The 40,866-nt window shown below is 64.8% G+C and carries 33 protein-coding genes; 20 read left to right on the top strand and 13 right to left on the bottom strand.

Annotation, left to right across the window (positions count from 1 at the left end; genetic code table 11):
• The 6 genes from A3E77_RS07175 to A3E77_RS07150 all read right to left on the bottom strand — a co-directional run.
• A partial coding sequence (locus A3E77_RS07175) for an error-prone DNA polymerase (protein WP_293644510.1) occupies positions 1-2,554 on the bottom strand: 2,554 nt, incomplete at its 3' end.
• On the bottom strand, positions 2,551-4,101 hold the full coding sequence (locus tag A3E77_RS07170; RefSeq protein WP_293644508.1) for a Y-family DNA polymerase: 1,551 nt from the start codon (positions 4,099-4,101) through the stop codon (positions 2,551-2,553). The genes A3E77_RS07170 and A3E77_RS07175, both read right to left, overlap by 4 nt.
• The gene (locus tag A3E77_RS07165) at positions 3,992-4,792 is read right to left on the bottom strand and encodes an ImuA family protein (protein WP_293644506.1); all 801 of its coding nucleotides are present in this window, start codon (positions 4,790-4,792) and stop codon (positions 3,992-3,994) included. Before A3E77_RS07165 ends, A3E77_RS07170 begins: the two co-directional genes overlap by 110 nt.
• A gap of 149 nt (positions 4,793-4,941) precedes the next feature.
• On the bottom strand, positions 4,942-6,351 hold the full coding sequence (locus tag A3E77_RS07160; RefSeq protein WP_293644504.1) for an efflux transporter outer membrane subunit: 1,410 nt from the start codon (positions 6,349-6,351) through the stop codon (positions 4,942-4,944).
• Positions 6,348-9,548 carry an efflux RND transporter permease subunit gene (locus tag A3E77_RS07155; RefSeq protein WP_293644502.1) on the bottom strand — a complete coding sequence of 1,067 codons (3,201 nt, stop codon included), beginning with the start codon at positions 9,546-9,548 and terminating at the stop codon, positions 6,348-6,350. The genes A3E77_RS07160 and A3E77_RS07155 overlap by 4 nt, the downstream gene beginning before the upstream one ends.
• A gap of 6 nt (positions 9,549-9,554) precedes the next feature.
• Entirely contained in the window at positions 9,555-10,748 is a 1,194-nt protein-coding gene (locus A3E77_RS07150) for an efflux RND transporter periplasmic adaptor subunit (protein ID WP_293644620.1), read from the bottom strand.
• Positions 10,749-11,114: 366 nt separating this feature from the next.
• Between A3E77_RS07150 and A3E77_RS07145 the strand changes: the two genes are divergently transcribed.
• Complete coding sequence (locus A3E77_RS07145; RefSeq protein ID WP_293644500.1) at positions 11,115-13,739, top strand: TonB-dependent receptor; 2,625 nt, start codon at positions 11,115-11,117, stop codon at positions 13,737-13,739.
• Positions 13,740-13,827: 88 nt separating this feature from the next.
• Positions 13,828-15,507: a hypothetical protein gene (locus A3E77_RS07140; RefSeq protein WP_293644498.1), complete on the top strand. Its 1,680-nt coding sequence runs from the start codon at positions 13,828-13,830 to the stop codon at positions 15,505-15,507.
• Between the two features lie 3 nt (positions 15,508-15,510).
• Here the strand turns inward: A3E77_RS07140 and A3E77_RS07135 are convergent, their stop codons facing one another.
• Positions 15,511-16,566, bottom strand: a complete 1,056-nt coding sequence (locus A3E77_RS07135; protein ID WP_293644496.1) for a LacI family DNA-binding transcriptional regulator — start codon at positions 16,564-16,566, stop codon at positions 15,511-15,513.
• 170 nt (positions 16,567-16,736) lie between these two features.
• On the opposite strand from A3E77_RS07135, the gene kduI reads away from it, so the two are divergent.
• The 4 genes from kduI (at position 16,737) to A3E77_RS07115 (ending at position 21,009) form a co-directional block, all read left to right on the top strand.
• Entirely contained in the window at positions 16,737-17,579 is an 843-nt protein-coding gene (kduI, locus tag A3E77_RS07130; protein WP_293644494.1) for a 5-dehydro-4-deoxy-D-glucuronate isomerase, read from the top strand.
• A gap of 93 nt (positions 17,580-17,672) precedes the next feature.
• Positions 17,673-18,425 (top strand): 2-dehydro-3-deoxy-D-gluconate 5-dehydrogenase KduD, encoded by a 753-nt coding sequence (kduD, locus tag A3E77_RS07125; protein ID WP_293644492.1) that lies wholly within the window; start codon positions 17,673-17,675, stop codon positions 18,423-18,425.
• Positions 18,426-18,470: 45 nt separating this feature from the next.
• Complete coding sequence (locus A3E77_RS07120) at positions 18,471-19,484, top strand: sugar kinase (protein ID WP_293644490.1); 1,014 nt, start codon at positions 18,471-18,473, stop codon at positions 19,482-19,484.
• Positions 19,471-21,009 (top strand): carboxylesterase/lipase family protein, encoded by a 1,539-nt coding sequence (locus A3E77_RS07115; RefSeq protein WP_293644488.1) that lies wholly within the window; start codon positions 19,471-19,473, stop codon positions 21,007-21,009. Before A3E77_RS07120 ends, A3E77_RS07115 begins: the two co-directional genes overlap by 14 nt.
• Positions 21,010-21,063: 54 nt before the next feature.
• Here the strand turns inward: A3E77_RS07115 and A3E77_RS07110 are convergent, their stop codons facing one another.
• The 3 genes from A3E77_RS07110 to A3E77_RS07100 are packed head-to-tail and all read right to left on the bottom strand — an operon-like array spanning position 21,064 to position 23,809.
• Complete coding sequence (locus A3E77_RS07110; RefSeq protein ID WP_293644486.1) at positions 21,064-22,035, bottom strand: alpha/beta hydrolase; 972 nt, start codon at positions 22,033-22,035, stop codon at positions 21,064-21,066.
• Complete coding sequence (locus tag A3E77_RS07105; RefSeq protein ID WP_293644484.1) at positions 22,032-22,433, bottom strand: cupin domain-containing protein; 402 nt, start codon at positions 22,431-22,433, stop codon at positions 22,032-22,034. The genes A3E77_RS07110 and A3E77_RS07105 overlap by 4 nt, the downstream gene beginning before the upstream one ends.
• A 2-nt stretch (positions 22,434-22,435) precedes the next feature.
• Positions 22,436-23,809 carry a pectate lyase family protein gene (locus tag A3E77_RS07100; protein WP_458574422.1) on the bottom strand — a complete coding sequence of 458 codons (1,374 nt, stop codon included), beginning with the start codon at positions 23,807-23,809 and terminating at the stop codon, positions 22,436-22,438.
• Between the two features lie 259 nt (positions 23,810-24,068).
• Between A3E77_RS07100 and A3E77_RS07095 the strand changes: the two genes are divergently transcribed.
• The 4 genes from A3E77_RS07095 to A3E77_RS07080 all read left to right on the top strand — a co-directional run bounded on the left by A3E77_RS07095 (position 24,069) and on the right by A3E77_RS07080 (position 30,814).
• The gene (locus A3E77_RS07095) at positions 24,069-26,873 is read left to right on the top strand and encodes a TonB-dependent receptor (protein WP_293644482.1); all 2,805 of its coding nucleotides are present in this window, start codon (positions 24,069-24,071) and stop codon (positions 26,871-26,873) included.
• A 95-nt stretch (positions 26,874-26,968) separates the two neighbouring features.
• Positions 26,969-28,567, top strand: a complete 1,599-nt coding sequence (locus A3E77_RS07090) for a family 43 glycosylhydrolase (protein WP_458574425.1) — start codon at positions 26,969-26,971, stop codon at positions 28,565-28,567.
• Positions 28,568-28,729: 162 nt separating this feature from the next.
• Positions 28,730-29,485: a 2-keto-4-pentenoate hydratase gene (locus A3E77_RS07085; RefSeq protein WP_293644478.1), complete on the top strand. Its 756-nt coding sequence runs from the start codon at positions 28,730-28,732 to the stop codon at positions 29,483-29,485.
• Positions 29,486-29,506: 21 nt separating this feature from the next.
• Positions 29,507-30,814, top strand: coding sequence for an MFS transporter (locus tag A3E77_RS07080; RefSeq protein ID WP_293644476.1), 1,308 nt, complete (start codon positions 29,507-29,509; stop codon positions 30,812-30,814).
• Between the two features lie 10 nt (positions 30,815-30,824).
• Here A3E77_RS07080 and A3E77_RS07075 read toward each other — a convergent pair whose 3' ends face one another.
• Positions 30,825-31,712 (bottom strand): LysR family transcriptional regulator, encoded by an 888-nt coding sequence (locus A3E77_RS07075; RefSeq protein ID WP_293644474.1) that lies wholly within the window; start codon positions 31,710-31,712, stop codon positions 30,825-30,827.
• Between the two features lie 98 nt (positions 31,713-31,810).
• On the opposite strand from A3E77_RS07075, the gene A3E77_RS07070 reads away from it, so the two are divergent.
• The 10 genes from A3E77_RS07070 to mmsB all read left to right on the top strand — a co-directional run bounded on the left by A3E77_RS07070 (position 31,811) and on the right by mmsB (position 39,751).
• On the top strand, positions 31,811-33,304 hold the full coding sequence (locus A3E77_RS07070) for a CoA-acylating methylmalonate-semialdehyde dehydrogenase (protein WP_293644472.1): 1,494 nt from the start codon (positions 31,811-31,813) through the stop codon (positions 33,302-33,304).
• Between the two features lie 34 nt (positions 33,305-33,338).
• Positions 33,339-34,250, top strand: a complete 912-nt coding sequence (locus A3E77_RS07065) for a polysaccharide deacetylase family protein (RefSeq protein WP_293644470.1) — start codon at positions 33,339-33,341, stop codon at positions 34,248-34,250.
• 61 nt (positions 34,251-34,311) lie between these two features.
• Entirely contained in the window at positions 34,312-34,848 is a 537-nt protein-coding gene (locus A3E77_RS07060; RefSeq protein ID WP_293644468.1) for a hypothetical protein, read from the top strand.
• Positions 34,849-34,873: 25 nt separating this feature from the next.
• Entirely contained in the window at positions 34,874-35,176 is a 303-nt protein-coding gene (locus tag A3E77_RS07055) for an I78 family peptidase inhibitor (protein ID WP_458574421.1), read from the top strand.
• Complete coding sequence (locus A3E77_RS07050; RefSeq protein WP_293644464.1) at positions 35,169-35,564, top strand: RidA family protein; 396 nt, start codon at positions 35,169-35,171, stop codon at positions 35,562-35,564. The genes A3E77_RS07055 and A3E77_RS07050 overlap by 8 nt, the downstream gene beginning before the upstream one ends.
• Before the next feature lie 2 nt (positions 35,565-35,566).
• Positions 35,567-36,712, top strand: a complete 1,146-nt coding sequence (locus A3E77_RS07045; RefSeq protein ID WP_293644616.1) for an acyl-CoA dehydrogenase family protein — start codon at positions 35,567-35,569, stop codon at positions 36,710-36,712.
• Positions 36,709-37,755 (top strand): enoyl-CoA hydratase/isomerase family protein, encoded by a 1,047-nt coding sequence (locus tag A3E77_RS07040; protein WP_293644462.1) that lies wholly within the window; start codon positions 36,709-36,711, stop codon positions 37,753-37,755. The genes A3E77_RS07045 and A3E77_RS07040 overlap by 4 nt, the downstream gene beginning before the upstream one ends.
• Before the next feature lie 87 nt (positions 37,756-37,842).
• The gene (locus A3E77_RS07035; RefSeq protein WP_293644460.1) at positions 37,843-38,625 is read left to right on the top strand and encodes an enoyl-CoA hydratase-related protein; all 783 of its coding nucleotides are present in this window, start codon (positions 37,843-37,845) and stop codon (positions 38,623-38,625) included.
• A complete protein-coding gene (locus A3E77_RS07030; RefSeq protein WP_293644458.1) occupies positions 38,622-38,879 on the top strand; it encodes a hypothetical protein in 258 nt (85 codons plus the stop codon). Before A3E77_RS07035 ends, A3E77_RS07030 begins: the two co-directional genes overlap by 4 nt.
• Positions 38,876-39,751 (top strand): 3-hydroxyisobutyrate dehydrogenase, encoded by an 876-nt coding sequence (gene mmsB, locus A3E77_RS07025; RefSeq protein WP_293644456.1) that lies wholly within the window; start codon positions 38,876-38,878, stop codon positions 39,749-39,751. The genes A3E77_RS07030 and mmsB overlap by 4 nt, the downstream gene beginning before the upstream one ends.
• A 106-nt stretch (positions 39,752-39,857) precedes the next feature.
• Here mmsB and A3E77_RS07020 read toward each other — a convergent pair whose 3' ends face one another.
• Positions 39,858-40,085, bottom strand: coding sequence for a hypothetical protein (locus A3E77_RS07020; protein WP_293644454.1), 228 nt, complete (start codon positions 40,083-40,085; stop codon positions 39,858-39,860).
• A 152-nt stretch (positions 40,086-40,237) separates the two neighbouring features.
• Positions 40,238-40,866: 3-hydroxyacyl-CoA dehydrogenase family protein (locus A3E77_RS07015; RefSeq protein WP_293644452.1), on the bottom strand; the 629-nt coding region annotated here is incomplete at its 5' end.

The following is a 40,866-nucleotide window of genomic DNA, read 5'->3' as shown; positions in this document are numbered from 1 at the left end:
GTTCTTCGACCGGCGCAAAGGGCGCGCGCTGCGCCGCGACGATCTGCCGCGCCCACTCCTCGCGAAACCCGTCAACCTGCCGGAAACCGAGCCGCAGCGCGAGACTGCCGTCGTCTTTCCGTTCCAGGCTGTTGTCCCAACAGCTGGCGTTCACATCGACCTCGCGCACCTCGACCCCATGCTCCTGCGCATCGCGCACGAGCTGCGCGGGGGCATAAAAACCCATCGGCTGCGAATTGAGGATGCCGCACGCGAAGACGGCGGGGTGGTGGCATTTCAGCCACGACGACACATAGACGAGCTTGGCGAACGACTGGGCATGGCTTTCGGGAAAGCCATAGCTGCCAAAGCCCTCGATCTGTTTGAAACATCGGGCTGCGAAATCGGCCTCGTATCCGCGGCGGACCATCCCGCCGATCATCTTCTCCTTATATTGATGGATCGTTCCGGCATTGCGAAAGGTCGCCATCGCGCGCCGCAGGCCGTTGGCTTCGTCGGGGGTGAACTCCGCGGCGACGATGGCGAGTTTCATCGCCTGTTCCTGAAAAAGGGGAACGCCACATGTCCTGCGGAGCAGATTGAACAGTTCCTGCGGATCATGTGGCGGCGCAGGCGAAGGATAGTCGACTGCCTCTTCCCCGCTGCGACGCTTCAGATAGGGGTGGACCATATCCCCCTCGATCGGGCCGGGACGGACGATCGCCACCTGGATGACCAAATCGTAGAGTTCCCTTGGGCGCAGGCGTGGCAGCATGTTTATTTGGGCGCGGCTTTCGACCTGAAAAACGCCCACGCTGTCTCCCTTGCACAGCATATCGTAAACGTCCGAATCTTCCGCCGGAACGTTGCGGAGGTCATGATCGCCCAGATCGTGCAGCCGCATGAGATCGAAACATTTGCGGATGCAAGTGAGCATCCCGAGCGCAAGCACATCGACCTTCATCAGTCGCAGTTCGTCGATATCGTCCTTGTCCCATTCGATGAAGGTGCGGTCCTCCATTGCGGCATTGTGGATCGGCACCGTCTCGTCGAGCCGGTCCTCGGTCAACACATAGCCACCGACATGCTGCGACAGGTGGCGCGGAAAGGTGAGTAGCTGCGCGACGATCCATTGCAGCCGCGCGATATCGTCCAGCTCAGGATCGAGGCCCGCTTCGACAAAGCGTTCGACCGGCATTTCGCTGCCCCAGCTGCCCCAGGTCGTATCGGCGAGTCGCTGGGTTATGTCCTCGCTGAGCCCAAGCACCTTACCGACCTCGCGCACTGCGCTGCGCGGTCGGTAATGGATCACCGTCGCGGCGATGCCGGCGCGCCGCCGCGTGTAACGGCGATAGATATATTGCATCACCTCTTCGCGTCGCTCGTGCTCGAAATCGACGTCGATGTCGGGTGGCTCGCGCCGTTCTTCGGACAGAAAGCGGGTGAAAAGCAGATTGTTCGCAATGGGGTCGATGGAGGTGATTTCGAGCAGATAGCAGACGAGCGAATTGGCTGCCGAACCGCGTCCCTGACAAAGGATGGGCGGGTCACGCGTGCGCGCGAAATTGACGATGTCGTGGACGGTCAGGAAGTAGCAGGCGAATCTGCATTTGCGGATGAGGGAGAGTTCCTCGTCGAGCACCTCCTGCCAACGGTAGGGCAATCCGCCCGGATGGAGTTTGTTGGCCGCCTCCATCACCATATGTTCGAGCCAGCTTTGGGGCTCCCAGCCTTCGGGAACCGGCTCGTGCGGATATTCATATTCCAGGTCGCGCAGCGAAAAGGTGATGCGATCGAGAATCTTTCCGCTCTCGTCGACCGCTTCGGGGCAGGAGCGGAACAGGCGGCGCATTTCGTGCGGCGACTTCAGATGACGTTCGCCATTGGCGCGCAGCAAGCGGCCGGCATCATGGAGGTTCGTGCCTTCGCGGATGCAGGTGATGACATCGTGAAGCGGCCGTTGCTCGCGCGTCGCGTAAAGCGCGTCGTTGGTGGCGAGCATCGGAATGCCGACCCGGTCCGCCAGCGATTCCAGCCGGGCAAGACGGCGTCGATCGCGGCCGCCTCTCGGCATCGTTGCGCCCAGCCAAAGCGAGTCCGGTGCGACCTCGGCGATGCGGCGCAGGATGCGTTCATCCTTTTCGGCCGCCATCGCGATCAGGATCATATCCTCGCAGTGAATCAGCAGATTCTTGAGTTTCATCACGCAGTCGCCCTTTGTGGTGCGGCGATTGCCAATGGTCAGCATCCGCGTCAGTCGGCCCCAGCCATGACGCGTGGTCGGATAGGCGACAATGTCGGGGGTGCCGTCGTCGAAGACCAGCCGGGCGCCGACGACGAGTTTGAAGGGGGGCAGTTCCATTCCCTCTTCTGCGGCGTCTTCGTGGAGCTTGCGCAGCCCAGTCAGCGCCCGCACCACCCCCGCGACGCTGTTGCGGTCGGCGATGCCGATGCCGGTCATGCCGAGAGCGATCGCCTCGGCGACCATCTCGGCGGGATGCGAGGCGCCGCGCAGGAAGCTGTAGTTGGTCGCGGCGACCAGTTCGGCAAAGCCGGGATCGGGCGTATCGCTCATGCGAAGACCCCGTGGATATACCAGCGCGGGTCGGGCTTTTCGTCGTAAAGCCCGTGGCGGAAGAGCCAGAAACGGCGCCCCTGGGCATCCTCGACGCGGTAATAGTCGCGCGTCAGCCCGCCATTGTCGCGGCGGCGCCACCATTCGGCGGCGATGCGTTCGGGGCCTTCGTAGCGGCGCACCGCGTGCGTTGCGCGGCGCCAGCGGAAATGGTGCGGCGGGCCGTCGGGCACCTCGGCAATCACCTCGATCGGTTGCGGCGGGTCAAAAAGGTGAAAGGGGCGCGTTGGCGGTTCGCCGGGTTCGGGGCCTTGCCAGGGCTGGGGCGCGGGCGCTTCGATCGCGGGCAGTTCGAGCTGCGCCTGTTCGGGGATGTGGGTGTCGGCAGGGCGCAGCCGCCGCACGCGGCCGCGGCCGAGCCGGACGGTGAGCCGATCGACAAGCTCGTCGGCTTCCGCCTCGCGCACCGCGCCACCCTCCAGGCGGAGCTGGCTGGCGCCGAGCGTTTCGAGCCGCGGCACCGCAAGGCGGATCATGTCGAAACCGAAACCGGGGTCGAGCGGGTCGCGCAAACTGTCCATCCGTTCGGCGAACAGGCGCATGACAAGGCTGGTGTCGCGGGTCGGATGGCCGGTTTCGATCGCGATCGCCCGCGCAAGGCCGTCGCTGCGAAAAAAGGTGGCGCGGAAATGACGCCCGCCCTTGCCGCGTTTCCGAAGGTCTTCGATCGCTTCGCCGACGAGCTCGGCGAGGATCTTTGTCGCATGAACGGTGCTGCCGAGCGGCTCGGCAAAGCGGCGTTCGGCAATCACCGGCGGCGGCGCGATGCGCGGGTCGAGCGGGCTGGGCGCATCGCCGAGGATGCGGTGCAGCGCGGTCGCGGCGTCGGCGCCGAAGCGTGCGGCGATATTCGCCATCGGGCGGCTTGCAAGGTCGCCGATCGTTTTCAGCCCGGCGCGGACGAGCGCGGTGGTCGCTTCGGCTTCGAGTTCGAGTGCGGCGACGGGCAGGCGGCGGATGGCCTGCGCTTCGTCAGGCGCGGGGCGCGTCTGATAGCGCGCAAGCGCCCGCGCGGCATCGGCGGTCGGACCCAGCGCATGGCGCAGCGTGATGTCGAGGCGCGCCAGGCGCATCTCGATATCGGCGACCAGCCCCGCCTCGCCGCCGAACAGATGCACTGCGCCCGCAATGTCGAGGATCAGCCCGTCGGGGGCGTCGAGCGCGACGAGCGGGGTATAGCGCGCGCAGCCCTGGGCGAGCCGGTCGAGCCAGTCCTGATCGAGCACCGGATCGTGCGGAACGACGATGACATTGCCGACCTGCGCGCGCGCATCGGCGAGCGGCATCCCGGGGCGCAGCCCGACCGCAAGCGCCGCCGCATCGACGCTCGCGACCCGCATCGCGCCGCGCTGTTTCGCGGCGAAGATGAGCGGGGCGTCAGGCCGCTTCGGCGCCGTGCGAAGCCATCGCTCGGCGGGCAGGAGAGGGAAGAAAAGCGCCAGATAGCGTTGCTTCTTCAGGGGTTGGTCCGAAGCATTTTTCGTCATGGTTCCAGTCCAGTCGCCAGCGCGCGCCCGCGGGACCACCGCGCCAGCGCAGCAGTTCAAGGTCGAAAGCGGGGGCGCCGGGGGCGTTGGCCTCCAATGCGCGCGAGGCGGCGGCGGCAACGGCCCAGCGCGTTTCGGCGACGCTCGGCGCGGGCAGGGCATTAAGTCGCAGCATCAGCAAGGTCGTGCCGGCATCGCGCGCGCCGAGCGCGAGGCGGCGTCCGGCGGTGAGGTCGAGCAAAGGGAATTTGCCCCAGCTTTCGACAATCACCGCCGCCGATCCGGCGCAGCGGATTGCGTCATTGGCGCAAGCGAGCAGCATTTTGGGATCGGCGGTCTCGACGAGCAGCAGCCGGTCGGGATCGCCGCCGAGTTCGGCGATGCCGGGGGCATAGATATGGCCGCCCCGCTTGCCGGCGTCGGCGGGGCGCAGCCAGATTAGTGGCGCCTTGCCCGGCGTGCGCAGCGCAATGAGCGCGGCGAAGGCGGCGGCGCTCGTCGCGTCGAGCGCGTCGGCGGCGAAAAATTCATGGGTGCGCCCGGTCGCGAGCCCGCCGCCAAGCGCCTCGTCGAAGCGCGCGTGGCCGCTCGCCAGCCAACCCTCGGCCGGGCGGCTTTCCGCGCCGTCACTGGCGGCGATCCGGGCGATGCGTTGGCGCAGCCCGGCGAGAGGGTAAGACGACTCGCGCATAATCTGTTCCTGATATGTTCCATTAGCGCGCGAGCGGGGGCGATTGTCAAGATGAGTCGGCTATGCCTTCTTTGTCACCCCGAACTTGATCCGGGACCCATCTTGCCGACGTTGTCATGGATGCCGGATCAAGTTCGGCAGGACGAAGGTTAGGGGGTTGCGGTTCCCGCGCCGCTGTCGCCGCCCAGCGCCCGGAACAGCGCAATTCGCGTGCTGACGAGCAGCAATTGCGTCCCGATCTCGCTTCGCCGCGCCGAATAAAGGCTGCGTTGCGCGTCGAGACTTGCGAGGAAGCTGTCGACCCCGCCCTTGTAGCGCGCGTCGGTGAGGGTCGCGGTGTCAGCCGCGGCTTCGCTGTTCGCGGCGGCGGCGCGGACGCGCTCGGATATCGTGCCCTGCACCGCGAGCGCGTCGGCGACCTCGCGAAAGGCGGTCTGGATCGCGCCTTCATAGCCCGCGAGCGCGGCGTCACGCTGCGCCTCGCTGACCGCGACCCCCGCGCGGCGGCCGCCGGCGTCGAAGATCGGCGCGGTCGCGTCGCCGCCCGCCGACCAGCTGAACGATCCGCTGTCGAACAGGCTGCCAAGTGCATTGCTGGCAAAGCCGAGCAGCCCGGTGAGCGATATCGACGGGAAAAGCTGCGCGCGTGCGACCCCGATGTCGGCGTTGGCCGCGCGCAGGCCATATTCGGCCTCGATCACATCGGGGCGGCGCAGCAGGATTTCGGAGCTGACCCCGGCGGGCAGCGCCACCACCGACGGCGTCACTTCGGTCAGACTCGCAGGAAGCAGTGTGCGATCGACATCGCCGCCGACGAGCAGGCGGATGAGATTCTCATCCTGCGCGAGCGCGGTCCTTTGCTGCGCGATCGAATCCTCGGCGGTGGCGAGGATCTGTTCGGCCTGACGCAGATCGGTGCGCGGCGCGACGCCGCCGTCGAGCCGCGCCTTGGTCAGCCGCACACTTTCGCGCGCATTGGCGGCGGTGTCCTCGGCAATCTTCAGCAGGTCGCGGTCGGCGCCATAGGTCGCCCATGCATCGGCCAGATCGGCGATCAGCGCGAGCCGCACGGTGCGCGACGCGGCCTCGGTGCCGAGCGCGCGGTTGCGGTCGGCTTCGGTCGCATTGGCGAGCTTGCCGAACAGGTCGAGTTCAAAGGCCGTGATACCGCCGCGAAGCGAGAAATCGCCGCTTCCTCCCCCGCTTCCCCCGCCGGTGCCGCCGTCCGAATACCCTGCCCCGGCGCTGACGCCGAGTTCGGGGAATTGCCCCGACCGCGTCACGCGCACCTGCGCCCGCGCGGCGGCCACATTGGCGTAAGCGACGCGCAGGTCACGATTGCCCGAAAGCGCCTGATCGATCAGCGATTGCAGCCGCGCATCGGTGAAGATGCTCTTGTACGAAAGGACCGGCAGCGCCGCCTCGCTTTGCAGCAGATAGGCGTCGCCGACGGGCCAGCTTTGCGGAACCGGCGGGGTCGGCAACACCGTCTTCGGTGCCAAGGAGCAGCCGGCGAGTGCGAGCGTGCCGACGAACAGCAGCGAGCGCGTCCCGATCACGCCGGAACCTCCGCCGCGCCGTCATCCTTTTTCTTGCCGAAGCGGCTGCGCGCCGCGGCGAGGCCGTCGCGCACGCCGCGGCGGACGAGGACAAAGAAGAGCGGGATGAAGAAGATCGCGAGGAAGGCGGCGGTGAGCATCCCGCCGATCACCGATGTGCCGATCGCGACGCGGCTGTTCGCCCCCGCGCCGGTCGCGATCGCGAGCGGCAGCACGCCGAAGATGAAGGCGAAGCTGGTCATCAGGATCGGGCGCAGGCGAATGCGTGCGGCGGCGATCGCGGCCTCGATCACGCGCTTGCCCTTGCGTTCCTCCTGCTCGGCGAACTCGATCATCAGGATCGCATTCTTCGCTGCAAGCCCCATCGTCGTGAGCAGCCCGATCTGGAGATAGACGTCGTTTTCGAGCCCGCGCAAATTCACCGCGAACACCGCGCCGATCAATCCCAGGGGAATGACGAGCAGCACCGCGAGCGGGATCGACCAGCTTTCGTAGAGCGCGGCGAGGCAGAGGAAGACGACAAGCAAGGACAAGCCATAGAGCAAAGGTGCCTGCCCCGAGGAGAGCCGCTCTTCATAGGAAGAGCCCGACCAGGCGACGCTGGTTCCCGGTATTTCGTTTGCCATGCGCTCCATTTCATCCATCGCTTCGCCCGAACTGGTGCCGGGGGTGGGCTGGCCCGAAATTTCAAAAGCGGGAACGCCCTGGAAGCGCGAGCTGCTGCTTGGCGTTGTCGACCAGCCGACGGTGGCAAAGGCCGAGAAAGGCGACATTTGCCCGTCGGTCGAGCGAACGAACCACTGGCTGAGGTCTTCGGGTTTGGCACGATAGGGGGCATCGCCCTGGACATAGACACGCTTGACGCGTCCCTTGTCGATGAAGTCGTTGACGTAACGCCCGCCCCAGGCGGTCGCGAGCGTGTTGTTCACATCGCCATTGTCGATGCCATAAGCCGTCAGCCGCTGGGTATCGACGTCGATTTTCAGCGTCGATACGTCGGGCAGGTCGGACAGGCGCACCGAGGTCAGCTTGGGATTCTCGTTCGCCATCGCCAGCAGCCTCTCGCGCGCGGCGACAAATTCGTCGCGGCTCATCCCGCTGCGATTCTGGAACTGCATCGTGAAGCCCGCCGAATCGCCGAGTCCGCGCACGGCGCCGGGGACAAGCGCAAACACCTGCGCATCGCGTACCCCGGCCAGCGCGGCGCGGGCGCGCGTCGCAATGGCTTCGGCGCTGCGTTCCTCGCCGGGCCGCTCGTCCCAATGGACGAGGTTGACGAAACCTTGGCCGGTGTTCTGGCCCACCGCGCCGCCACCGCCGCCGCCGGCGACCAGGAACAGCGCCCCGACATTGGCCTTTTCTTCGGTCAGCATATATTTTTCGACCATATCGCGCACCTCGAGCGTGCGCGCTTGCGTCGCGCCCGCCGGCAGGCGGAACTGGACCGAAACGCGGCCCTGGTCCTCATTGGGCAGGAAACCGCTCGGCAGGCGAAGGAAGAGAAGGGCGAGCGCGACGAGCAGCACCGCATAGATGCCGAGGAACAGCCATTTGCGATCGACGACCTTGGTGACACTGCCGACATAGCGGTCGACCGAGCGGTCGAAACGCGTGTTGAAGCCGGTCTTGGCGCGTTCGAGGAATGCGTGGGCGCGCGCAAAGCGTCCGCCGCCGTCCGTGGCGCCGCCATGATCCTTGGGTTTCAGCAAGGTCGATGTCAGCGCGGGGCTCAGGATCAGCGCGACGAGCACCGACAGCGCCATCGCCGAAACGATCGTGACCGAAAACTGGCGATAGATGACGCCGGTCGAACCGCCGAAAAACGCCATCGGCAGGAACACCGCCGACAGCACGAGTGCGATTGCGATCAGCGCGACCTGCAATTCCTTCATCGACTGGATCGTCGCTTCGCGCGCCGACATCCCCGGATTTTCTTCCATCAATCGTTCCACATTCTCGACGACGACGATCGCATCGTCGACGAGCAGTCCGATCGCCAGCGTCAACCCGAACAGGGTCAGCGTGTTGATGCTGAAGCCCAGCATATAGAATATGCCAAAGGTGCCGAGCAGCACGACGGGCACCGCGATCGCGGGGATCAGCACCGCGCGCCAGCTTTGCAGGAAAACGAACATCACCAGAATGACGAGCAGGATCGCCTCGAACAGCGATTTCTGCACCTCGCTGACCGACAATTTGATGAAGGCGGTCGAATCATTGGCGTAGCTGTAGGTCAGGCCGTCGGGGAAGTCGGCGGCGAGTTCGGTCATCCGCGCCTTGACGCGGTCGGCGGTTTCGAGCGCGTCGGCGCCCGGCGACAGCGAGATCGACATGCCCGATCCGGGGTGGCCGTTGATGCGGACGATCGTGCTGTAGTTTTCGGCGCCGACCTCGACGCGCGCAATATCCTTGATCCGCACCGTGGCGCCGTCGGGCAGCGTCTTCAGCACGATATTCTCGAACTGTTCGACCGTTTGCATCCGCGACTGGGCGGTGACCGTCGCGTTGAGCATCTGGCCTTGCGGAGCGGGCAGGCCGCCGACCTCGCCCGCCGCGACTTCGCTGTTCTGCGCGGTGATCGCTGCGACGACATCGCTGGGCATCAGCGATACGCCGGCGAGCCGCTGTGGGTTCAGCCAGATACGCATCGCGTGCGGCGACCCAAAGACGTTGACGTCGCCGACGCCTTCGACGCGCGACAGCGGGTCCTGGATATTCGAGGACAAATAGTCGGACACGTCCTGGTTCGAGCGCGTGTCGGTGGTGTCATAGACACCGACGAGCAGCAGCGAGTCCGAGTTGGACTTGGTCACGCGCACGCCCTGCGCCTGCACCTGCTGCGGCAGGCGAGAGACTGCCGACTGGATCTTGTTCTGGACCTGCACCTGCGCGATGTCCGGGTCCGTGCCCTTCTCGAAGATCGCGGTGATGCTTGCCTGGCCGCGCGAACTCGACTGCGAGCTGAAATAGAGCAGCCCGTCGATCCCGGTCAGCTGTTGTTCCAGCACCTGTGTAACGCTGTTTTCGATCGTTTCGGCCGATGCGCCCGGATAGGTCGCGCGGATGTTGACCTGTGTCGGCGCGATGTCGGGATATTGCTCGATCGGCAACGAGAACAGCGCGCCCACCCCGCCCAGCATGACGATGATCGACAGCACCCAGGCAAAAATCGGCCGGTCGATGAAAAGGCGTGACATGGGCGGTTACTTGCCCTTTGCCGGGGCGTCGCCGCCCTGCGCCGCCCCCTTGGCCTGCGCGCCGACGCGCTGGGCGCTGCTCGCGGGAACCGGACGGATCGGCGCGCCCTGTCGCAGATTGCCGATCCCCTGCGTAATCACGCGCTCTCCGGGTTTAAGACCGTCGGTGACGACCCAGTTGGCGCCGACGGTGCGGTCGGCGACGATCTTGCGCCGCGCCGCCTTATTGTCCTTGCCGACCAGATAGACAAAGGCCGACCCGTCGAAATCGCGCTGGACCGCGGCCTGCGGCAGCAGGATCGCCGACGGGTTCACCACCTGGTCGAACAGCGCGGTGACGAACATGCCGGGCAGCAATATCCCTTTGGGGTTGGGAAAGCGCGCGCGCAGCGTGACGGTGCCGGTCGCCTCATTGACTGTGATGTCCGAAAACTGGACCGTCCCGGCAAAGCCATAGGTGCTGCCGTCTTCCAGACGCAGGCGTACCGACGTGCTGCCCGCCGCCACCCCGCCACTTTCGATCGCCTGGCGCAGCGCGGTCAGTTCCGCGCTCGACTGCTGCATATCGACATACATCGGGTCGGTCTGCTGAATCACGGCAAGCGGGGTTGCCTGGCTGGCGCTGACCAGCGCACCGGGGGTGGCGATGCTGCGGCCGATGCGGCCGCTGATCGGGGCGGTGATCGTGGCAAAGCGCAAGTTGATCCGCGCGGTTTCGAGCGCGGCGCCATTCTGCGCGACGGCGGCGCGCGCCATCCGCGCCTGTGCCAGCGCGTCGGTATAATCCTGTTCGGCGACGGCCTGCATCTTCGCGAGCGGTTCAAGCCGCCGCGCGCGTTCCTCGGCCGCCTGGGCGCTCGCGCGCGCGCTCGCAAGGTTCGCCGCGGCCTGGTCGACCGCCGCCTGATAGAGGCTGGCGTCGATCTGGTAGAGCGGCTGCCCGGCGCGCACGAAACCGCCCTCGGTAAACAATCGGCGGCGGATCAGGCCGTTCACCTGGGGCCGCACCTCGCTCGTTTCATAAGCGACCGTGCGCCCGCCGAGCGACGTTGTGACGGGCACCGGCTGCACCGCGACGGCGACATAGCCGACTTCGGGGGCGCCGCGGCCGCCCTTTTCTTCTTCGGCCGAGCAGGCGGCCAGCGACAGGGCCATGGCGCAGAGGGCTCCGGCGCGGAGCAGCGGCCACTTGTCCAGCATCAAGGTCAATCTCGTTTCAAGTCGCAACGGGGGAGGGAGGTTTTGCGCCTATTCAACCCATTGGCCCGCCGCTGGCAAGCCCAATGGGCGCGATGCGACAAATTACGACAATTTTTCCGTCGCACGGGTCACGGGACCGGCCGGCGGATAGTTGTCATACAAAGGCATCAGTTGTCATACAATTTTTGCTTGACACGAGCTTGGCAAATCCCGCATCATTCGTGACACCGGTTACCTTTGCCGGGCAACGATAGCGAAGACGAAGAGAGGCACCGGGCGCGCCGAAAGGCTGGGTTGCCGGAGCATCTTCGAGGGGAATCATGGGCGAGCGGGCAAAAGGTCCGCCGTCGGCGTGGGAGGATGAAGATGGCGATTCATGTAAACCGGGACTTTCGGAGATTGACGGGCCTGGGGGCAAGGCTGGCCGGCGGGGCATCGCTCGCGGCGCTGGCGATGGTGCCGGCCCATGCTCAGGATGGATCGGCCCCGACGGAAGAAGACGCGATCGTCGTCACCGGGATCCGCGCCTCGCTCGAACAGGCGGCCGAGATCAAGCGCGACGCCGAACAGGTGATGGACGTCATCACCGCCGAGGACGTCGGCAAACTGCCCGACGCCAACGTCGCTGAAGCGCTGCAACGCGTTACCGGGGTCCAGATCACCCGCGTCTTCGGTGAAGGCCAGTCGGTATCGGTGCGCGGGCTGCAACAAGTGCGCGTCGAAGTCGATGGTCGCACCTTGCTCGGCTGGTCGGCGCGGCTGTCGCCGCCCGAGAACGACCAGCTCGGCCGCTCGTCGGGGCTCGACTTGGTTCCGTCCAGCCTGTTTGGCCGCCTCGAAGTGCGCAAGTCCCCGCTCGCGAGCAATGCCGAGGGCGGGCTCGGTGGCACCGTCAATCTTGTCACGCCCAAGCCGCTGAGCTTCAAGGAGCCGACGATCTCGGTCCGCGCGCAGGGCGTCTATTCCGAAAACTCGAAAAAGTTCGAGCCCGCGATCACGGGCTTTGCAACGACCAAATTCGCCGACGGGCGTATCGGCGTCATGATCGCGGGCGAATATCAAAAGCGCACCTCGATGACGCAGACGTTCGAGCGCAACAATTTCCTGAATCGCACTTACACCGGCACCGGCGGTGGGTCTTTCCAGACCCCGGTGCTGCTGCAATATGAGCAGTTCACCGTCGACCGCTCGCGCCTCGGCCTCAACGGATCGATCCAGTTCGAGGTGACGCCCGAATTCACGATCACCGCCGACGCGCTTTATTCAAAGCTCAAGACCGGCCGGCGGCAGGATTTCTTTGCGTTCCGTCTTCCGACGGGCAGCAATCCCGTGACCGGCCGCGTCGTCGAGGACGGGATGGTCGTCGCAGGCAACGCCAACGGCACCGTCACCACCGCCGGGCAGATCCGCAACGAACCGACCGAAAGCTTCCTTTATGGCCTGAACGGCAAATATGAGGGCGACAATGGGCTGACGATCGAGGCCGACGGTTATTACAGCAAGGGCACGATCGACCAGACGATCCAGATCATCACGCTGCAAGGCACCGCGACGGTCCCCGGCGCGTTCGACTTTCGCGACCAGACGGTTCCGTCGCTGACGCTGGGCGGGACGTTCGATCCGACCGATTACGCCTCCTACAACCCCGCGAACAACGGCGTGCGCAGCAACCGGCTGCTCGGCCTGCTCGAAGAATGGACGGGCAAGCTCGACGTCAGTTACGAGACCGCCGGTGGGGTGACGATCGCAGCGGGCGTGCGCTACACCGATCTCCACGCGCGCTCGAACGCCTTTCGCAGCCAGGTCACCCCGACCCGCGAAGAGATTGAGCCCTATCTGAAGCTTGTCGATGCGGGCGATTTCCTGTCCGACCTGCCCGGCACTTTTCCGCGCAGCTTTTTAAGCACCGCGCCGACCTTCGATTATGTCTTCGACCGCGCGCAGGGGGCTCAGCCGAACCCCGATCCGAACGGCCGCTCGACTCTGCTGCCCAACCTCCAGCGCGACTATGACTTCAGCGAAAAGACGCTCGCGGCTTATCTGATGGTATCGGGCGAGGGGGAAATTGCGGGCGTCCCGTACAAGGCCAATGCGGGCGTACGAATCGCATCGACGCGCCTTTCGGTCGACTCCTATGTCAATGTCGGCGCGATCAGCACGCTGCGCAACGACAAGAACCGCTATACCAACATCCTGCCCAGCGCGAATATCGCGTTCAACGTCAGTGACGATTTCCTGATTCGCGTATCGGCCTCGCAGACGATGCAACGCGCGTCGATCGCCGACCTCGCGCCCTCGACCTTCTTCAACGCAACGAACCTGTCGGTCACCGGCGGCAACGTGAATCTCGAACCGCCGATCGCAACGCAGGCCGATGTCAGCTTTGAATATTATACGGGAAAAAGCTCGCTGATTTCGGGCGCGCTCTTTTACAAGGATGTCAAGAACTTCATCGCGAGTTTCGTCACCAGTGGTATCGACACGACGCTCGATCCGCAGGGCCGCGAACTGACCTTCTCGCGCCCCGAAAATCTTGCCAGCGCAAAGATCAAGGGGTTCGAGATCGGCATCCAGCAGTTCATGGACTTCCTGCCCTCGCCGCTCGACGGCTTTGGCGTCATCGCGAACTACACCTATTCGGACGCCGAGGATAATGCAGGCTTTCCGCTCGTTGCGGTGTCGAAGAACAGTTACAATCTGGTCGGTCTTTACGAGAAAGGACCATTTTCGGCGCGCATCGCCTATAATTACCGCGACGAGGCGGTGTTTGAATTTTCGCAGGGGCGTCCCAGTTTTGTTGGCTCGCGTTCGCAACTCGACGCGCAGGTCGGGGTCGACATCACGAAGAATATCGCGCTGTCGCTCCAGGCGCAGAATCTGCTGCCGAAAAAATCGGCGACGAGCGAGTATAGCAATTTCAACCCGACGGCGCTCAACAGCTACGCCTTGTCCGAACGGCGCTTCTCGGTCGGCGTCCGCGCGAAGTTTTGATTGACAGGTCCCCGGCATGGCGGCGCCTTCGGCCTTTCACGGGTCACGCGCCGCCATGCCAAATGGGACCGCAGGGAGTTATCGGTTCATGATTTCGGGTAATCGGCGTGCGCGCCTCGTTTCGGTTCTGGCGTTCGGTGCGGCGCTGAGTTTCCCGTCGCAGGCGCAGCCGACGGACCTGCCCAAAATCCTTGCCGATCGGGCGACGATGAAGGCGCACCCGCTGCCCGATTTCAGCTATGCCGGCTATGGCTTCGGCCTTGCGACGCTCCCCACCGACGCGGCTACGACGATCGACGTCACAGCCTATGGTGCGATTCCCGACGACGGGCTCGACGATACGAAGGCGGTGCTCCGCGCGCTGGCTGCCGCCAATGCCGTGCAGGGTAAGGTGACGCTGCGTTTTCCCAAGGGGCGGACGCAGATCACCGAAGTGCTGCGAATCACGCGCAGCGACATCACCCTCGACGGCGCAGGCAATGGCCCTGGCGGCAGCGAGCTCTGGTTCCCGCGCCCGCTGAAGCTGATCGACCAGAGCAGCGATTATGACGAGCTGCGCGAATATCTGGTGCGCGAAAAGAAGCAGCAGGTCGAACCCGAACATAATATCGACTATCTGTTCACAGAATATAGCTGGGCCGGCGGGATGATCCTCGTCGCGCCCGAAAACAGCCGACCGGTTTCCTATGACGGCAGCAAGGACGTCCGCGATCCGGTGCTCGCAAATGGCGTCGCGGGCAGGCAATTCTCGCGCACGTTGACGGTTGACGATGCGGCAAAGCTTCGGGTCGGTGACGTCGTACAGCTGCAATGGTTTTCGGTCGATGGGCCGAAAAGCCAGATATTGAAATCGCTTTACGGCGACACCGACCTGCCGATCGGATCGCATCACTGGACCTCTCCCAACCGTCCGGTCGTCGTGCAGGCGACGCGGGTCGCGGCGGTGCGCGGGCGGACGGTGACGCTCGGCGATCCGCTGCTCCATGACATCCGCGCCGACCAGCCCGCGGTGGTCGCCGACTGGACCCATCTTGCCAATGTGGGCATCCAGAATCTGCGGCTGCAATTTCCCGATGCGCCATCCTTCGGCCATCATCTCGAACAGGGCTATAATGGCATCTACATGACCGGCGTGTTCGATGGCTGGGTGCGGAAGCTGACGATCGACAGTTCGGACAGCGGCATCCTGACCGACAATGCGGCGAGCCTGACGATCGCCGACATCACCACGACGGGCACGCGGCGCGCGCACTATTCGGTCCATGTCGGCGCAGTGCATAATGTTCTGGTAAAGGATCTGAAGGTCGAAAATCCGGTCATCCACCCGGTCAGCATCAACACGCGCTCGACGCGTTCGGTCTTCCAGCGCGCGGTCGTCGACCGGGATGCGATCATCGACCAGCACAGCGGATCGAACCACCAGAATTTGTTCGACCAGATCGAAATGCATATCGACCCGAAACGGGGGACGGACGGCTGGCACTACCAGCTCTGGGTCGGCGGCGGCGCGCCATACTGGAAGCCGGGGCATGGGCTTTACAACACATTGTGGAACGCGCGGCTGGTGATGCCCGAGAGCATTCCCGACGATGCCGTCGTCGCGATCACGAGCGGGCTGGAAGGGCCGGGCGAGCGGATCGTCGGGCTCCATGCCAATCGCAAGATCCGGGTCGATTATACCCCCGCGCCCTATATCGAGGCGACGGGGCAAGCGATCGATGCCGCGCCCTCGCTCTACGACTATCAGCTCGCCCGTCGGCGGCGTTGAGGGTCAGCGCGCGGGTGGCGGCGCGACCGACTGGCGCTCGATAAAGGTCGAGGCGAGGACCGTACCTTCATCCTCGCCGCCCTTGGCGCCGGGACCGAGGAAATCGGGGACGAGCGTCTGCGCGGCGCGAACGCCCATTTCGCGGATCGGCCAACGGACGGTGCTGAGGGCCGGCCAGATATGCGTCGCGGTCGGACTGTCATCGAAACCGATGATCGACAGCTCGCCCGGCACGCCGATGCCCTTGCTGTGCGCGACGCTCATCACGCCTGCCGCCATTTCGTCGTTCGAGCAGAAGATCGCGGTCGGCGGGGCGGCCAGCGAAAGCAGGTCTTCGCCGGCTTCGATTCCCGCCGTGTAGCGATAATTGCCGGGTGCGTTCAATTCGGCGGGAAGGTCGATCCCCGCCTCGGCCAGCGCCTCGAGAAAACCCTTCTCGCGTTCGGCCGCCGAACGAAAGCCGACGGGGCCGCGCACGAAACCGATGCGGCGATGACCGAGCGCAACCAGCCCCCGCACCGCGTCGGCGACGACTTCGCGGTCGTTCGACGAGATGCAATGTTTGGCATCGTCGAGCGGCGCCGACCCGATGCGTACATAGCGCACGCCGAGATCCTCGCAGAGCGCGGCAAGGTCGTCATTCTCCGAAATCGGGGGGAGCAGCATCGCGCCGATCGGGCGCTGTTTTTCAAGAAAGGTGCGTACATCGTCGAGCAGCTTGTCGGACCCGCGATCGACCGGACGGACGAGCAGGGCCAGGTCGCTGTCCTTGATCGCGTCGAGCACCCCACGCTGGAAATTGAGCACGGTCTGCGCGTTCGGATTGTCGTGAAGCAGCGCGATCAGGAAGTTGCGGCGAAAAGCCAGCGCCCGTGCCTGCGGATTGGGAACGAACCCCAGCCTTTCGATTGCCTGTTCGACCGCGGCGCGGGTCTTGTCGGTCAGAAATTCGGATCGGTTGATCACCCGGCTGACGGTTTTTTTTGAAACGCCCGCGAGCGCCGCTACGTCGTTGATCGTCGGCTGCTTGCCCCCCGGCCCCTTGCTTTGTGCCGCCATATTCTTCTTTCCCCTGCAAGTCCGGCCGGAGCCGAGCTCGCCTTTTCTGTCTGATGGGCGCTCGAAAGCGTAAAATCAACTGTCCGGCGGGGGCGTCATCGCCTCTTGACACCGGTTACCATCAAATCTAGCAAGGCGGCAAGCCAGAAATATCGAGCGAGGATGCCCCCATGTTTTCCAAGACCTATTACGCCACCCATCCCGTGATGATGGATCAGGTGTCGAACGCGGAATTGCGCGACCGCTATCTGATCCAGAATCTGTTCCGGACGGGCGAGTGCGTCCTCAACTACACCCACGCCGACCGCTTCGTGATCGGCGGGGTCGCCGTCGGTTCGGCGCCGGTCAAGCTGCCCGCGCAGAGCGAGCCGCCCTCGGCTGTGGGGCATCCGTTCCTCGAACGCCGCGAACTTGCGATCGTCAATGTTTCGGCGGTGGAAGGCACCGTCACCGTCGACGGCGAAAGCTTCACGCTCGGCAACAAGGATTGCCTCTATGTCACGATGGGGGCGGCCGACGTCGAGTTCGCGGGCGAAGGCGCGCGTTATTATCTGGCCTCTTGTCCGGCGCACAAGGCGTTCACGACGCGCAAGCTCGGCATTGCCGACGCCAATGCGCTCGACCGTGGCAGCCTTGCCGAATCGAACGAGCGCACGATTTTCCAGCTCGCTATCCCCGGCGTCTGCGACAGCGCGCAGCTCGTCATGGGGCTGACCGTGCTCAAGGAAGGCAGCGTGTGGAACACCATGCCCCCGCATATCCATGAGCGTCGCAGCGAGATTTATTTCTATTTCGAGCTCGACAATGTCGATACCGACCGCGTCATGCACTTCATGGGCGAAGGCGAAGCGACCCGCCACATCGTCATGCAGAATGAGGAAGCGGTGATCAGCCCGCCCTGGTCGATCCACATGGGCGCCGGCACCAAATCCTATGCCTTCATCTGGGCGATGGCGGGCGAGAATCAGGACTATACCGACATGAACGTCCTCGACATCTGCCAGTTGTCGTAATCCTCTTATCGTCACCCCGGACTTGGTCCGGGGTCCAGGCGACATGGCGGAAATGGATGCCGGATCGAGTCCGGCAGGACGAAGGGTAGGAAGATGACGATGTTCGATCTCACAGGAAAAGTCGCGCTGGTCACCGGCGCGAACACCGGCATCGGACAGGGGATCGCGCTCGCGCTCGCCGAAGCGGGGGCCGATATCGCTGCCGCGGGGCGCTCGCCCGCCGATGAGACCGTCGGCAAGGTGCGCGGGCTCGGCCGCCGGGCCGAGAATTTCGCCGCCGACCTGTCGAGCGTCGGTGCGGTCCAGCCGCTCGTCGACGCGGTGCTCGCCGAGTTCGGACGCATCGACATTCTCGTCAACAATGCCGGGATCATCCGCCGCGCCGATGCGGTCGACTTCACCGAGGCCGACTGGGACGCGGTGATGGACACCAATTTGAAGACGCTCTTCTTCCTCTGCCAGAGCGTGGGGCGCCACATGATCGCGCGGGGCAGCGGCAAGATCATCAACATCGCCTCGATGCTGACCTTTCAGGGCGGCATCCGGGTGCCGAGCTATACCGCGTCGAAATCGGGCGTGGGCGGACTCACCAAGCTGCTCGCCAACGAATGGGCGGCAAAAGGCGTGCAGGTCAATGCGATCGCGCCCGGCTATATCGCGACGAACAACACCGCCGCGCTACAGGGCGACGAGACGCGCAACCGTCAGATCATGGAGCGCATCCCGGCGGGCCGCTGGGGCGATCCCAAGGATATCGGCGGGGCCGCCATATTCCTTGCGTCCTCGGCATCGGACTATGTGCAGGGCCATATCCTCGCGGTCGACGGCGGCTGGCTCGCGCGATAACAAGAAACTCGCCCTCCCGTGCGGGTAGGGTGAGCGGGGAGTGAGATGACCGACGGCCGCTTAGTCTTTTTCGGCGAATTGCTGATACGCCTGACCGCGCCGGGCAACGAGCTGTTGATGCAATCGCCGTCGCTTGCGCTTCACGTTGGCGGTGCCGAAGCCAATGTCGCGATCGGCCTCGCACATCTTGGGCATGATTGCGCGATGGTCAGCCGCGTTCCGGCGAATGCGCTCGGCCGCGGCGCTGTGGCCGCGGTGCGCGGCGGCGGTGTCGATTGCGCCGCGATTACCGACGGCGCGGGCCGCATGGGGCTCTATTTCCTCAGTGTCGGCGCCGGGCTGCGTGCGTCGGAAATCGTCTATGACCGCGCGGGTTCCAGCTTCGCGGCGACCGGCGTGGAGGATTATGACTGGGATGCGCTGCTGAGCGGCGCGCAATTGCTCCACCTGTCGGGCATTACCCCTGCGCTCGGGCCGCGCTCGGCCGAGGCCGCGCTCGCCGCCGCGCGCGCGGCGAAGCGGCGCGGCGTGCCCGTCAGCTTCGACGGCAATTATCGTGCGATGCTGTGGGAAGCGTGGGACAGCGACCCGCGCACGATCCTCTCCGAACTGATCGGGTCGGCCGACATCCTCTTCGGCAATCACCGTGACCTGTCGCTGGTATTGGGGCGAGAATTCAGCGGCGAGGGCGAAGACCGGCGCCGCGAGGGCGCTGAAGCGGGCTTCGCCGCTTTCCCAGGCCTCAAGCTGATCGCCTCGACCGCGCGCCATACGCTCACCGCCGATCATCACCGCATCGCGGCACGGGTCGACCTGCGTGAAAATTGCCATCAGACCCCCGATGTCGATGTCACCGGCATCGTCGACCGCATCGGTGCGGGGGATGCTTTCGCCGCGGGCGTGCTCCACGCGCATCTTTCGGGCGGCGATGCGCGGATGATGGCCGAATCGGGGCTCGCGCTGACCGCGCTCAAACATTCGCTCCCCGGCGACGCGAGCCGTTTCGGGCAAGCGGACATCGATGCCTTTCATGGCGGTGGGCTGGATGTCCGGCGATAGGGTGTCCGGCAAAGGGGTGACGCGGCGCGGGCTGCTCGCTGCCGGCGCGGCGTCGCTGCTGCTGCCCGCAGCGGTCAGGGCCGAAATTTTTACGCCGATACACCATGTCGGTGGCGTGGAGGCGCGCGACGGCGTCTATCGGTCGGAGCAAAGGCGGAGCACCGGCGACGGGGTGGCTTGGGCGTTTACCGGCATTCGCTACGCCCGGGCAGCGCGCTTTTCGGCACCCGTGGCGGTAGTCGAGGCCGAACAATTGCGCGGCGACATCTTCGGCCCGGTCTGCCCGCAAAAAGGCGACGGCTATCGGCCGCAGAGCGAGGATTGCCTGTTCCTCAATGTCTGGACACCCGACATAGAGGAGAAGCGCAAGCGCCCGGTGATGGTCTATTTCCACGGTGGCGCTTATTCGACCGGCAGCGTCACCGATCCGTTGAACGACGGCGCGAAACTCGCGGCACGCGGCGATGTCGTCGTCGTCACCGTCAACCACCGCCTCAACGCGCTTGGCTATCTCTACCTCGCCCGGCTCGACCCGCGGCTTCCCGACAGCGGCAATGCGGGGCAGCTCGACCTGATCGCCGCGCTGCAATGGGTCCAGCGGAACATCGCGGCTTTCGGCGGCGATCCAGGCAATGTCACCCTGTTCGGCCAGTCGGGCGGCGGCGCGAAGATCGCGACCCTGATGGCGATGCCCGCGGCGAAGGGGCTGTTCCACAAGGCGATCACGATGAGCGGGCAGCAGGTCACGGCGTCGGGCCCGCTCAACGCGACAAAGCGTGCGCAGGCTTTTCTGGACAGGCTGGGCCCGGGTGTCGACCCGGCGACCGCGCCGGTTGAGCAATTGGTCGCGGCGCTTTCGGCGACCGATCCGATCCTCGGCGGCTCTGTCTATATGGGGCCGGTGCTCGACATGACGCACCTGTCGCGCCACCCTTTCTGGCCCGACGCTGCGCCGCAATCGCTGGACATTCCGATGATGCTCGGCAACACGGTGATGGAAACGCGTGCCTTTTATGCGCCGGAAGGAAAGCAGCTTGCAGGGCTGACCTTCGACAATCTGGCGCAGCGTATCGCGTCGGAGATCAAGATCGACGCGCACCCGGAATGGATCGTCGGGCAATTTCGCACCCGCTATCCGCAGGCCGCGGCGGGCGATCTGTTCCACCGTATCGTCACCGCCGCGCGCAGCTGGCGCGGGCAGGTCGAGGAAGCCGAAGCGCGCGCGCGCGCCGGGGCGCCCGCCTTCGTCTACCAGCTCGATTTCGAGGATGCGAAGCACACCGACGATATCGGCCTCAGTTTCGGAACCCTTGCCGACCCCACCTCGTCGCAGCAGGCGATGAGCGACCGCATGATGGACGCATTCGTCCGCTTTGCGCGCACCGGCGATCCGGGCTGGCCCGCCTATGATCTGGCGAAGCGGCAGACGATGATTTTCGATACGACAAGTCGCGTCGAAAATGACCCCCGCCGATGGGAACGCCAATTGTTCGCGCGCGTGCCCTATATCCAGCCGGGAAGCTGAAGGCTCGCGTTCCCCAATATGGTCAGCCCGGCCTTTGCCGGGATGAGGGGGCGGTCATACGATCCCGTGCGACCCCAGCCAGTTCCACAGCAGCTCGGGCCAGATCGCAACGGGCAGCCCCGCGGTCTTCATCAGCCCGAAACCATGCCCGCCGCGCTCGAAGAAATGCGCTTCGACCGGGGCGCCCATGGTGCGCGTCGCGGCGCGCAGCCGGACGCTGTTTTCTACCTTCACCACCTGATCATCCTCGGCGTGGAGCAGCCACAGCGGCGGCTGGTCGGCGCGGACGTTGCGTTCGGGCGAATAGCGTTCCTCGCGCGACGCGTCGGCATTCGCGCCGATCAGTTTTTCGCGGCTCACCGCATGGCTGATCGCCGGGTCCATCGACACGACGGGATAGATAGCGGCGAGCGCGTCAGGCCGCGCCGACACGGCGTCGGCAGCATCGACCCGGTCGTAAACCCGGACATCGAAGCGCGTGAGCAGGCTCGTGGCGACCTGACCGCCTGCCGAAAAGCCGCCAAAGACGACGCGCGCGGGGTCAATACCATCGACAGGCGCGCGGCTGCGCACCAGTCGCACCACCCGCTGCGCATCGGCCAGCGGCACATCGGCGCCATGCGCCCAGCCGTCGCCGGGCAAGCGGTAGAAGAGCACATAAACGGTCACGCCGCGCTCCTTCAGCCAGCGCGCCAGCTCATAACCTTCCTTGTCGATCACCACGTAACGATAGCCGCCACCGGGCGCGAGGATCACCGCCGCGCCATTAGGCTTCGCCGGGCGGAAGATGTCCAGCCGCGGCCGGGTGATCGCTTGCAGCATCCGGTCGCTGGCGTCCGGATCGTCGCTGCGCTGCACGACTTGTTCGGAAAGCCCCGGCGGCGGCTTGATATGGCCTTCGGGCCACAGCGCGATGCTTGCGTCGGGGGCAAGGCCCGCAGGGCGGGTCCATGCGGCCTGCGCCGCCGTGCTCGCAAAGGGCAGCGCAAGGCTGGCCGCCAGCAGCGCGCGGCGATCGAGCGTCATGGCGCAGGCGCCTTGTTCGGATATGCGATGATCAGCACCAGCGGCGCGTGTCCCGTCTGGCGAATACCCACCTTGGCGCCCTTGTAGAGCCATGCCGCAGTGCCCGCCGTCAAAGCTTTCTCCTCGCCATCCGAATGAACGACGCCGGTGCCCGACAGCACATAATAAATTTCGTCATGGTCGATCGGATGCACGCCGATCGCCGCGCCGACATGCAGCGCGCGCTTGCGGAACTCGAAGCTGCGCGGGGCGGGGGCGGCGTCGCTGATCCGCCAGGCTGTGGACAGGCCGATGGCGCCATGCGGCGGCGCTTCTTCGCGCACCGTCGCGGCTTCGTCGATCACGACCATCGCCGGGGCGCCGCTGCCGGCAAGAAGGAGCGCGAGGAGCGCGCTCATCGTCAATTGCCCGTCCGTGATGCGCGGTCGCGCTGCGACAGATTTTCCTGCGGCAAGGGCGTCGACTGACCCGGATAGACCCCCGATTTCGGTTCCATCGTCGCGAGGTCCCACGCCGCGTCGACAAAGGGCGCGCGCACTTCCTTGACCTTGGGATAACCGCTCACTTCCTTCTCGTCGTCGATCACGTCGCCGCGCCCTTCGGCGACGAAGAAGAGCACGCGAATTTCCTCAGCATCGCGCGCCCAGGGGCGTGCGCCCGCGGTAGACAGCACCGATGTTTCGACATCGCGCACCGGCAGGATATGATAACCGCCCAGCGGCGCGAGCGGCGCCTTGGCGCTGATCAGCTTTGCCTGCGTTTCGCCATAGCGGCCGAATTCGGGCAGCGCCGCGCCGTGGCGATCGACGTGCAGATTGTCCTTGCCATAATAGGCGAGGTCGCCGTCGCCGCCCAGCATCAGGAATGGCAGGTCCTTGTCGGTGTCGTTGCCGCCGCGCATCACATTGCCGACCGCGGTGATCTGGCCCGTCACATAGTCGTGCCCGACCCATTCGAGGTTCATCAGGTTGTAATGCACCGCGCGGTGTTGCGGGTTGTAGATCAGATTGTTGATCATCAGCGCCTGCCCGCCGCCCTTGATCAACGGGTTGCGCTCGACATTATGCGCCCAGACATTGCGGTAAAAGACGATGCCCGTGGCATTGTCGTGGATCAGCGATCCCTTGCTGTGCTCGCCCTTGGGGTGGCTTGCGTCCGCGAGTCCTTCGGCGGCAAGATTGTTCGAAAAGGTGATGTTGTGGCTCGTGCCCTTGCGCCATTCCTCGACGCTCTTGCCGGTGAAGCGCGGCCCCGACGCCGACATATTCTCGTCGATCCCCCACATCAAAGTGCAATGGTCGATGATGACATTATGCGCCGCCACGGTCGAAAAAGTATCGGCCTCCCACCCGCTGCGCTTCGGCTGGCCGTCGACGCCGGTGTAGACGCGCAGGTGGCGCAGGATGACATCGTGCGTCTTCACGTCGATGCCCGTCCGGATCAGGGTGATGCCTGGACCCGGCGCGGTTTGCCCCGCGATGGTGAGATAGGGATGTTTGATCTCGATCGACTGGCGCCCCATGTCGATCACGCCGCCGACCTCGAACACAATGATGCGCGGCCCCGGCGTGTCGATCGCCGCCTTCAGCGACCCCGGCCCGTCGGGCGCAAGCGTCGTCACGCGCAAGATCTGCCCGCCGCGGCCACCCGGAGTCTGTGCCGCCGGACCGACCGCGCCGGGGAAGGCGAGCGGCGTCGTATCGGCCGCCATTGCCATATCCGATGGCAGGGTAAGGGCCAGAAAAAGCGCGGTTATCCAAAGCTTTTTGGGCATCCTATCTCTCCTGTTCATTGGGGTATTGACATGTTCGTCGCAATCCGCAATCTTTCTGACACCGGTTACCCCAATCGGTCAACGAGAAAATATTTCCAAGGGAGAGGGTCTGATCCGGTTCGCTGCATGTGACGGCGACCGCCATCAACCTCTGAAAAATCGACGGATGAAACGGTTAGCCAAATCGTTTTGTTCAGCAAAGTAACCGGTGTCATTCCTTGCGCGAGCGGGGGCAACGGGGCGATATGGGAGGATGATAATGGCTATTCATGCAATGCGGAGCATTCGCACTTTGACCCGACTGGCGTGCGGCGCTTCGCTTGCCGTGCTGGCGGTGTCGCCGGCCTGGGCGCAGGATGCGGTGCAGGACTCGGCTGATCCGGTCGCGAGCGAGGACGAAATCGTCGTCACCGGCTTTCGGGCATCGCTCGACAAGGCGCTGGGCCAAAAACGCGACTCGATTTCGGCGGTCGACGTCATCGTCGCGGAAGATATCGCGAAATTCCCCGACCAGAATCTTGCCGAATCGCTCCAGCGTATTCCGGGCATCTCGATCCAGCGCGACGCCGGCGAAGGCCGCGCGATCACCGTGCGCGGGCTGGGTGCGCAGTTCACGCGCGTCCGCCTCAACGGCATGGAAACGATCGCGACCTCGACCGACGGCGCGTCGGCGAACCGCGACCGCGCCTTCGACTTCAACGTCTTTGCGTCCGAGCTTTTCACCTCGCTCGTCGTCCACAAGACGGCGTCTGCTTCGCTCGATGAAGGCTCGCTCGGCGCGGTCGTCGATCTCAACACCGGCAATCCGCTCGGTGGCAAGGAGGGGCTGACGCTCGTCGCATCGGCGCAGGCGCGCTACAATGACCTGACCAAGGATGTCGATCCGCGCCTCGCCGGGCTGATCGCCTGGACCAATGTCGATCGCACCTTTGGGGTGTCGGCGTCGGTCGCCTGGTCCGACTATGGCACCGATGAGCTGGGCAACAACACCGTGCGCTGGGCGCAGGCCCCGTTCCGCAGCGTCGATGGCGTGACCTGTCTTGCGGGGTCGAACTTCGTCGCCAGTCCGTCGGCGGGCTGCGTCGAGGTCGCCGAAGCCTTCCATCCGCGTATTCCGCGCTATGGCCTTGTCAGCCACGATCGTTCGCGCCTCGGCGCCACCGCCTCGATCCAGTTCGAGCCGAGCGAAAATACCAAGATTTCGATCGACGGTCTCTATTCCAAATTCAAGGAAACGCGCGACGAATATTGGGGCGAGGTGTTGCTGCGCAGCAACGAACGCTCGATCGACCTGTCGAACTACACGATCGACGCGAACAATAATCTGATCGCCGCCGACCTCGACAATGTCTATGTCCGCACCGAACGCTATTCGCGCCAGAGCGAAACCGAATTCTACCAGCTTTCGGGCCGGCTCGAACAGCGGTTGACCGACGCGCTGGGGGTGAAGCTGATCGCGGGCTTTTCCAAGTCGCAGGCCGATATCCCGGTTGAAACGACGCTCGCCTTCGACGATCGCGATGCGACCGGATATCGTTTCGACTACACCGACATGAAATATCCGGTGCTCAGCTTCGGCCCCGGCATCGAAGATCCCACGGCGTTCCAACTCGCGGAATTTCGCGATCGCCCGTCGTATCAGACGAACAAGTTCAAGACCTTCGCCGCCGATTTCGACTGGCAGGTTGCCGATCGGTTCAAGCTGCTCGCCGGCGGTTTCTATCGCCAATTCGACTTTGATACCGTCCAGTTCAGCCGCGACAGCACCTATTGCGCGGCCTTCACCTGCGCGCCGGGCACCAACGGCCTGCCGGTGACATCGGACATCGCCGAACTCTTCAACCTCGGCGATGCCGGGCAGCCCGCGGGCAACACCAACGCCTGGATCGTTCCCGATCTCGACGCGGGTACGGCGTTGATCGATCTGTATAATCGTCCCGCCGTGCTCCAGCAGGGCCAGCAGCGCGCCGTCACCGAAAAAACCTATGGCGGCTGGTTCATGACCGAGTTTGAAACCGACGTGCTCGGCATGCGCCTGACGGGCAACGCCGGGGTGCGCTACGTCAAGACCGATCAGTCATCGTCGGGCTTTGCCAGCGGGACCTTCGTCACGGTCGACCGGACCTATGACGATTGGCTGCCGTCGTTCAACGTCAACCTGCACCCGACCGAAAATCTGATCCTGCGCGGCGCGATCGCGAAAGTGATCACCCGGCCGACGCTGGGCAGCCTGTCGCCGGGCGGCACTGTCGACCAGTTCAACTTCCGCATCACATCGGGCAACCCGTTCCTCGATCCCTATCGTGCGACGACGTTCGACCTCGCGGCCGAATGGTATTTCGCGCCGGGTGCCATCGCGTCGGTCGCGCTGTTCGCCAAGGACATCGAAAGCTTCCCGATTTCGACGTCGTTGCAGGGCACCTATGCGTCGAGCGGCTTGCCGCTGTCGCTGCTGACACCCGGCACGCCGGCCTATGTTGCCGTCGTCGATGGCGACGATCCCAATCGCCAGTTCGAGTTCCGCACCACGGGCAACGGCCCCGGCGCAAATCTGAAGGGGGTGGAACTGTCGCTGCAATTGCCTTTCTCGGTCTTCTCGGACTCGCTGCGCCATTTCGGCGTCCTCGGCAACGCGACCTTCGTGAAGAGCGACGTCGACTATACGGTGGCCGGCCCGCTCGCTTATGATCCGGCCGATAACCGCCTCGAATCGCAGCCCGCGGGCACCTATACCCAGCCGCTTCTCGGACTCGCCAAGCGCGCTTGGAATGCGACGGTCTATTATGACGACGGCAAATTCTCGATCCGCTCCTCGGCGGCGTGGCGCAGCGGCTATAATGACAGCACCAGTGGCAACAATAATATCTTTGAAGGCTATGGCAGCTCGTTCAACGTCGATGCCTCGATCCGCTATCAGGTGACCGAACAGATCGAAGTGTCGATCGAGGGCACCAATTTGACCGACGATTATCGGTATCGCTTCAACGATATTTTTGCCGGCCGAAATTACGAAAACAACCATTACGGCCGTACCTTCCTGTTCGGCGCGCGCGTCAAGATCTGACGCAAACGGGTTTGTCCCGGTGAGGCCCGGTTTCCGATTTCAGGGAGCCGGGCCTTTCTTTTTCCAAGGAGAGCAAAGTGACCGATCGCCGCGACATGCTCAAATTCGCCGGGACCGGGCTGTTGGCAACCGGCCTGTCGGGGCTTGGCACAACCGCGGCCGCATGGGCGGCGACGGCACCCGCAGCATCCGGCTCGACGCCGACATGGGCCACGGGTTTCGACGGGCAGCGCAAGGCGGATCTTGGTGACGGGCGTTTCCTCAACCCGATCATGGCCGGCGACCATCCCGATCCGTCGATCCTGAAGGACGGCGCCGATTATTATATGACCTTCTCGACCTTTGACTCCTATCCTGGGCTGGTCATCTGGCATTCGCGCGATCTGGTGAACTGGCGCCCGATCGGGCCCGCGCTCCACAAGAATATCGGGTCGGTCTGGGCGCCCGAACTCGTGAAGCACCAGGGCCGCTATTATCTCTACATCCCGACCAAGGGCCCGAACACGAGCTGGGTGATCTGGGCCGACCGGATCGAGGGGCCGTGGAGCGAACCCATCGACCTTAACCTGCCGAACCATATCGACCCCGGTCATGCGGTTGGCGAGGACGGGTCGCGCTGGCTGTTCCTGTCGGGCGGCGACCGTGTCCGCCTGTCCGACGATGGGTGCAAGCGCATCGGCGAGCCCGAACATGTCTATGATCCCTGGCGCTATCCGTCCGATTGGGTCGTCGAAGGCTTCGCGCCCGAGGGGCCGAAGATTATCCGCCACGGCGACTATTATTATATGGTGACGGCGGTGGGCGGCACCGCTGGGCCACCGACGGGGCATATGGTGATCGCGGCGCGGTCGAAGTCGATCCACGGACCATGGGAAAATTGTCCCGCCAATCCGCTTGTCCGCACCAGATCGGCCGCCGAAAAATGGTGGTCGCGCGGCCATGCGACGCTGGTCGAGGGCCCGGCGGGCGACTGGTGGAGCGTCTATCACGGATATGAAAATGGCTATTGGACCTTGGGCCGCCAGGCGCTGCTCGATCCGATCGAATGGACCGACGACGGCTGGTTCCGCATGACGGGGGGCGACTTGTCGGCGTCGATCGCGAAGCCGAAGGGCGGCGCGCTCGCGGGGCCGCACGGCATGGCGCTGTCGGACGATTTCTCGACACTCGCGCTCGGCGCGAAATGGAATTTCTTCAAGCCAGCGCCCGACGAACAGCGCCGCGCGCGCGTCGAGGATGGCGCGCTGGTGCTGGCGGCCCGCGGCAAGGCGCCCGCCGATTCATCGCCGCTGCTGCTGATCGCGGGCGACCAGGCCTATCGGTTTGAATGCGATATCGAGGTTGGGCCCGGCGGCACTGCGGGGCTGATCCTCTTTTACGACGAGAAACTCTATTGCGGGCTCGGCTTCGATGGCGCGCGGTTCGTCACGCACCAATATGGGATCGAGCGCGCCCGGCCGGTCAATCCGCATGGCGGGCGTCTGCGGATGCGCGTCACCAACGACCGCCACATCGTCACTTATGACACCAGCGGCGACGGCGGAAAGACCTGGGTGCGTTTCGACCGCGGTATGGAGGTGTCGGGATACCACCATAATGTGCGTGGCGGGTTCCTGATGCTGCGCCCCGGACTCTATTCGGCGGGGCAGGGCGAAGCGCGCTTCCGCAATTTCAGCTTTCGCGCGCTCGGCTAGGATGACGATCCGCGCCGTTTGCGGCGCCGCGTCCGGCGGGGCGGCTCATGCAACGTGCCGGGGCCTGTCCGATATTTGCTTGCTTTTGACACCGGTGTCTCTTACACCGCATGGCGGAAGAGGGAAATGAGAAAGATGCTGGCGACAAGCGATCAAGACAATGTGGCGCGCGCATTAATCGACGCGCGTGCGGGAAAGACACCGCTTACCGCCTATCCCGGCCCGATGCCGCAAACGATGGCCGAGGCCTATACGATCCAGGATCGCGCGATCGCACTCGACGGGCGCCGCGTCGGCGGGTGGAAGGTCGGACGGATCGCGCCCGACCTTGTCGAACGCTATGGCGGCAACCGCCTGACCGGCCCGATTTTTGTCGACGAGATTTTCGGTGGCGTCGCACTGCCGACGATGCCGGTCTATGCCGACGGCTTCGCTGCCGCTGAAGCCGAAGTGCTGCTCTGTTTCGGCGCGGTCGGGACGCGTGATTACGATATCGACAGCGTCCGCTCCTGCATCGCTGATGTGCGGACAGGGATCGAGATTGCGAGTTCGCCTTTCGCCGAAATCAACCTTCATGGTCCGGCGGTGACCGCATCGGATTATGGCAACAACAAGGGGTTGATCCTGGGGCCGCCCATTGCGGGTTGGCAGGACGCCGACCTGATTCATATGCCGGTCGAAATGGCGATCGACGGCGAAACGGTCGGCGCGGCGACGATGGAGGGAATGCTCGACGGTCCGTTCGGGTCGGCGCTGTTCCTGATCAACATCCTGCGCGCGCGCGACATCGCGATCGCGCCCGGCACCTGGGTTTCGGCGGGTGCGATCACGGGAATCCATGAAATCAGGCCCGGCCAGCGGGCCGAAGCGCTGTTTGACGGAAAAATCCGCGTCGGCTGCTCGATCAAGAGCTATTAAAGCAAGAAACGGGAGAGGTTTATGGCACAGGCATTCGCGGACGGAGGGACGGCGGCGCCAGTGCCCAAGTCGGGGCGATACCGCTGGCTGATCGTCGCGGTGCTGTTTGCCGCAACCACGGTCAATTATATCGACCGCACCATGCTCGGCCTGCTCGCGCCGACCCTCGGCGACGAGCTCGGCTGGAGCGAGAATGACTATGGCAACATCGTCACCGCCTTCCAGGCCGCCTATGCGCTCGGCTTCCTCCTCATGGGCTGGCTGATCGACCGTTTCGGGCCAAAGGTCGGCTATGCGATCGCGATCAGCATCTGGACCGTCGGCCATGTCGCGCACGGCTTCGCCTCTTCGGTCGTCTCGTTCATGCTGGCGCGCGTCATCCTCGGCGTTGGCGAGGCGGGGCATTTCCCGTCCGTGGTGCGCGCATCGAGCGAATGGTTCCCGCAAAAGGAGCGGTCCTATGCGATCGGCTGGGTCAATAGCGCAACGACGATCGGGGTCATCCTGACGGCGCCGACGATCTGGCTGTTCATGGTCTGGATGGGTTTCGACTGGCGCGAAACCTTCATCTACACCGGCATCTTCGGCGTGCTGCTGTTGATCCTCTGGCTCTGGCTTTACAGCAACCCGCGCGAAAGCGGGAAGGTCACCGAGGCCGAGCTGGCCTGGATCGAGCATGACCCGCCCGAAAAGATCGAGCGTCTCGGCTGGGGAGCGATCGTCACCAAGCGCGAAGCCTGGGCCTATGCGACCGGCAAGTTCCTGACCGACCCGGTGTGGTTCCTGATGCTCTTCTGGCTGCCCAAATATTTCAGCACGACCTATAATGTCGACCTGAAGGTGGTACTGCTGCCGATGATCATCATGTATCTGCTGTCCGACGTCGGCAGCATCCTCGGCGGCTGGGTGTCGTCAAAGCTGATCCAGACCGGGCACAGCGTCAATTTTGCGCGCAAGGCAACGATGCTGGGCGCGGGCTGTTGTGTGCTGCCCCTGCTCTTCGTCTCAGGACTCGAGAATATGTGGCTTGCGGTCGTGTTGATCGGAATTGCGCTCGCGGGGCACCAGGCCTTTTCGTCGACAATCCTGTCGATCCCGCCGGACATGTTCCCGAAACGCGCGGTCGGATCGGTGATCGGGCTCGGCGGCTTTGCGGGCGGCGTCGGCGGCATGATTATGGCAAAATCGACCGGGCTGGTGCTCGACGCGACCGGCGGCAATTACACGCTCATCTTCGCGGCCTGCACAATTGTCTATTTCCTCGCCGTGCTCGCGATCCATATCTTGAGCCCGCGCCTCGCGCCGGTCACGGTGGAGGCTAAGGCCTGATCGCGCGCGGTCAGCCGGGCACCAGCAATCCGCGCGCGTCGCGCACTTCGCCGTCGAGCCAGTCGATGAAGGCGCGAATGCGCGGCTGCGGCGCGACGTCGCGGTGGAGGGCAAGCCAGAAGGCGCGTGCGATCGCCTGATCGGGGCGCACGCGCACCAGTGCCGGATCGCCGCTCGCGAGGAAGCAGGGCAGCACGCCGACCCCCGCGCCGCCCGCGATCATGCGCCGCTGCGCCAGGATCGACGACGAGCGCACCGTGGCGCGCAGCCCCGGCTCGATCTCGCCCAGATAATCAAGTTCGGGCGCATAGAGTATGTCGGGCATATAGCCGATCACGGGGATGCCGGTGCGCGATAGCGGCGCGGCGGCGACCGCGTCCTGCCAGTCGGGCCGGTTGGCGGGGGCATAGATGCCCAGGCTGTAATCGGCCAGCTTGCGCGTGATCAGCGGGCCTTTCCTGGGCCGCGCGAGCAGCACCGCCATGTCGGCCTCGCGCCGCGACGGGTTGAGGAAACCCGACGAGGCGACAAGGTCGATCTCCAGCTCCGGATGCGCGGCGACGAACGACGCGAGGCGCGGGGCGATGAAGCTGTTGCCGAAACCTTCGGACACGCTGACCCGCAATTGCCCCGACAGCGCCGACCCGCCCTCGTCAGCCTTGTGAATGCGGGCCGCCGCGGCCGCCATCGCTTCGGCGTGCGGAACGAGCGACCGGCCTGCTGCGGTCAGAACAAATCCCGTCGGCGCGCGTTCAAACAGCGTCTGGCCCAGCGCGGCTTCCAAAGCCCCCACCTGTCGGCTCACCGTCGTGGCATCGACGTGCAGCGCCGCGCTGGCGCGCGCGAGCGTGCCGTGGCGCGCGACAAACAGGAAATATTGCAGCTTGTCCCAGTCCATCTGCTGCAAATATGCAGGTTGGTCCTGCAAGTCTATCCCTTGCAATCACTGCGCAACTGGGCTGTGGCAGCGACAGGATTTACCGGGAGAGCGATGCCATGCGACAGATCGACCACCACATCGTCGGCGGTGCCGGCGGCAGCGTCCGCCACGGCGACGTCTTTGATCCCAACAACGGCGGCGTGCAGGCGCAGGTCGCGCTTGGCGATGCCGCGCTTCTCGAACGCGCGGTCGCCGCGGCGAAGAAAGCGCAGCCCGGCTGGGCGGCCACCAACCCGCAACGCCGCGCGCGCGTCATGTTTGAATTCAAGCGCCTGGTCGAGGCGAATATGGACAGCCTGGCGCACATGCTGTCGAGCGAACATGGCAAGGTGATCGCCGATTCCAAGGGCGACATTCAGCGCGGGCTGGAAGTCATCGAATTCTGCTGCGGCATCCCGCATGTGCTCAAGGGCGAATATACGCAGGGCGCGGGTCCGGGCATCGACGTCTATTCGATGCGCCAGCCGATCGGCATCGGTGCGGGCATCACCCCGTTCAACTTCCCGGCGATGATCCCGCTGTGGATGTCGGGTGTTGCCATCGCGACCGGCAACGCCTTCATCATCAAGCCCAGCGAGCGCGACCCGTCGGTCCCCGTCCGTCTCGCCGAACTCTTCCTTGAAGCCGGCCTGCCCGAAGGCATCTGCCAGGTCGTCCACGGCGACAAGGAAATGGTCGACGCGATCCTCGACCATCCCGACATCGGCGCGGTCAGCTTCGTCGGTTCGTCCGACATTGCGCATTATGTCTACAACCGCGGCGTCGCCAACGGCAAGCGCGTGCAGGCGATGGGCGGCGCGAAGAACCACGGTATCGTCATGCCCGACGCCGACCTCGATCAGGTCGTCAATGACCTCACCGGCGCCGCCTTCGGGTCGGCGGGTGAACGCTGCATGGCGCTGCCCGTCGTCGTCCCGGTCGGCGACGAGACCGCCAAGCGCCTCAAGGAAAAGCTGATTCCCGCGATCGCGGCGCTGCGCGTCGGCGTATCGACCGATGCCGAGGCGCATTACGGCCCGGTGGTGACGCAGGCGCACAAGGAAAAGGTCGAAGGCTGGATCCAGAAATGCGCCGACGAAGGCGCCGAACTCGTCGTCGACGGCCGCGGCTTCAGTCTTCAGGGCCATGAAAAGGGCTTCTTCATCGGCCCGACCCTGTTCGACCACGTCACCACCGACATGGAATCTTACAAGGAAGAGATTTTCGGCCCCGTGCTCCAGATCGTCCGCGCCGCCAATTTCGAAGAAGCGCTCGAACTGCCGTCGAAGCATCAGTACGGCAACGGCGTCGCGATCTTCACGCGCAATGGCCACGCCGCGCGCGAATTCGCCGCGCGCGTCAATGTCGGCATGGTCGGCATCAACGTGCCGATCCCGGTGCCCGTCGCCTATCACAGCTTTGGCGGCTGGAAGCGCTCGGCGTTCGGCGACACCAACCAGCACGGCATGGAAGGGGTGAAATTCTGGACCAAGGTCAAGACGATCACCCAGCGCTGGCCCGACGGCTCGCCCGACGGCGGTAACGCCTTCGTCATTCCGACGATGGGATAAGCCGGCGTTGCTGCGCCGGCTGCTTCTTCCCCTGATGCTGCTGTTGCTGCTGCCGGTTCCGGCGGCGGCGCAGAAGATGATCGCGCTGTCGTTCGACGACGTCCCGCGTGGGCGCGGCGCCTTTTTTACGCCCGACGAGCGCACCCGGCGCATCATCGCCGAGCTGAAAAAGGCGAAAGCGCCCCAGGCGGTCTTCTTCGTCAACCCGGGCGCGATCGGGCAGGGCGACGGGATTGGCGGCGAACAGCGCATCGCGGCCTATGTCGCCGCGGGGCATGTGATCGCGAATCATGGCTACGGCCACAAAAGGCTGGGCACCACCGACACCGCCGCCTATCTCGCCGACGTTGACGCGGCGGAGGCGTGGCTGAAGGGGCGTCCCGGCTATCGTCCCTGGTTCCGCTTTCCCTTCCTCGACGAAGGCGGGAAGGACAAGGCAAAGCGCGACGCCCTGCGCGCGGGTCTCACCGAACGCGGATTGCGCAACGGATATGTAACTGCGGAATCCTCGGACTGGCATCTCGAAAGCCTGACGCGTGAAGCGGTGCGCGCCGGCAAGGCGATCGACCGCAAGGCGCTCGGCCAGCTCTATGTGACCTGGCATGTCGAGGCGGCCGATTTCGCCGACGCGATGATGCAGCGTGTTACCGGCCGCCAGCCGGTGCAGGTGATGCTGCTCCACGAAACCGACCTCGCCGCGCTTTATATCGCCGACCTCGTTCGCGCGCTGCGCAAGGCCGGCTGGACCGTCGTCAGCGCCGATACGGCTTATGCCGACCCGATCGGGCGGGCGATGCCTGACGTGCCATCGGCGCAAGGGACGCTGACCGAGGCGCTGGCTTGGCAGGCGGGGGTGCCCGCGCCGCGCTGGTATCGGTATAACCAGACCGATCTCGCGACCGCACTGTTCCGCGACAAGGTGCTGGGCGAAAGCGGCGCCGAATGATGATGCGCGCGATGAAACCCGCCGCCGCGCCGGGCATTTCTCCTCTCGAAGGAGATTGTCGATGACCCGCTTGATGCCGCTCGCCACTTTGCTGCTGCTCGCCGCGTGCAGTGGCGGCAAGGATGAGGAAGCGGGCCCCGAAGCCAGCGCTTCGATCGGAGCGCCGGAACCGTCCCGGCCGTCCGCGCGCGCCGAAGCACCCGCGACGGTCGATGCGGACCTGCCCGATACAACCGACAAAACGTCGCCGGCGCCCGAAACCGACACGATCGGCGATGGCAAGGCCATTCCCCCTGCGATCCGCGGCCGGTGGGCGCTCAAGGCGGCCGATTGCACCGCGAAGAAGGGCACTGACCTCACCGCGCTGACGATCGATGCGACGAACCTGCGCTTTTATGAATCGCACGGCGAACTGGCGCGCGTTCGCGACAGCGACGCGAACCGGATCGTCGCGGACTATAAGTTCAGCGGCGAGGGCGTCGAATGGGACCGGCGGATGCAGCTCAATCTTGCGGACGGCGGCAAGACGCTCGTCCGCCGCGATTCGGGCGAGGGTGCCGCGGCGGGTGCGATGCGCTATACGCGCTGCGCCGGTTGATCGTTTTTTGAAAGGGAGACACATGATGGACATCCGCATTCTGGCAATTGCCGCCGTCCTGCCGCTCGCTGCCTGTTCGCAAGAGCGCCCGCCCGTCGATTCGACCCCGCCGCCCCCTGCCGAAATGACGTGCAAGGCCGACGCCGCGCAATCCTATGTCGGTCAGAAAGCGACGCCCGACATCGGCGGCGCGATCCTGAAGGCCGCGGGCGCACGCACGCTGCGCTGGGGCCCGCCGCGCTCGGCGATGACGATGGATTATCGCCAGGACCGCGTGAATGTCCTCTACGATGACGCCTACACGATCACGCAGGTCAGCTGTGGCTGATTCCAGCCGCCGCAACCACAGCTCGGCGTCCCCGTTCGAACCCGTCTACGGCTACAGCCGTGCGGTTCGCATTGGAAACCGCATCGACGTCGCGGGCTGCGCACCGATCGAGTCCGACGGCAGCTCGACCCCCGGCGACGCCGGGGCACAGGCGGCGCGCTGCATCGCGATCATCGGCGAGGCGCTTGAGGCGCTCGGCGGCAGCTTCGCCGATGTCGTGCGCACGCGCATGTATATCACCGACGCCGCCGACGCCGATCTGGTGGGGCAGGCGCATGGATCGGCATTCAAAAATATCCGACCGGCATCGACAATGCTGGTTGTGCCCGCGCTGATCCGCCCCGAATGGAAAGTCGAAATCGAAGCCGAAGCCATTATCGAGAAATGACCATGACCGACCAGTTCCAGCTTACCGACGACCAGCTCGCCATCCAGGATATGGCGCGCAAATTCACCGCCGATCGCATCACGCCGTTCGCGGCCGAATGGGACGAGAAACATCATTATCCCGTCGACGTGTGGAAGGCGGCGGGCGAGCTGGGCTTCGGCGCGATTTACGTTGTCGAGGAATCGGGCGGGATCGGGCTCGGCCGGATGGAGGCGGCGCTGATCATGGAGGCGATGGCCTATGGCTGCCCCGCGACCAGCGCCTATATCTCGATCCACAATATGGCGGCGTGGATGATCGACCGCTTCGGCGGCGCCGCGATCAAGGATCGCTTCCTGCCCGACCTCGTCAGCATGGAAAAGATCGCGAGCTATTGCCTGACCGAACCCGGCTCGGGCTCCGACGCCGCGGCGCTCAAGACCACGGCGAAGAAGGACGGCGACCATTATGTGCTCAATGGCACGAAGCAGTTCATCTCGGGCGCGGGTTATAACGACATCTATGTCTGCATGGTCCGCACCAGCGAGGAAAAATCCAAAGGGATCAGCTGTCTGGTCATCGAAAAGGACACGCCGGGTCTGAGCTTCGGGGCGCCCGAGAAAAAACTCGGCTGGAATGCTTCGCCGACCGCCCAGGTGATCTTCGAGGATTGCCGCGTGCCCGCCGAAAATCTCGTCGGCGCCGAAGGCGACGGCTTCCGCTTTGCGATGGCCGGGCTCGACGGCGGGCGTTTGAACATCGGCGCCTGCTCGCTCGGCGGCGCGCAGCGCTGCCTGGACGAGGCGGTCGCCTATACCAAGGATCGCCAGCAGTTCGGCCAGCCGATCGCCGATTTCCAGAACACCCAGTTCATGCTCGCCGACATGGCGACCGACCTCGAAGCCGCGCGGGCGCTGCTCTATATGGCTGCGGCCAAGGTCACCGCTAACGCCCCCGACAAGTCGCGCTTCTCGGCGATGGCAAAGCGCCTCGCGACCGACAATGGCAGCAAGATCGTCAACGACGCGCTGCAATTGTTCGGCGGCTATGGCTATCTGCGCGACTATCCGATCGAGCGGTTCTGGCGCGACCTGCGCGTCCATTCGATCCTTGAGGGCACCAACCAGGTGATGCGGATGATTGTCGGAAGGGACCTGCTGCGCCAATGACCGAAGACGTCCTGATTTCGACCGACGTTCGCGTCGGCTGCATTTCGGTCAATCGCCCCAAGGCGATCCACGCGCTCAATCTCGCCATGTGCGACGCGATGATCGACGCGCTCGTCAAATGGCGCGGCGATGATGCGGTCGACGCGGTGACGATCGACCACAGCGAAGGGCGCGGCTTCTGCGCCGGCGGCGACATCCGCATGCTCGCGGAAAGCGGCGCGAAGGACGGCAAGGAGGCGCGCGCTTTCTTCCACACCGAATATCGCCTCAACCACCTGCTGTTCACCTATCCGAAGCCCGTCGTCGCTTTCATGGACGGCATCACCATGGGCGGCGGGGTCGGGATTTCCCAGCCGGCGAAATACCGCGTCGCGACCGAACATACGCGCTTCGCCATGCCCGAGACGGGGATCGGCCTGTTCCCCGACGTGGGCGGCGGCTGGTATCTGCCGCGACTCGAGGGGCGCGTCGGCGTCTATCTCGCGCTTACCGGCGCGCGGCTCGACGGCGCGGAGTGTTTGGCGCTTGGTCTCGCGACGCATTATCTGCCGTCTGAAAATCTCGACGATGCCAAGGCGCGGATCGCGGTCGATCCGGGCCGCATCGGCGGCATCTTGGGCGAGCTGTCGGTCACCGCGCCGCCCGCCGCGATCACCCAGCATATCGAACGGATCAACCGCCTGTTCGCGAGCGATACCTATGAGGATATTCTCGCCGCGCTCGAAGCCGACGGCGGTGAGTGGGCCGCAAAGGAACTCGCGACGCTGCGAACCAAAAGCCCGCAGACGTGCAAGGTGGCGCTCCGCCAGCTCAAGGAAGGCGGCGAGATGCACGACTTCGCCGAGCAGATGCGCCAGGAATATGCGATCGGCAGCCGCGTCGTTCAGATGCACGATTTTATCGAGGGCGTCCGCGCGCTGATTGTCGACAAGGACAACAGCCCGAAATGGGACCCGCCGACGCCTGAGGCGGTGACCGAAGACTGGATCGACGCGATCTTCGCGCCGCTGCCTGAAAACGAGAAATGGACCCCGCTCCCCTGACTTCGTCACCCCGGACTTGATCCGGGAGCCACGCGGTCATGGATACCTGATCAAGTCCGCGGCTACGATTATCTGGAGACTAAGAGAATGACCTACGAAACCCTCCTTGTCGAAACGCGCGGCGCCGTCACGCTCGTGACGCTCAACCGCCCGCAGGCGCTGAATGCGCTCAATTCCAGCGTTCTCGACGATCTGATCGGCGCCTTCGCCGCCTATGAAGCCGACCCCGGCCAGCGCTGCGCCGTGCTCACCGGCGCGGGCGACAAGGCGTTCGCCGCGGGCGCCGACATCAAGGAAATGGCCGACAAGCCCGCGTCCGATTTCTACCTCGAGGACTTCTTCTCGAAATGGACGAGCGATTTCGTGAAAAAGGTGCGCAAGCCGTGGATCGCTGCGGTGGGCGGCTTCGCGCTCGGCGGCGGCTGCGAGCTGGCGATGATGGCCGACTTCATCATCGCGTCGGACAAGGCGAAATTCGGCCAGCCCGAAATCAAGCTCGGCGTTGCCCCCGGCATGGGCGGGTCGCAGCGCTTGACCCGCGCGATCGGCAAGGCGAAGGCGATGGAAATGTGCCTCACCGGCCGGATGATGGACGCCGCCGAAGCCGAGCGTTCGGGTCTCGTCGCGCGCGTCGTGCCGCATGAGTCGCTGGTCGACGAAGCGGTGAAGACCGCAACCGTCATCGCCGCGATGCCGCCGATGGCCGCGATGGTGAACAAGGACATGGTCAACGCCGCGTTCGAAACGACGCTCGATCAGGGGCTGATCTACGAACGCCGCCTGTTCCAGATTTTGGCGGCGACCGAGGACAAGGCCGAGGGCATGGCCGCGTTCATCGAGAAACGCGAGGGCGTGTGGAAGGGGCGGTGATCGCCGGTATCGGTTATCTGGCGATGGGCCTGCTGCTCTTATGGGTCGGGTGGAATCACTGGCGATACCGGAAAGAAGAGACGATCAGCATTCTCGAGGCGGCCATTGTTAAGGCAACGGGCGAGGAGCCGCTGCCCACGACAAGGATTGATTGGTTCCTCAAATATCTTCAGGCCATTCTCGGTTTCATACTTGGCCCCATCTTTGCCTTTCTCGGCATCATTGTCATTCTCGGTGAATTGGAAATGTTATGAAAATCGCCTTTATCGGACTCGGCAACATGGGCGGCGGCATGGCCGCAAATCTCGCGAAGGCGGGCCATGAGGTGCGCGCTTTCGACCTTAGCGAAGACGCGCTCGTGCGCGCTGTTGAGGCAGGCTGCACCCGCGCCGCATCCGCCGCCGAAGCGGTGACCGGTGCCGAAGCCATCGTCACCATGCTCCCCGCGGGCAAGCATGTCGCCTCGGTCTATGAAGCCGATGTTTTCCTGAACGCCGCACCGGGGACCTTGCTCCTCGACTGCTCGACGATCGACGTCGCCACCGCGCGCGCGAATATCGAGGCCGCGACCGCCAAGGGCCTCGTTGCCGTCGACGCGCCGGTGTCGGGCGGCATCGCCGCCGCCAATGCCGGAACGCTGACCTTCATGGTCGGCGGCACCGACGAGGGTTTTGCGCGCGCCGAGCCCATCCTCGCGAAAATGGGCAAGGCGGTGATCCACGCCGGCGATGCCGGTGCGGGGCAGGGCGCGAAAATATGCAACAACATGCTCCTCGGCGCGTCGATGGTCGCGACGTGCGAAACGCTCGCGCTCGCGCAGAAGCTCGGGCTCGACCCCCAGAAATTCTTCGACATCGCCAGCGTGTCGTCGGGGCAATGCTGGTCGCTGACCAGCTACGCGCCGCTGCCCGGTGTCGGCCCGACGACGCCCGCCGACAATGACTATAAGGGCGGGTTTGCCGCGGCGCTGATGCTCAAGGATCTCCGGCTCGCGATGGAGGCCGCGGCAAGCGTCGACGCCGACGTCCCGATGGGATCGAAGGCACGCGAACTCTATGAGGCCTTTGTGGAGGCCGACAAGCATGGCCGCGACTTCTCGGCGATTATCCAGACGTTGCAGGGTTGACGCATTACACCCAACGCCGTTCGCATCGAGCGACGTCGAGATGCGTCTGGCGCTGTTCTGGTGTGTGTCGACTTCGCTCGACACGAACGGGCGTTGGCGTGGTCCGCTAGTAAAAGTCCGCCGTCTCGCCGCCCTCGCGGCGTTCGGTGCGATGCACCTGCGTCGGGGCCTTGCGCTCGCCCGTCCTCACCTCGATCCGGTCCCCGACACGCCGCACCTCGGCGGGTGACAGGATGCGCGCCCGCGCAATCCCGACCGCCGTCGCTTTCGGCGTCGCCACCGGGGCCGATGTCGGCACGCTGCCGGAAAGCAGAAGGACGGCGAGGAGGGACATGGCGTTCATATTCTGCCGTAACGGCAGGTGTTGCCACCGCTTTAACCCTGTATCGCAAGTTTCCGGTCGCACCTGTGGCGGTCGCGAAGCAAAAGAAAGGCCGCCTGCCCCGCGCTGGGACAGACGGCCTGCTTTTCGTAAGCGGACGGGGCTTAGAAGCCCGACTTCGCCTCTGCTTTCTCTTTCAGCAACGGCGCGATCTCGAACCCGTGCTTTTCCAGCGCCGTGACGATCTTGTCGGTGCCTTCCAGTCCGGCCCAGAACATCGGGCCGCCGCGATAGACCGGCCAGCCATAGCCATAGATCCACACGACATCGATGTCCGACGCGCGCTGCGCCTTGCCTTCGGACAGGATCAGCGCGCCTTCGTTGACCATCGGATAAAGCGTGCGCTCAATAATCTCCTGATCGGTGATCTCGCGTTTTTCGACGCCTTCCTTCGTCCGGAATTCCTCGATGATCTCGGCGACGCGCGGGCTTTCCGACGGCTGGCGCTTCTCGTCATAATCGTAAAAGCCCGCCTGCTTCTTCTGTCCCCAGCGGCCTTCGGCGGCGAGCGCGTCGCGGATGCTTTCGATGCGGTTGGGGTCGCGGTGCCAGCCGATATCGACGCCGGCAAGGTCGCTCATCTGGAACGGCCCCATCGGCATCCCGAATTCGACATGCACCTTGTCGACCTGCGCCGGCGTCGCGCCTTCGAGCAGCAGCTTCATCGCCTCGACCTGGCGCGGCTTGAGCATCCGGTTGCCGATGAAGCCGTCGCACACGCCCGCGACCACGG

Source organism: Sphingopyxis sp. RIFCSPHIGHO2_12_FULL_65_19 (assembly GCF_001830555.1).
Classification (GTDB): Bacteria; Pseudomonadota; Alphaproteobacteria; order Sphingomonadales; family Sphingomonadaceae; genus Sphingopyxis.
Note: the sequence above shows the minus strand (reverse complement) of the source record. Positions and strands in the feature narration are given on the sequence as shown.

Bases quoted from the DNA above. Each gene is read 5' to 3' on its own strand.
- A3E77_RS07170 (WP_293644508.1), bottom strand. From the start codon at position 4,101: ATGACGAAAAATGCTTCGGACCAACCCCTGAAGAAGCAACGCTATCTG.
- A3E77_RS07165 (WP_293644506.1), bottom strand. From the start codon at position 4,792: ATGCGCGAGTCGTCTTACCCTCTCGCCGGGCTGCGCCAACGCATCGCC.
- A3E77_RS07155 (WP_293644502.1), bottom strand. From the start codon at position 9,548: ATGTCACGCCTTTTCATCGACCGGCCGATTTTTGCCTGGGTGCTGTCG.
- A3E77_RS07150 (WP_293644620.1), bottom strand. From the start codon at position 10,748: ATGCTGGACAAGTGGCCGCTGCTCCGCGCCGGAGCCCTCTGCGCCATG.
- A3E77_RS07145 (WP_293644500.1), top strand. From the start codon at position 11,115: ATGGCGATTCATGTAAACCGGGACTTTCGGAGATTGACGGGCCTGGGG.
- A3E77_RS07140 (WP_293644498.1), top strand. From the start codon at position 13,828: ATGATTTCGGGTAATCGGCGTGCGCGCCTCGTTTCGGTTCTGGCGTTC.
- A3E77_RS07135 (WP_293644496.1), bottom strand. From the start codon at position 16,566: ATGGCGGCACAAAGCAAGGGGCCGGGGGGCAAGCAGCCGACGATCAAC.
- kduI (WP_293644494.1), top strand. From the start codon at position 16,737: ATGTTTTCCAAGACCTATTACGCCACCCATCCCGTGATGATGGATCAG.
- kduD (WP_293644492.1), top strand. From the start codon at position 17,673: ATGACGATGTTCGATCTCACAGGAAAAGTCGCGCTGGTCACCGGCGCG.
- A3E77_RS07120 (WP_293644490.1), top strand. From the start codon at position 18,471: ATGACCGACGGCCGCTTAGTCTTTTTCGGCGAATTGCTGATACGCCTG.
- A3E77_RS07115 (WP_293644488.1), top strand. From the start codon at position 19,471: ATGTCCGGCGATAGGGTGTCCGGCAAAGGGGTGACGCGGCGCGGGCTG.
- A3E77_RS07110 (WP_293644486.1), bottom strand. From the start codon at position 22,035: ATGACGCTCGATCGCCGCGCGCTGCTGGCGGCCAGCCTTGCGCTGCCC.
- A3E77_RS07105 (WP_293644484.1), bottom strand. From the start codon at position 22,433: ATGAGCGCGCTCCTCGCGCTCCTTCTTGCCGGCAGCGGCGCCCCGGCG.
- A3E77_RS07100 (WP_458574422.1), bottom strand. From the start codon at position 23,809: ATGCCCAAAAAGCTTTGGATAACCGCGCTTTTTCTGGCCCTTACCCTG.
- A3E77_RS07095 (WP_293644482.1), top strand. From the start codon at position 24,069: ATGGCTATTCATGCAATGCGGAGCATTCGCACTTTGACCCGACTGGCG.
- A3E77_RS07090 (WP_458574425.1), top strand. From the start codon at position 26,969: ATGCTCAAATTCGCCGGGACCGGGCTGTTGGCAACCGGCCTGTCGGGG.
- A3E77_RS07080 (WP_293644476.1), top strand. From the start codon at position 29,507: ATGGCACAGGCATTCGCGGACGGAGGGACGGCGGCGCCAGTGCCCAAG.
- A3E77_RS07075 (WP_293644474.1), bottom strand. From the start codon at position 31,712: ATGGACTGGGACAAGCTGCAATATTTCCTGTTTGTCGCGCGCCACGGC.
- A3E77_RS07070 (WP_293644472.1), top strand. From the start codon at position 31,811: ATGCGACAGATCGACCACCACATCGTCGGCGGTGCCGGCGGCAGCGTC.
- A3E77_RS07065 (WP_293644470.1), top strand. From the start codon at position 33,339: ATGCTGCTGTTGCTGCTGCCGGTTCCGGCGGCGGCGCAGAAGATGATC.
- A3E77_RS07060 (WP_293644468.1), top strand. From the start codon at position 34,312: ATGACCCGCTTGATGCCGCTCGCCACTTTGCTGCTGCTCGCCGCGTGC.
- A3E77_RS07055 (WP_458574421.1), top strand. From the start codon at position 34,874: ATGGACATCCGCATTCTGGCAATTGCCGCCGTCCTGCCGCTCGCTGCC.
- A3E77_RS07045 (WP_293644616.1), top strand. From the start codon at position 35,567: ATGACCGACCAGTTCCAGCTTACCGACGACCAGCTCGCCATCCAGGAT.
- A3E77_RS07040 (WP_293644462.1), top strand. From the start codon at position 36,709: ATGACCGAAGACGTCCTGATTTCGACCGACGTTCGCGTCGGCTGCATT.
- A3E77_RS07035 (WP_293644460.1), top strand. From the start codon at position 37,843: ATGACCTACGAAACCCTCCTTGTCGAAACGCGCGGCGCCGTCACGCTC.
- mmsB (WP_293644456.1), top strand. From the start codon at position 38,876: ATGAAAATCGCCTTTATCGGACTCGGCAACATGGGCGGCGGCATGGCC.
- A3E77_RS07020 (WP_293644454.1), bottom strand. From the start codon at position 40,085: ATGTCCCTCCTCGCCGTCCTTCTGCTTTCCGGCAGCGTGCCGACATCG.